Source organism: Chitinimonas sp. BJB300, assembly GCF_002735695.1.
Classification (GTDB): domain Bacteria; phylum Pseudomonadota; class Gammaproteobacteria; order Burkholderiales; family Chitinimonadaceae; genus Chitinimonas.
Genome location: NZ_PDZH01000009.1, coordinates 1 through 57551, shown reverse-complemented (window position 1 = coordinate 57551; position 57551 = coordinate 1). Strand labels below are relative to the sequence as shown.

Sequence of the window (57551 nt, the reverse complement as noted above, 5' to 3'; positions counted from 1 at the left end):
GCCGGTTTATCAATATGTCTGCAAGGATGTGGCGATGGATCGCAATGATTTATTAACCGCAACCCGTATCGAGTTCCTGAATGCTTTTTCCAAAGCGTTTGCGGAGCTCGTGCCGCAGTGTGTAGAGCGCATGTTTTATCGGGCAGATCATTCTGCCTCCTCGCGCGATCAGCGCCGTCTGCTGGATGCGCGTGCCATATTGCAAAATCGCAGCGACGAGTTAATTCGAAGCGCAAGCAATTGCATGGAACAGTTGCTTAACCGTAGTTTTCGTACGGCTTACAGCACGTTTCGTCCCCACTTTCCGGCCGGGCATGACGCCACCGGTACGCTTAGCTTGGTTGATGCCTCTGCCTTCGAAGGCGAGCTGAAGGTGGATGACATCACCGTACGCTATCGCAATGCGGCCGATGAACAGTTGCGCGACTTGAATATCCGCGTTGCCATATTGTTTGAGCAGGATGATATCAAGGAGCGCGAAAATCCTTTCCGCCCGTATTTATTTTCGCGCTGCATGATCAATATGGTCGAGCAGCTGGGCATTGTCCAAGAGTTGGGCGATACCCTGGTCGAGCAATTTCGCGATGATCTGACGGAAAAAGTCATTGCCATCTACGCACGGTTAAATGCATTGCTGGCCGAGCACGGTATTGCCGCGCAATTACGCATGGCAATCAAGCGCGAACCATCGCCGCATTCGACCGGTGTTTTCCAGGCCCGGGAGTTGGCGGCAAATGCTGGCTTTAATGATGTGGTTGATGCTGCGGTAACAAGCGCTGCAGGGGTTATGCCCACCGATCGGCACACCGTGCAGGCCTCAGCTGATATGCCTTTGCATAACTTCATACCGCAGCCGCCTGCATCTATGCCCAGTACAGCCGCTGCGCGTGGGGCGGGTCGGGCGGGGCAGATATTGGACTGGTTGCGTCAGAGCACCGCCGGTGCAGAGGAGATACCGCTGACCGATGCGCAATTGGGTGGGTATGTGGCTTCTTCAGCAACCAATCGAGATGGCCCCGTCAGTATGGGCGAGCATGGCTTGGGGGCATGGTTGTCCGGGTTTGAGGCGGTGGGTACGACGCTACGACAGTTTTTTTCGCCTGCGTCACCGGTACGGGCTACACCCATCAATAGCTTGCTGGCGCGATCAGTACAGCATCTGCAGGAAAGCATTCCCAGTGCGGGCGATATGCAAACCGCCGATGGCAGTCTGCGCAATCTCATCTTGGAGCAACGTCCCGATCTAGGCGAGAAGACGAGCGATGTCAGTGAGGAAATGACCATCGACATCGTGGCCATGTTATTTGAATTCATCCTGCGGGATGGTCAAGTGCCAGCGGAAGTACGTGCGCAGTTAGGGCGGTTGCAGTTTCTGGTGCTGAAGCTTGCGTTGCAGGACCCGACCTTGCTTACCCAGAAGCACCATCCAGCTCGGATGTTGGTCAACCGGATTGGTTCTATTTCTTTGGGTTTGCAACAGTCTGGCGCACATGGCGAACGTTTCATTGCCGAAATCCAGCGCATTATTGAACAGCTTCTGGGCACTGCCGATATTCAGCCTGCGTTGTTTTCACAAATGCTGGATGAATTCGATGCCTTTATTGCGCATGAATTACGGGCGGCGGATGAGCAGGTAGAGCGTGCCGTGCGGGTATTGGAGAGCGCTGAAAGCAATACGTTGCGATTTGCGCGTACCACGGCGGCGATTGCCGAAGCGCTGTCCGGCTTGATTTTGGACCCGTATCTGCATGACTTTCTGGTGAATGGTTGGGCCCAGGCGATTGAGCGCGTAGACCGGCAGGATGCGGCAAAAGCTAAACGTTATCGTGAATTGGTGCCGGATCTGATCTGGAGCATTGTGCCTAAGGTCAGCAAGGAGGAACGAAGCCAATTTTTGGCGCATATACCATTGATGCTTGGCTTGTTGCGCGAGGGGTTGGCCATGACGGCCTGGACGGCGGAGCAGAAGCAGGAATTGCTTGCATGGCTGATGGATTCGCACACGCATGCATTAAGCGCTACGTCGGTAGCCTTTGCCGTCCCATCCCTTGCCGATATGCGCGCCCGTTTCCGCGATTTCATTGGCGGCCAGGAGACGGTTGCCTTTATCAAGCCCAACCAGCCCCATGGCCTGAATCGACACATGCTGGATGAGGCAATCTACGAGATCGAAGCCGAGTTGAATTTGATTGATCGCGTCCTGGCGGTAGGGGATAGCCCGGCAATTGAGGAGCCACCGCTGTTTGTTGAAGATGAAGCGGACCGCGGCAAGTTGGAGCGTGCCGAGACTGGCACCCAGCAGGTGTTGGCACAGCTACGCAGTGGTGTTGCAATCGAAATCAACTTGAACGGCAAACCAAGCCGCGCCCACCTCAACTGGATCAGCCCGACTGCTTCAAGCCTTGTCCTGAGTATCGATGGCGATGACAAACCTTCGGCATTGAGTGTGCGATTGTTTCAGCGCTTGCTGGAAAATGGACGCGCCCACTTTCTGGAAGCCGAACCGTTGTTTGAGCGAGCGGTGCAATCCTTGCTCCACTCGGCCGATCGGCTGGATAGCTTGGACCCGCAAACTGCGGTCAAGTTGGGCATGGCTGCCTAGGTATTCAGTCGGCAGATGGATGGTTCCATCTTATCCTTGGAATGGCAGGGTACCCGGGATAGTTGATGCCCACTCTCCCCACCCATTTGCCGTCGGTCGTAGAGTGAGGCCGGTCAGGTTTTAAACGCTGCGATCTGACCCCGCAGGCCCAGGCTCGCCCGCTCAAGCTCACCGGTTGCCAGCTTGATGTTCCGCATGTTGAGGAGGTTGTCGCTGGCCGCTACCTTGATCTGGTGGATCGTCACTGCAATCTGGGCGATCCCCGTTGCCTGCTGCATGGCATGGACTGCTACTTCCTTCGCAGTTCCAGTATTGGACTCGACGACTTCCGCTATGCGTGTCAGGGCTACGCTTGCAGCTTCCGAGCGGTTAACGCCGCGGGTAATGGCTAGGTTGCTCTGTTCCGCCGCATCAACCAGGCCAGCAATCAGTCGCTGCATCTCGGCAAGAATCGTCCGCACGGTCTGTACCGCCTGTTTGGATTGACTAGCAAGACTGCGTATCTCGGCGGCGACAGCGGCGAAGCCTAGACCATGCTCATTGGCGTGTGCTGCTTCCAGGCTGGCATTCACGGATAGAATGGCAGATTGTTCGGCAAGGTGATTCACGGCACTGGCGATCTCGCCGATGGACAAACTCCTTTCTGTCAGTTTCGCCGTGCGATCAGCCAGCACTGCCATGCAACTCTGTACCTCATACATGCTGGCGGAAGCATCATGCACTGCCGCCTTGCCTTGCTGCGCTGCTTCGGTTGACATCGCAGAACGGTAAGAGACGTCTTCCATTCGCTTGGAGGTTATTTCCGTGGTTTGGCGCAGCTCATCCACAGTGGTGGAGAGCTGCAGCGTTGCCGAAGCCGTTTCGTCGGCAGTACCGACAACCTGCTCGGTGACGAGTGATACGGTTGAAGCGACTTCGCTCATGATCATACTGCCTGAACGCAAATTGGCGACGGTCCCCTTCAGGTTCTCTACCATGGCGACAAAAGCGAGGCCCAGTTCATCTTCAGACGACAGCAGGCTGGGTTGGATATTCAATTCGCCGCGCGAGATCGCAGCCGCGGTTGATGCCTTGCCACGCAGGGAGGCAACCATCTCGGCGAAAACATGGCACAGTATGCCCAGCTCGTCCTGGCGTGGCCCGATGTTTAGTGACACCGAAAGGTCGCCTACGGCGATACGACGCGCCGCGGTTGCCAGTTCTTGTAACGGATGGGCGATGTTCCGGGTGATCAGCCAGGCGGCGAGGAACATCACCAATACCGCAAATGGAAGACCAAACAGCATGATCTGTCGTGTTGTTTGGATGCTTAGTTGGACCGCTGCACTGAGCGCCTGGCTGCGCATCACTTCATCCGCTTTCAAGGCGCTTATCACGCTGCGTATGGTATCCATATCGCGCTTTCCCCTGTTGGTCAGCACGATTGCGAGCGCCGGTTGCAGGCCGTTCTTCTGGCGGATGGCTACCGTTTCCTGCAATTCCGCAAGTTTGGAACCGATAGCTTGCCGCAACAGTTCCAGCCGTTGTGGCGGTACGGCGTTGTTCCTCTCGATAGCGAGGAATTTCAGCAATGCGCCGTCAATCTTCTGGGCAGCTTGCAAATAGGGCGCAAGGTAGCTGGTGTCCCCGGTAAGCAAAAAACCGCGCTGGCCAGTTTCCGCATCCTTGATGAGTGATTCCAAGTCATCTATCCGGCTTATCACCGCGAGCGTGCGATCAGCCAGTTGCTTGGCTTCAAGCAGATACGTCAGATTGAGATAGGCCGGCAGGCTGATGGTGATCAGCAATATCATGGCGATCAGGTAGCCGAGCGATATCTTGTGTCCTACGGTCCAGCGCATGCTTTTTCCTCCGACCGGCTTCGTTTTGCTTTTGTGAACTACAGCTGCTTTATGCAAGCCGGGACTGCAAATTCGGAAATCCACGGACTGATGCCGTACCACGCAATAGGGTACTTACTGGCGATGGGGCACCCGGGCATTGTCCAGTAGCGCGCGCATACGTGTTTCGGCCTGACGCAGCGCATCGAATGCCAATTGCTTCCCCAGTGCGGCGCCCAGCATGCCACTCAACAGCGTGAGCATTTGAACGTCTTCGTCATCGAAAACGTTGGTATTGCCCGAGACGACTTTCAGTACTCCGACCGCTTGGCCCATCTGAAAAAGTGGTGCGCAGACCATCGAGCCAACACCGACACGCTTGCACGCTTCCTTATCCACGCGAGGGTCGGAGTCGGCATTGTCGCACCGCAATACCTGGGCTGTTGCAACGCAGAGCCCAGATAAGCTCCCCTTACGCTTGAGCCGTACACCCACGTGAGGTGCAACGACACCGGTTGCACAGCGATACACCATGACATCTTCCTCGACCAACTCTACTACCGCACCGCTGGCACCCGTTAGTTCCTGCACCGTATTGGAGACGAGCTCCATGAATTGGTCGAGATCCTGGTCCGCTTGGGTGATGGCCGACTGGGTTTCGACAATTTGCTTTAACCGCTCCGTGTTGGCTTGGGCTTTGGGCATGGCTTTCCTCCTGGCAACTATCGCTTGGCAATGCTTTTGTGTACGAGGGAGGGCTTACCTGGCACCGTACAAACCCCGCATGCCGTAACTTTTGTGTACTTGGAATAGTAGACCGCGGGTGTGGTTCGCGCCGTATCAATGCGGTCTTTGGAAGGGTCTGCTCAAGCCGTGGATCGACATCAGGTTGGATATCGCTGAGGCTTAATCTCCTTGGGTGAGGTATTGGCTGCCCAGCAGACGACGGTGAATTTGGCGCCGCCCGACTTGAGTGAGTTCGCAGCTACCTTGCGTGCCTTGGCGCAAAGTTTCGATACAGGCTTGGTGCCGGTAGTGCGCGCTATGAATCACAAGGCACGGCTTGACCACGTTATCTGGGACCGGGTGCAGGTATTGAACGAGCAGCTGCAGGCCGTGGTGGGTAAAGTGGGTGCGCCTCAGGTGAATATCCGCTTCTGTACGGATACACCGTCGTTGGAGGACGAGCTCTGATGTCCCGCTGCTATCGCGGCGGCTAGCTCAATATGCCATGTGCGGCAGCCATGCCGCTGCGTATGGCCCCTTCCAAGGTAGCAGGGTAATCACTGGCGGTGTAGTCGCCAGCCAGCCACAGGGTCGGGTCGCTGGTGGTGTTTCCGGGGCGTTGCAGATTGGGGTAGCACGCGAAAGTGGCGCGTTTTTCTGCAATTACCCGGTGCCATAGCGGGGCAGGCAGGTTTGGCAAGCTGCGTTGAATCTCTTGCGCAACCGTGGTCGCCAATACATCCTGCGACCATGCCTCGTGTGGCCCTTCTGCACTCACGACGGCCGCCATCAGGCCATCCTGGCCACAGAGCAGACCACGGTCGAATAACCATTGTGTGGTGCTTCCTGCCATGCCCAGCATGGGCTTGGGTAGGTGCGTGCCGGCTGGGTAGCGCAGATAGACCGTATATATAGGCTGCCATGCCCAGTTTGCCAGCTGGGCCAATGGCGTGGCCAGTGCGGCAATGCCATCGGCCAACATGCCCAGCCGATGCGGGGGAAGGGCGATGACAACCTGCTGGAAAGGGAGCGTGCTGCGGTCAAGCTGCCAGCCGGCATTCGTCTTTTGCAGTTGTTTGATCATGGCTCCGGTATGGACTTTGCCGCCCAGCTGGCGCAGGTAGCGTGCTGCGGCGTCTGGGAAAACGGTGGACAAATCCACGCGCGGCAGCAGGAAGTCACTGGCAGCTCGGCTGGCTGCCAAGCTATCGCGCAGTACATTGAGCAGCACCTGAGCGCTGGCGGCGGCGATGGGGGTATTAAGCGCGGCCAGGGTCAGGGGTTCCCACAGACAGCGCACCAGTATTTTCGGTTGCCGGTTCGCCGCCAGCCATTGGGCCACGCTTTGGTCTTGCGCCAGCCGCCAGCCATTCAACCGGGCCTTGCCCATGAGCCGCACCGCAGCCCAGCGTTCTGCCCAGCTCAGCCCTTGCGCGCAGCATAGCCCGACCATGGTATGCATAGGCGCCGGCAGTCTTGGGCAAGCCAGTCGCATGGTGCGTTTTGGCCCTTCGAATACATCCAGCTCCATAGGGAGGCGGGCAAACACGTCCTGTTCGGCAACACCGGCTAGATGCAATAACCGTAATAGTTCGCGGTATGCGCCAATCGCCATGTGTTGACCATTGTCTAGCACCAGGCCTTCCACTTCGATACGTCTGGCTCGGCCGCCCAGAACCGGGCCAGCTTCAAATACTTCGACTTGTCGGCCGGCCAGCGCCAGCTCCATGGCAGCGGCCATGCCGGCGTAGCCGCCGCCGATAACAGCGACACGCACTAGATTTCTTCCCGGAAAATTTCCCGGTATAGCTCGGGGTAGCGTGCCAGCACCTGTCGTGCCCGGTCGGGTTTGATGGGGTGCAACGTGGTGATGAAATGCAAGTCGCCGTCCGGCTCGATGGCGACGAGTTCCAGAATAAAGAACAAGCGTCGTTCTGGCATGAAAAACAGCCAGGATGCCGAGCCATTGCCGTACTTGATAATATGGTTTTCTAACTCCAATAGGCGCTTCGAATTCTCGGCGCTATAGAGGAACAACTCGCTCGACCCATCCCCCCGCTCATAGTTGCGAGCGATGCGGAAGGTTTCCAGCGCTTGGCGCATCTTACGCCGCCGCACTGCAATACGATCGGCACGCCGCATTTCCTGCCAGCTGACAGCAATGATGGCGAAAATAACCAGCACGGCAAAGAACAGGAACCAAGGCGAGAAGGGGAGTTTGTCCATGGGCATCAGCCTAGGCGAACCACCAGGTTTTCCAGGCCAGCCACAGTTTGCGGATAGGGGTCAGGCTTAGTCGCTGATTCAGCACTTTGCCAGGGCCATCGGCCTTGATTTCTTCTAGGGTGGCGCGGTAGATGGCGGCCATGACAAGGCCGGCGCGCTGATGTTTACGGTCGGGTCGGGGTAGTATGGCAAGCGCCTCTTGGTAATAACCTTCTGCGCGTTCAATCTGAAATGCCATCAGTGACTTGAAGTTGTCGCTTTCGCGGTAGTGCTGGATATCGGCGGCGGGCACATTGAAGCGTTGCAGTTCGTCCACTGGCAGGTAGATGCGGCCACGGCGGGCATCCTCACCAACATCGCGGATGATATTGGTGAGTTGGAACGCCAGCCCCAGCTTTTCGGCATACACGTAGGTTTTATCGTCACTCACACCGAAAATACGCGCCGATAACAGCCCCACTACCGACGCGACGAGATAGCAATATTCCTGCAAATCCTTAAAACTGTTGTAGCGTGCTTGGGTGAGGTCCATCTCCATGCCGTCGATGATTTGCAGCAACTGCTCGCGCGGCAATTGTAAACGCGCCACGTGTGGCTGCAAGGCGCGTGTCACCGGGTGTTGGGGCGTGCCGGCGTACAGGTTGCCTACTTCACTGCGCCACCAGTTGAGTGTGGTGCGCGCCACATTTTCATCGTGGGTTTCGTCCACCACATCGTCTACCTCACGGCAAAAGGCGTAGAGCGCGGTAATGGCGCGGCGTGTTTCCAGTGGTAGGAAGCGGAAGCTGTAATAGAAGCTGGAGCCGCTCTGGGCGGCCTTGTCTTCGCAGTATTGATCGGGCGTCAAGTTGGGCCTCTGGTTTACAGCAGACGGGAACGGCGTAATTGTAACGTTTCCGTGGCTATATGGGCCCGATTTACCTAGGTGGATTTGCTGTGACTGATCCAGCTGACTCCGCTGATCACCAATCCCAAGCCCAACAACTGCGCCCAGGAGAACGGTTCTGCAAGAATCATCCAACCGAAGACGATGGTCAGCACAGGGCCGATGGTGCCCATGGCTGCAGCCTTACCAGCCCCCAGCAGCGCTACTGCACGGGCAGCCAACCAGATGGGCAGCACTGTCGAAAACAGTGCCATGGCCAATGCCCAGCCCCAGACAGCCAGTGGTAAGGTCATCAGGCTGCTGACGGGACGGACAAGCAGAAAATGCCCCAACACAAAACCGCTGGCCATGGCACCTGCCAGCCCGGCAAGCCGCATAGACCCGAGCTGCTTCACGTATCGACCGGTGCCCAGGTAGTAGGCAGAGAAGGTAAGGCTGGAGAGGAATACCCAGCCTGCACCGATCAACACTGCCATGCTGGCTTCGGTATGAACGAGGTCATGCCAAAAAGCGGCGAGCAGGCCCAGATAGGTGAGGACCATACCTACCCATAGCTTGCCGCTGATAGGTTTGCGATACCAGGCAGATTCCAGCAGCAATACCAGTGTGGGGTAGGTGAACAGGATGAGCCTCTCCAACCCGGCGGTAATGGTCTGCAGGCCGAGGAAGTCGAACAGGCTGGAGAGGTAGTAGCCCACCATGCCAAGCACCATCATGCCAAGCCAATCACGTCGTGATAGTGGTTCACCGCCGGCTTTGTGGATCAACCAGATAAAAGCAGGCAGCGCGAGCAACATACGCAGTGCCAAGAGGGTGATGGCATCGACAGGACCCGCCGCATAGGCGAGTTTGACGAAAATCGCTTTCAGCGAGAAACCCGCAGCAGCTAGCAGCGCCGCATTACGGCCATCCAGTAGCCAAGCCAAGACTTCTGGTTTTACGAAGGAGCTAGTATTAGGGGTTGAGGCAGCCATGGGTTTCGATATCTTCGTCAATGCCTTGGTATATGCCGCTATTGTCGTGATTCAGACACGATATGAGAATGCTTTATTCCTTGATTAGCCTTCGCAAATGACGAACCCTCTTTGTTTTGACTTGGCTGACGGAAGCTTTTTGTGGCTGTGCCCTTCGCTGAGCCGCTTTTTGAATGGCGCTGCTGCGTTGTTTGGGGGCAGTGACAGGCCTTAATCTGCGTATTTGCAGCCGAGCCACGCGTTTTGCTGCAATTGTCCGAGTTGTAGTGGCTGGTAGTCCCTATTTTTTATGTAATCCTTAAGTGACAGATAGCGCTGTGGCTTGCGGTACCTACTCATTGGCTTGCAAAGCCAGAACAATAGCTTTGTCAATTTTCTCTGCTACCTCTGCTAAATCACGTCTATCGCCGGAGTAATCAGTTTTATCTATCCATTCTTCCCGGCTTTTTTCTAATAACTTTATTACCGTAGTTCGATTATTTTCGGACATGATTCTATTTGCCGCATCTTCAATCTGGTCCCTTGTTATCTCAGTGCCTGAATTGTTTAATCGAATTAATTCTGCCTGTAACTCACTGGTTACTGCTTTTATCGCTTCCTTACGCAGTTCATGCTGGCTTCGCTCAAGAATGTTTGATTCTTCAGCATTCAGATTGGTCAAGACAACAGGCTGCTGCGCTAGTTTCCAATCCAAATTTTTTCTCGCCTCGATTAATGCGCTTTCTAATCGATGTGTATTCAGTTCCTTATGAATTTCATTAGGGTCTACTGAGATGTTGAGATAGGGCGCTAATAAACTCCAAAGAGGACGGGTAGCAAAAGGCGTCGTCACTCCAATTGCGAGTAAAGCGATGACACCAATGGCAATTAGGCCAGCCCCACCCGTTCCTATAATAAATCCAACTGTAGCACCAGCTATAGCCCCCACTGCCAGTGTTGACACCGCTGTAATCGCGACAAGCTTCACTTTGTCTAGCGGCGACGACTTACTCCACCACAAAGCAAGTTCGTTCCGATAACGCTGAAGAGCACCTAATTTCCCTGCTTCATAGGTATCTCGCACTATCGTGCCTACTTCGCGAATTGCTTGGCGCTGCAATATATATTGTGAAGCCTTCTTCAATCGATCAATTATGCCAGGGGATTGCTCATTAGATGTGCCCAACAAGGCGGAAATCAGAACTTCCATATCGCGATGTTTTTTGAGCACCTCTGAAAATTGTATTTCAGTATGCGTTTGCGCCATTCCAAAAACCCCCTGAATTGCCAATGCGGCGACGGAATTCACTCCCAAAGCGCCGCTAATGACGTTACCCAGCGTACCCGCTGCACTTATACTAGTTATCCCGTTGACCGTTCCAGCAATATAAGGGGCATAACCCGCAAAGTGTAGCAATGCCACCATGGCGGGTGGCATAGGCGTTATTTCTTTAACGCCTACTATAGGTGTACGAGTTCCGGATAGTGCATCGTTAATCAAGTTTGCAGTAGAACCACGGCTCCACGCTGTTGAAAATACCTCCTTAACTTGCGTGCTAAATCCAGCACCTACATTAGTCAATAAGCCAAATGAATGGGTCAGATTTTCACTTAGTGCCTGCATCTCACTAGGATGTGAAGTAGCCCATACCTTTAATTGATTTGGGCTAAATCCCAATTCTTCCAATAACGTACCCACGGGCTTAGATGTGTATCCTTTCAGCACGCTACCTAATTGTTCGTAGGCATCTTTAATTGTCATGCCTTGTAATGCCAATTGATGAGCCAGGATTAATTCCTGTGGTGACTCACGGTAGCTGCTAGACCACCAGCTGCGTGCAGGCAGCTTGCTTTCCAGCCACGCCGACCAACTAGCCTGCTCTGGATACCCATAACCAGACATTGCGCGTTGCTCTTCTCGTTGCAAAGCTAGCAATCCTACTTGAAACTCACAGTTGAGTTGGTCTATTAAGTCTCCACGCTTATATTCCTCTTTTGACAATTCACGAATTTTATCGGTGTTGTCTTTTAGTACTTTGACTCGAAGTTGGTACATTTCGTGATTGGTGGTCGATAAGCCTTGGATGATTTGCGACTGAGCACTTATTTTGGCCTGATCTACCTTTTTGTTTTGCTCATCCTGTAGCGTAGCGCTTGTTTTTAACTCCCTCACTAGAGTCAAATCATTCGAGGCAATTAAAATCTGCTTCAATATAGCCTGTTCAGCCTGCCCCATCTTTAATGCCATTTGTAATGGGTTGATTAGCTTGTCAACTGATATGCTTTGATCTTTGTCGTCTAAGCGTTTAATAACGCCACTCAACGCTTGGTTATAATTAGCTACTAGCTCAAACCGCTCAGTCAAGAATGCAGGATTCTGGTTGATTAGAGAAGATAAATCCTTCCTCGGGTCGACTGTATCTTCTGGAATGACATGCTGATCAAGCAGCTTTTGCTGTGCCTGCAAGCATTCCCGTGCCTGTAAACGTAACCGTATCAAATTAATAGTATCACTAGATTTTTCTAACGCAGAAAATTGGTCTAATGCGCCGTCTTGTAAATCAAGGTTATTGGGTTCGAAATTCTCTTCTTCAAAAGATAGTATGTCGTGCTTTTTAACCAGTTCGGAAGTTCTGGCTAACAGCATAAGATGACCATCCGTAAAATCGACTTGCCCATACTGTTGATAGTTTTCAGCATACTGTCGAGCAAGATCAACGGATTGAGAAATCGCTTCCTTTACTTCAATATTGTCTATGCTAAAAATGAAATTTTCATGGCCATTTACAGCATCGACTCGCATCAAACGATAATATTGTTCTAACTGCTGCACCAGTGTATTTCTATTCAACTCCGCCTTCTTGTAGGTAACCGAATCTTTATTCGACGAAATTTCTTCGTTTAACTTTGCAAGTACTCTTTCTCCTCCAGCAGCTAGTACATCAAGATATGCCGTGCCCAGCTTACTATTCTGCAGATCATGATAATTATCCGTTAATTGACTATAATATTCACCTGTATCGATAGACAACGACTTTTCTTGATCTTTTTTAAATGTCTCAAGCGACGGAGGTGGCTCAGGCATATTGGATGGAAGACTAGATAACGGATGAAATGCATTCAGCAATTCAATGGTTACATTGATATCTTTTGGAAATGGCACCCCATTCTTCATGAGACGCTCTAGCGCTTTAGGTACGTCACTGTCGTGAGATAGCTCGCACCTCAGTTGATGCAACCATAGTAAGTCATTGCCTAATAATTTGGGGCATTGTTGTGATACCTCTTCTTTTAGGTGAGCAATGGCTGTACGCAGCTGACTGCGAGTACCTTGTTCGGCTAACTCGATTTCCTTTACAGCCTCTTGGAGTTGAACAACACTATCACGCAAGTCGGGTATGATTGCAGTTATAAATGCAGAATCATTTTTTTGATTTTTGTAGTTAAGCGCAATATTATTATGGGCCAATAATTTGTTATTATTGTCTACATTGTCCAAATCTTGCAGCAATAGATGTAGGCTTTTCTCTGCCTTGACAATAAGATTGAATGCGCTTTGATTTGAAATGCCTATATCATTCAGATCTTTAAGTGCACCTAGTTGAGAGATTGAATTTGATACGGCTGCATTATATTTCACCACTGCTGCGTTTAGTGTGGTGATCTCTGTGTTCTTATCTGCACGTAGTCCTGTCCCTAAAATACCTTTCCAAATATCTAACTCTTTTAATCGCTGTGGGAATGTCAACTTGTCTAATTTTCTGATTGATAAATCAGACAAGAAATCTAAACGTGATGCAATGCTTGCTATATTTTTGCTCTCAGCATGAATATCTGTGTCCCATTTTGAAGTGGCCAACAGAGGTGATGCTATTGGCGTATATGATGCAGCAGAGCTGATGTTCTGGTTATTCTGTTTGGATTCTTCCAGGATATTCGATCCATCTTCTTCTATGCCTGAGGATTTCGGCTGCTCAGTTTCTGTCGTTGTAGGGTAATTTCTATAATTGATGGGATTATTGCTATAAACGATAGATTGGGTCATTTTATTTCCAATGCATAAAGTGGCTGCAACTTGTAGTCGGGGTGAAAAGGACTTTGTCATAATGACTTTGCCCCTTCCACTTAATTAACTTCAAATACAATTAGTCACCCGGTAGGGTATTCTTTATGCAGCGCATTGAAGCGATACGGTTGTGTGCTTGGCTTGGTGTGCATAGCGTTTTCCTATTGCCAGCAGAAATCCTGGGATTTGTTGACGTTTCGACCCAGAGATGATTTAGAACATATAATTAATCGAAATAGGCATCTTTCAAATTTTGCCAATAGGTATAAGAAATACACATTGTTCTGTAGGTATTCGATAGGGCTTTAGAAGTCACCCCTCTCTAAGAACCTGTCTAAAGTCTCGCGAGCTAAGGCAAGATAAGGCGAAAACAGCCGAGGAAGCAGAGTTTACAAGTGGTAAATGAGCATTCCGAGGGTGTTTTCAACGCCATATTGCCGACGCGCAGCAGACTTTAGACAGGTTCTAAGCACAATTTAGTGACTACTTTCTGGCCCAGACTCCACCATGCGACTAAAGAACGCGAAGCTAGACGGCGACCCACTGAAATCCATCGACAAGCCTTCGCCAATGACGAAACCTATTCGGTTTGATCTGCCCGATCTGAAGCTCTTTGCTGCTGTGGCTACAGCAGGTTCGCTTTCAAAAGGTGCGGCCAGCTTGCCTTTGGCGCTATCGGCCGCCAGTAGTCGGTTGCGGCAACTGGAGCATAGGCTGGGTTTGCACCTCTTTACCCGCCACGCGGGCGGTGTGCGGCTTACACCAGCAGGCGAGACATTGCTTGAACATGCACAGCGGATACTGCGAGCTGCGCAGGATGCCCAGCAGGCGATGAATTGCCTCAATGGCGAACAGCAAGAGTCCTTGCGTCTCTACGCCAATACCACAGCCAACAGTACGGTGTTGCCTGGCTTGTTGGGTCGATTCCTGGTTGATCGGCCCTACGTGAATGTGGCCCTGGTGGAGTGCCCCAGCCGTGAGGTGACTCTGGCTGTGGAACGTGGCGAAGCAGACTTGGGTGTCATTGACAGTGGTTTTGAGCCGCCGGGTTTGCTGACGTTGCCGATGAGGCATTATCGGTTGGCCGTATTGGTCGCGCCGCAACATGCATTGGCGCAACAGGCGGTAGTCAGCTTTCGTGAACTTACCCAGCATGATTTGGTGGGTTTGCCTGAAGCGAGCGCGATGCAGGGCTTCTTAAAGAAGATGGCCAGCCTTGCCGGTGTTGATCTACACATTCGCGCTCGTGCGCCCAGCTTTGCTGCGATTGCCCGGTTGGTAGCCAGTGGCGTGGGGGCTGCAGTCGTGCCTGAAAGCACGGGGTTGGATTACCGCGACACCATGGGCTTGGCTTTGGTGCCGCTGAGTGACGAATGGGCTGGGCGCGAATTGAAGCTATGCTTGCGCCCTTGGGAAAGCCAGCCAACCACGGTACGCGAGCTGGCGGCATTTCTGAGCGGCCTGGACTAACCCAACCAGCCGCTTGCGGCGCGTTTGACCCGATCGTTTACGGCCAGCCAATTGGCTTCTTGCGGTGGTGTTTCCAGCAGCAGGACGTCAAACTGGCCGTTATCGAACTGACGCAGCGTGGCGTACAAATCGCGAGCATAGGGCTCGGCCATCATTGGCATCGCATGCGCTGTCACGCCATGCACTGCTTTTAGCATGTGCGAACGATGTAGCAAGGCGATGCGTTCGCCGGTTTCGAGCCGCCGAGTAGCTTCGTTTTCCAATGCACCCAATGGGCCCACCAACAAAGGCGTACGCGGTGCATAGTGCGAGTCGAGCAAGCCCGAGACGCGCAGGTTGGCAGTACTGGGTTTTTCGTGATGGATCAGCTTTACGCCCAGCACGGCTTCAATCGCCTCGGCGGGGACGCCACCCGGGCGCAGCAGGGTAGGGTGTTCGCTCGTCAGGCCGACGATGGTCGATTCCACGCCAACCTGGCAGGGGCCACCATCCAATATCAAACCCAGCTTTTCACCAAACTCATTGAATACATGCTGTGCCGTGGTAGGGCTGACGTGGCCGAATTGGTTGGCCGAAGGCGCGGCAAGACCACCCCCAAAACGCTGGAGCAGTTCGTGTGTCAGCGGATGGGCCGGTGCACGAAGACCGACCGTATCCTGCCCACCCGTGACAGCATCAGGCACATGCGCTTTGCGTTGCAGAATCAACGTCAACGAGCCCGGCCAGAAGGCATCGGCCAGTTTCCATGCAGCATCGGGAATGTTTTGCGCCCAGTCCGAAAGTTGGTCACGCCCAGCAATATGCACAATCACAGGGTGGTCGGCGGGTCTGCCCTTCATGGCGAAAATCTTGGCGACAGCATCGGGCTGGCTGGCATCTGCGGCCAGCCCATAGACGGTTTCGGTTGGAATGCCGACCAACTCACCGGCTTTTAGCAAGGCGAGGGCTTGGTCGAGAGGGGAGGAGGAGGTTTGCATGGGGCTATTTTAACTGTCGGTGACATCGGCTACCTAATCAGTGGGCGATATCACCAGCTTGCGACATGTTGGGTGGAGTACGCATCCAGAACAGCAGGGGCAACATAAATATGATGGCGATGCCAAACAGCAGGTACAAATCGCTGAAGGCCAGCATCATGGCTTGCTTGTTGACTTGCATATTGATGACGGCATAGGCCTTCTGGGTGGCCATCGCCGCAGCTTCTCCCTTTTGTACGAACAGGTGGCGGAAAATGTCCAGGCGTTGCGCCATCGCGGTGTTGTCATTGGCTAAGTGTTCTACGAGGCCAGACCGCTTGATATCTTCAAACTTGCTCAGCAGGGTGGCCGAAAGGGCGATGCCCACGCTGCCACCAAGTTGCCGCACCAGGTTGTACAGGCCGGTGGCGTTAGGGATCTCCATCGGTTTGATGCGCGCCAGGGTGAGGTTGTTCAAGGGCATGAAGATCAAACCAAGTCCGAGGCCGCGCAATAGCAGGGGCCAGAAGAAATCGGCCATGCCTGATTCAGTGGTGAGTAGGTGGTGCCCCCACATGGCATACAAGAAGAGGCCGGCACCGATGGCGATAAGGGTATAGGCCGGCACCCCCCGCGCCATCAACTGGGCGGCAATCGGCATAGCGAAAGCGGCAGCCAAGGCAGATGGCAGTATGATCATGCCGGTTTGAAATGCATCAAATCCAATCAGTGTCTGGGCATAGACCGGGAAGAGGAAGATGGTGGAGAGCAGTGCCGCACCCAGGAAAAAGGTGAAGATCAAACCCGCAGAGAACTGCAGGTCCTTCATGATGCGCAGATTGACTATGGGGTGTTCGAATTCCAGCTCGCGGATCACGAAACCGATGAGGGCCAGGATGCTGGTGACCGTATAGGTGATGATTTCCGCTGATTCAAACCATTCCATGCGCTCGCCGCGCTCCAGCATCAGCTGCAGCGCACCGATGCCGATGGCAAGCAGAATCAAACCGATGTAGTCGATGGCGCCCACGGTTTTTCGGTGGGCCGAGTCGGGCACGAAGACCAATACCAGCAGCAGTGCGATAACGCCCAGCGGCAGGTTGATATAGAAGATCCAGGGCCAGGACCAGGTGTCGGTAATCCAGCCGCCTACTGTGGGGCCGAGCGAGGGGCCGAACATGATGCCCATGCCGAAGATCGCCATGGCGGTAGCCATTTCCTTGACGGGAAACACTTCGTACAAGGTGGCTTGTGCTGTGGCGATCAGGCCGCCGCCGCCCAGGCCCTGCACGATGCGCCAGAACACCAGCTCGCCCAACGTGGTCGCGTTGCCGCAAGCCCATGAAGCGATGGTGAACACCAGGATGGACAGCGCCAGATAGTTGCGCCGCCCAAACTGATTGGCCAAAAAGCCGGAGATGGGCAGCACGATGACGTTGGCGACGACATAGCCGATCGAGACCCAGGTGATTTCATCCAAGGTTGCGCCCAGGCTGCCCATCATATGGGGGATGGCGACGTTGACGATGCTGGTGTCGAGTAACTCCAGCACGCAGGCCAGGGTGACGGTCATGGCGATGACGAAGCGATTTTGGTAGATCGCATCGGGGTTGTTGCTGCGTAGCAGGCTGGGGAGGAAGGGCTTCATAGCGCGCAATCATGGTTGCCGAACATAATACTTGCTAAGAACCTGTTCAAAGTCTCGCGAGAGCTTGAGCGAGATAAGTCGAAAACGCTGGAGGAGGCGAAGTTTACGTAAGCGTAAATGAGCATTCCGTGGGTGTTTTCAACGCCGTATCGCCGACGCATAGCAGATTTTGAACAGGTTCTAAGGGCTAGCGTTTCTTCTTCTTTAGCCAGTACGGTTGTTCCTCGGCATAGCAATCGATATTCAGGTCACTTACCTTGGCCTGCATATGGTGCTGTGCGTCGAGCACCGCCTGGTTGTAAATGCTGGGCCCTATCTCTTCGACGATGAACTGCAACAGATGCTGGCCGGGCAGCGTGCCCAATGGTTGTTCCAGCTCGGTTTGAAAGTAACGTTGCAATGAGGCCAGCAGGGCATCCTCGACGCGTTTTTCCAGTTTTATGGTCATGGTTTTTTGATTCAGTGATTTGGGCGTGGGAGGGCTTGGCGCACAACCGGGCGGGTTTTTGCGCCGAGATACTCCCACGTCAGCAAGGTTGACTGACAAGTGATGGCCGCTGGGGGCCTTTGGCATATCAATGCAATCGAATGCTCGCCATCACGCTCATGCCTGGGCGCAAGGGGGTGGACTTGCTGTCAAAGGTGTCGAGTTTGACCTTAACAGGCACCCGTTGCACTACCTTGGTGAAGTTGCCGCTGGCGTTGTCGGGTGGCAGCAGGGCGAACTTGGCCCCGGTGGCCGGGCTGAAAGAGTCGACCTTGCCGGTAAAGGTTTTACCCGGATAGGCATCGACTTCAATTTCAACCGCTTGGCCTGTCTGGACACGCCCGACTTCGGTTTCCTTAAGGTTGGCGGTTACCCACACATCGTTGAGCGGCACCAGATACATCAGCGTCTGGCCCGCTTGCACCAATTGGCCGGTTTCGACGGATTTCTTGCTGGTCATGCCGGTGATGGGTGCAGTCACATGGGTATCGGCAAATTGAATGGCAGCCAAGTCGCGTTGAGCGCGTACGGATTCCACTTTGGCTTGCGCCGACTTCAAGCCCGCACCTGCTACGCCAATCTGTTTACCCGCAGCGGTGGCGGTATCCCGCGCCGTAATTAGCTGCGATTCGGCAACGCGGGCAGCGGTTTCGGCGGCGTCGAGCGCAGCGGCGCTGGTCATGCCCTTGGCAGCCAACGACTTGGCGCGTACCAGATCATTACGCGCACGTTCGGCATTGGCGGCAGACAGTGAAATGGCGGCTTGTGCGGCCGCGGCATTGGCTTGGCTGTAACTCAGTTGCGCACCCGCCTGGCCTCCGCCATCACGGCTGCCGGCGTTGGAAAGTGCAATCTGCAGGTCGGCCTCGGCTTGGCTCAATCGAGCGGCATAGTCGCGATCATCGATCTTGATCAGCATACCGCCAGTGGTGACTTCTTCGTTGTCGGTGATATGGACGCTTTTCACATAGCCTGTGACCTTGGCGGCAATCGGCACGATATGGCCTTCCACCTGGGCATTGTCGGTTTCGACAAAGGTGCGTCCATGCCACCAGTGGTAGCCAATCCAGCCACCGACACCGAGAAGCGCCAAGGTGAAGATGACACGGGCTTTGTTTTGTTTTTTTTCGGAGGGGGTATCACTCATGAAACGCTCTTTCTTATTATCTAGCAGCCATGGAGCCATGGCGGGGAAACGTACTGCGTTGCAGTATGCCTAGCGCGATGCCAGGCCTTGCATCATCAATTCATAGTGAAAGCGGGCGAACGCTTTCAGGTCTACTGGTTCGGTATCGCAAAGCGAGAAGCTCTGTTTCCAGACCTTGATCAGCATCAAGGGGGAGATCACCGCGCGGGTTGCCATGACCGGGTCGACCGGACGGAATTCGCCGGCATCAATGCCACGCTGGATCACCGTGGCGAACAGCTTACGGCTCCGCATCACGACCTCCTCGACGTAAAACCTGGCGAGGTCGGGGAAATTGCTTGCTTCCGCAATCATCAATTTGGAGATACCGGTAGAAGCTGAATACTCCATGCGGTCGGCCCAGCGCTCCAATAGTATCCAGAGCAATTCTGCCCAGGTGCCCTGGTGATCGGCCAGCAAGTGCTCGCCCGATTCGATATTGGGCAATATGGTTTCGCGCACTACCGCCTTGAAGAGTTCTTCCTTGTTGGCGAAGTACAGATAGACCGTCCCTTTGGTGACACCGGCCTGCGTAGCCACATCGTCGAGCCGGGTGGCGGCAAAGCCTTTGTCGACAAACAAGGTCAGGGCGGCTTCGATAATTTCCGCGGGGCGCGCATCTTTACGGCGTTGCCAGCGAGGTTGATTGGTGTCCATGATTACTCCCTGCTAATGACTCTTTGGTAATTTATTACTTAATGAACAGAAGGTCAACAAAATGCAGCCGGCAGCTGTTGGTTTTGCCACCATCTGTTCAATCGGTGCCTAGTATCAATTTTTACTAATTATGCGTCACTAGTCACGTCATTAACTGGCAAAATGATGGGTAAGCGCACCGTAAGATGTTGATTAAAAAAATGACTTGGATGGTTGACGAAAGCAGAAGGGGCTAGGAAGAGGGCGCGATGGTGGCATGATTTGCGCCAATTCTATGGTGCAGCCACGCCCAGTGTTTCTCGTCTTGTACATGAAAGGCTGGCGTAATCGCGTTTTGCGCCAGGATCTCAATTGGGTAAATTCTGGGTGACTCGGCTTCCGTTGTGAGCAGGTATTGGCGCTTGGACTAAATCAGGAAGTCCTATTGATGAGGCTAAGGGCAATAGAACGTCCACCTCATCCGTTCATATGCAAGCGGGTACTGGGGTTACATTTGCTGTCGTAAATCGCCGGTCAGGGTTATCGCAGCTTGGTATTGGGTTTGCATAAGCATGCCGCTGGCGAGCCATCACATCGACGGCTATCTCTATGATGTGGGTATGTATTTAATCAGGGGTGTCGAAGTACAGATTGCGCGTAAGCGGCTGCGGATTGGATATGGAACGGGAGGATATAGAGAGTGACTTATGCTCGAAACCATGCCTTGCTGGATTCAGCGTTGTTGGTTACGGTGCCCCCGGTGAGTTTCCTAAGTTTAGTTAGGTCGCTACTTTGGCTGTATCTGCAACTATTCTGCGCTTTGAACACCCTATAAAACCTGAGCTTGTCGTCATATTTGGATAAATTACGCGCGTTGTTGTTTTCCACCGAATTACCCGAGACTGAACCGCAATGTTGTGGAAGCCCGTTTCAATGAGAGTCTGATCGTGCCTTGATTGATATGAATATGTTCCAGATCGACCAAAGACCTCTGTTTGGGTCACCCACCCTGTTGGTGCTGGGAAACGAGCGGGATGTGCCAAAGCTGATTCATCGTGTGTGGCGTGTTGCCCAGGCCTTGTATGCGCACCTCATGAGCCGCGCGATGCGGGGATGGTCACAGAGGGCGTGCCATGAATCCGCTTAATTTGGAGGGCATGCCTTCAGTATTGTTGGACCCCAATCTGCCTGCGGGTCCGCCACAAAGGCCGTTACTTCGTAAACCGTTATTCCGGCGGATTCGCACTCCCTTGCTATGTGCATTGATTGCATTGTTCTTATCTGGCTGCGGCAGCAATCCCGTCAAAACAAGTGTACGTCCCAAGCCACCCGATACTTCACTGGCACGTATTGAAGTCAATGATGCGGGCCGAGAGATTGTGATGTACGCACTGGGTTTGCTTGATGTCGGTTATGTGTTTGGTGGTAAGAACCCTGAAGCGGGCCTCGACTGCAGCGGTATGGTGAGTTTCATCTATCACAATGCGATTGGCCTCAAGCTTGCCGGCAGCGCCGCGGACATGGCTCGTAAGGGCCGCCCGGTGGCGCGGGATGCATTACAGGCTGGGGACTTGGTGTTCTTCAACACCATGAACAAATCCTTTTCGCACGTGGGTATTTATATCGGTGATGACAAATTTATTCATGCGCCGAGCAGCAAAGGCAAAATCCGTATCGAAAGCATTAAGACCAAGTACTTTGCCACGCGTTATGAAGCGGGTAGAAGCTATTTCGCTGGTTGATATTTCTCAATGCAAAACAGGGAGCATTCGCTCCCTGTTTTGTTTACCAACTATACGTAGCAAGTAGAGTCAGGCTTTATCCCCGTGACTGGTCTCCACCATGACCAGCTCCACACGCGCAGGTGCAGAAGTGTCGAGCGGCTTCACATCGCTACGGCGGCGGCGTGTGGCAGCTTCCACTTTGATCTCCACGGGCTCGAAAGACTTCAGCTGCGTGTTGACCTGCACCATGCCCGTATCTTCAGGCCGGCCGATTTCCAACGGGGCCTGTCCTGGACGAGGTTGGACAATAGGAGCTGGGCTGACTTCCACTACCGGTGCTTTTACTGCAGGCAACAACGGCGCAATGGTTGCCACAGGTACGGGTACTTCATGCAAAGCGGGGGGTGTAACAGCTTCCACTTTGGCTGGCGCTTCCGCTATTACAGTGGGGGGGGCTACCTGGGCAATCGCCTCCGTTGCCATGGGTACCACCTCCACCATGGGTGTAGCCTCAACTGGTTTTAGAGCCGGCTTGGCTTCCTCTGCTACCGGGGCGGCAGTCATTTCCACAGGCGAAGACCTGGGGACGGTAGCGGCTTCCACTACAGGGGAGGGTGTCACAAGGGCTGGTGTTTCGATCGTGTTTGCGACGGTCGACTCAGCGGGCGCGTTCTCTCCGGCCTCTGCATTTTCACCTAAAGACGGTTGGCTATCATTGCGATCGCTACGGCCACCACGACGGCCACGACGGCGACGACCTCGGCCCTCACTGCCATCCATGGCTTCGGCATTATTGCTATCGGTCGGCAGTAGTTCCTGCTGACTTGGCTCGGTAGCGTTGACGAAGTTGGCATCGGCCTTAGTTTCGAATTTGGCCTCCGCTACCGGACGTGGCTGACGCTCTTGGCGTGGTTCGCGCTCCGTACGTGGCTCACGTTCCGGACGCGGTTCGCGCTCAGCCTTCGGTTCCCGCGGTTCACGTTCTGGCCGCGGTTCGCGTTCATTGCGTGGCTCACGCTGTTCGCGAGGTTGACGTGGTTCGCGTTCCGGCTTGGCTTCCTGGTTCTCGCGCGGGGGGCGTGGCTCACGCGCTTCGTTCTGTGGACGCTCGTTACGGTTATCCTGGCGGTCTGACTTGGGCTCACCGCGTGGACGTGACTCGCGTGATGGGCGTGGCTGTTCGTCTTCCTCAATACGTGGCTTGCCACCGGGACGACGCTCTTCATTGCGGCGTGGCTCGTTACGCGTCTCGGCATTGCGTTCGCTGTTGTTACGCTCACGACGGCCTTCATTGCGGCGACTGTTGTTGCGTTCGCGCCCGCCAGTCTTGTTGGCAGGGGTAGGCTGCTTCACTTCTTCGACCTTGTCGCCCGTAAAGAAACGCACAATACGGTCGAACAGCGATGGCTGGGCCGGTTCTGCGATTGTCTTTTCGACAGCAACTGGAGCGGGTTGCGTAGGTGTAATGCCCTTGACGGCGGCTTCCTGCCGCGGCTTGGCTGGCTCCACATCCTTGCCGTGGTTGTGTGCTTCCTCTACCGGCGCCTCCATCATTTTGTAGGAAGGCAGTACTTCCTCGATATGGTTCAGGTCGTCATGGCGCAGGCGAGCCAATTGGTAGTTCGGTGTTTCCAGATGGATGTTGGGGATCAACACCACACTGACCTTCAGGCGTGACTCCACCGAGAAAATCTCGGCGCGTTTTTCATTAAGCAGGAAGGTAGCGACATCGACTGGCACCTGAACATGGATAGCGCCCGTGTTTTCCTTCATCGCCTCTTCCTGGATGATGCGCAGGATATGCAAAGCGGAAGATTCGGTGCCACGGATAAAGCCGGTGCCATGGCAGCGTGGACAAGGTTGATGGGCGGTTTCGCCCAGTGATGGCTGCAGGCGTTGGCGCGATAGTTCCATCAGGCCAAAGCGTGAAATCTTGCCGGTTTGAACGCGGGCGCGGTCGTGGCGCAGGGCATCGCGCAAGCGGTTTTCCACTTCGCGCTGGTTGCCGGCTTTTTCCATATCGATAAAGTCGACCACGATCAAACCACCCAGGTCGCGCAGGCGTAGCTGGCGGGCGATTTCGTCGGCGGCTTCCAGATTGGTGCGGGTCGCGGTTTCTTCGATATCACCGCCCTTGGTGGCGCGGGCAGAGTTCACATCTACCGAAACCAGGGCTTCGGTATGGTCGATGACAATCGCGCCGCCTGACGGCAGACCAACTTCGCGCGAGAAAGCGGTCTCGATCTGGTGTTCGATCTGAAAGCGCGAGAATAACGGGACATCGTCTTTGTAGAGCTTTACCCGATTCACAAAGCCGGGCATCACATGGCTCATGAACTGCTGGGCTTGCTCGTAGACGAATTCGGTATCGATCAGAATTTCACCGATATCGGGCTGGTAGTAGTCGCGAATGGCGCGGATGACCAAGCTGCCTTCCTGATAGATCAGGAATGGGCCCTTTTGGGCGTTGCCGGCATTTTCGATGGCGCGCCATAGCTGCAGCAGGTAGTTCAAGTCCCACTGCAACTCTTCGGCGCTGCGGCCGATGCCGGCAGTGCGGGCGATGATGGACATGCCGCTTGGCACATCGAGCTGGTCCATCGTGGCGCGCAATTCCTGGCGTTCTTCGCCTTCAATGCGGCGCGAAACGCCACCGCCTCGTGGGTTATTCGGCATCAATACCAGATATCGGCCGGCCAACGAGATAAAGGTGGTCAGGGCTGCGCCCTTATTGCCACGTTCATCCTTTTCAACCTGGACGATCAGCTCCATGCCTTCTTTTAGCGCGTCCTGGATGCGCGAACGACTATCGGCGCCTTCCTTGAAATAGGCGCGGGCAACTTCTTTGAAGGGGAGAAAACCGTGGCGATCAGTGCCGTAATCCACAAAGCACGCTTCGAGAGAAGGTTCGATGCGGGTAATGATGGCTTTGTAGATGTTGCTTTTACGTTGTTCTTTGCCAACAGTCTCGATATCGAGATCGATGAGCTTTTGGCCGTCGACGATCGCGACACGTAGCTCTTCAGCCTGTGTCGCATTGAACAGCATGCGTTTCATGTTTTGTTCTCCCGCCGCCGGACAGACAGGGGCGAACACACCGACGGGATTGACCGTCGAGGGAACAATTCAGACGTTGGGGCGTTGCGTTTTCTTGTGCAAGGCAAAAAGTCCTGTGGTTCCGTGCTTTCGTCGTGGCCGAGATGTCGTTGCCGCGCGCGGGTGTGTTCTAACGATTACGGGCAGGCCTCTTTAACTTGTATGGGCTTGCCAGCGGGTGTCCGGTGAAGCGTATTTGTCACTTTGTGTCGTCGTTGCTTGGCGGTGAACGACGTTAACCGCACCGGCTTGATGGTCTTTCCTGTGCTTATCCCGTGCAGTGAAGGCACTAGCGTCCGTCTTGCGCACCAGGTGCGACCGGAGTTCGGGTAGCACGGCAAGAGAGATGAAGACGCGGGGAAAAGAGCGGGAAAGACCGCGCGAGCCGGTCGCGCATGAGATAATCCGCTTTTTTGAGGCCGTTGCCGGGTTGGCAAGCGGCCGGAAAACAGGGCGGCGGCTGGTCTTGTTTTCTCATTTCGGCATCGCCCTCTGGGCGTGGCCGCATGCATTGCGCAAGACCGCCAGAGTATATGACAAGATGGATAATACGAGCAAAGTTTCCTACCTAACTGTTGGTGAAGAAGAAGCGGGCCAACGTCTGGACAATTTTCTACTGAAACACCTTAAGGGGGTGCCCAAGTCGCTGGTCTACCGGATTGTTAGATCGGGTGAGGTCAGGGTGAACAAGGGACGGGCTGATGTCACCTATCGCGTAGTGGTGGGTGACCAAATACGAATTCCGCCCTTGAGACTGCCGGAACCTGGTGCCAAGCCCAGCCAGGCAAGCATGGCGCGTGGGCCGGAACTGCCTATTCTGTTTGAGGATGAGGCTTTGTTGGTGATTGATAAACCGGCGGGTTTAGCGGTGCATGGTGGCAGTGGTGTCAGCTTTGGGGTGATTGAGCAGCTGCGTGCCCAACGCCCGCAAGCCAAATTTCTTGAGTTGGTCCATCGGCTTGATAGAGAGACCTCCGGCCTGTTGCTGATCGCAAAAAAGCGCAGCGCGTTGGTGGCGTTGCATGAAATGCTGCGTACCGACCGAGGCATGGATAAACGCTACCTAGCGCTGGTGCAGGGGCAATTTCCCGATGCGCGCCGGCATGTACGGTTCAAGCTGCAGAAATACGTGACGGCCGAGGGAGAGCGTCGGGTTGCCGTAACGCCAGACGGCCAGGAGTCGCATACGGTATTCAACCGCAAGGAACGTTATGCATTGTCGACGTTGCTGGAGTGTGAACTGAAAACAGGGCGTACCCATCAAATACGTGTCCATTGCGCGCAATCGGGTTTCCCGATTCTTGGGGATGACAAGTATGGGGACTTCGCCTTGAACAAGCGATTGCCAAAGGAAGGCCTCAAGCGCATGTTTCTGCATGCATGGCGATTAAGTTTGAATCATCCGCTTACTGGGGTGCCTTTGAAGCTTGAAGCGCCGTTGCCCGTTGAGTTGCAAACTTATTTAAACAGTCTGGATGCATTAAATGGCTGAACGTTTTGATCTGCTGGTTTTTGATTGGGATGGCACACTTGCTGATTCGACCGGCCTGATCGCCCAATCGATTCAGGTGGCGTTTGCCGAAGCGGGCCTGTCGGTTCCGAACAGGGAGGCGGCAAACTATGTGATCGGTTATGGCTTGCATGAAGCCATGCAGTACTTAGCACCGCAGGCCAGCGCCAGCGAGGTGGTGGCTGTGGTTGAGGCGTACAAAGCCCACTATCTGTCACGTGACGGCGCCATTTTATTGTTCGATGGTGTCGCAGACGCATTGGCGCGCTACAAGGCCGCGGGCCATGTGTTAGCGGTGGCGACGGGTAAGTCGCGTCGTGGGTTGGACCGGGTACTCGAACAAACCGGCCTGGGTGTCTATTTCGACATGACTCGCTGTGCTGATGAGTGCCATTCCAAGCCGCATCCGCAGATGTTGGAGGAGATCGGCAGTTCGCTCATGGTGCCGGCTGGGCGTACTGTGATGATAGGTGACACCACGCATGATCTGCAGATGGCGATCAATGCGGGCGTAGCGGGCCTGGGTGTCAGTTATGGTGCGCATCCCAAAGAAAACTTGGCTGAGTTGACGCCACTGGGTTTGTTCGACAGCTTTCACGAGCTGGATGCCTGGCTACACCAGCATGCTTGAGCGACGTTGGCGCATCTGTGCAAGCGATGAGCTGCCCGATGCGGGTTTAGGAAAGCGTTTTCAGGCGGAATGGCAAGGCATACCCGCGCCTGCTTTTGTGGTGCGATGGGCGGGGACAGTGCATGGCTACTTGAATGAATGTGCCCACATTCCGATTGAGCTTGATTGCAACGAGGGTGATTTCTTTGACCTTAGTCGTAGCTATTTGATCTGTTCGACTCACGGCGCTTACTATAAGCCTGATACGGGGTTTTGCCTCGGCGGGCCATGCAAAGGTAAGCGGCTAACAAAATTGAAGGTCGTGGAGGAGGGTGGAGAAGTGTTTTTCTTGCCCGACGTCCGGCCATAACTTTTATTTTTTTATGTAGATTGGATACCCCTTTTTATGAGCGAGCAGCAAAACCCGAATTGGGAGCGTCAGGTGCTGGAAAACCTGGTGTTGGCAACCCTCAAAGAACAAAGAAAAAGTAGAAATTGGCGGATTTTCTTCCGCTTTGTTGGCTTCACTTGGCTTTTCCTATTGTTGGCCATGATAGTGACTTGGCACAACGCCAAGGCAACGGAAGCCAAAAGTACAGGGCCGCATACAGCCTTGATTGATGTGAAAGGTGTCATTGCGGCTGGGGGGGAGGTCGACGCGGATTCAGTGATGGAAGGACTGCGCAATGCCTTCAAGGACCGAAATACCAAGGGGGTTGTTCTACGTATCAACAGCCCGGGCGGTAGTCCTGTGCAGGCTGGCCAGATTGCTGATGAAATCCGTCGTTTGCGTAAGCTCAACCCGACGATACCCTTGTATGTCGTGGTTGATGATATCTGTGCATCGGGTGGTTATTACGTCGCCGCTGCTGCGGACAAAATCTACGTCGATAAAGCCAGCCTCGTTGGCTCGATTGGTGTATTGATGGATGGCTTTGGCTTTACCGGCACCATGGAAAAGCTGGGGGTGGAACGCCGCTTGATCACCGCAGGGGAAAATAAAGGCTTTCTGGACCCGTTTTCACCACAAAGCACCACACAACTTGATTATGCGCACAAGATGCTTGATGAAGTGCATCAGCAATTCATCAAGGTAGTACGCGATGGCCGTGGCAAGCGCTTGAAGGAAACGCCCGATATGTTTTCGGGTTTGGTCTGGAGCGGCGAGAAGAGCATAGAGCTTGGCCTTGCCGACGGGTTTGGAAATGCCGACAAAGTCGCACGTGAAGTGGTGAAGGCGGAAGACATTGTTGACTTTACGCCACGCGACGACTGGACCCAGCGGTTTGCCCGTACGTTAGGCGCATCGGCAGGCGCCCAGTTGGGCAGTAGCTTCAATCTGCGTCTAAAGTAAGCAGGATGGCTGGCCGACAAACCATGTCGGCTGGTCACTTCTTACGGAGGGCGGCATGGCGCGCAGGCAGATGCATGAAGAGCATGAAAACCATGAACGTTGGCTGGTTTCCTATGCTGACTTCATTACGCTGTTGTTTGCGTTTTTTGTGGTCATGTACGCCATCTCCCAGATTAATGAAGGTAAGTACCGGGTGTTGTCCAGCTCGCTTACCGTTGCCTTCAGCAAGCCCGATTCCACCTCCGATTCGGTCATCAAATCTGAACCCAATGGCAATAATCAATCGGTGATTGAGTTGCCTTATCGCCAGCGCCGGGAAGCACAGCAGGTACAGCAACTGGTGCAAGAGCGTGCGAAGCAGACCGAAGCCATGAAGGATATGGCGGTTGATCTGAAAAAAGGACTCGCTGATTTGATTGATAACGGCCAAGTTCGGGTTACCGAGAGCAAGCGGGGCATTGCCATTGAGGTCAATGCCAGTTTGTTGTTTCCTGTGGGGTCGGCGACGCTTGATACCCGTTCTGCAGAATCACTGGCGGGTATTGCCCGCAAATTGTCGGGTGCTGAAAACCTGATCCAGATCGAGGGCTATACCGATAACGTGCCTATCAGCTCCCCACAGTTTCCGTCCAATTGGGAGCTGTCGGCGGCGCGTGCCGGCACGGTTGTGCGGGTGTTTGAAGCCAATGGCGTGGCGGCACGGAGATTGGTTGCGCTGGGCTATGGCGAAAACCGTTCGGTTGAACCCAATGAGACGACCGAAGGACGTGCACGTAATCGACGCGTCACGATTCAAATCCTGGCCGATAGCAAAGATGAGGTAGCAACCTTGCCGATACCGGACGGACCTGTCCAGGCAAAACCGGCCCCGTAAAAACTGGTGTATTGCCCAGGCGCACACCGACGGTGTTGTAAACCTGCACGCTGACAGCCCGATTTGGCTGGCCAGATACCGTTGGGCGTAAAAAATCTCGGACTATTTATGCCTTACCTAGCGAGCCGCCAGGGCGGGATAGTTTCGCCTGGCCGTAAGCGTCGTAGGATAAGGTCGCGCTTTGGGTATTTTGCAGCAAGGTCATCAGTTGTTGATTTTGCTGGTGGCGTGTCTCAATGAGCTTTCCGTTGGTCTGATTAAGCGCATTGGCATGCCGGGCTGCCTGGATCAGTTCACTCCAGATATTGGCCAGCACTGGCCAGACATCTTCCGGAAGGTTGCGTACTCGCTGTAGCGCGTGTGGTGGATCGGGCGAGAGCTCAACGCCATTGATGTCAAACAGGCGTTTGCGTTCGCGAGCCAGGCTTTCCAGGGACTGTGCACGGGCGGTTTTTTGTTTGGCGTACTCAATCAAGTCAGACAAGGCGTTGTTGATCAGGGCCTGCTGCTCTTGCTCGAGCAATTCGACGAAGCCCAGTAGTTCTGCGTGTTCGTTTTGTAGGAGGGACAGCAGCGGTGAAGGCAGCATAAGGTAGGGCCTGTCTCGTTGGGCTGGTGAGTGGTGGGGAGCATAAAAGCAAAGCCGGCCACCAGATGGTCTGGTGACCGGCGTTATGTAGTATATGCCGTGCTGCGCTTTTGAGTCAGGACTTGCCTAGCAACTCTTTGACGCTGGCCATCACCTTGTCTGCAATGGCGTCAGGATTGATGGTAAAGCGCCCCTCTGCGATGGCTTGGCGGATCTCATTGACTTTGGCTTCGTCAATGACAGGTTGCTTGCCCAGATTTACTTCAAGTGAAGCCAGACGAGCGCTGAAAGCCGTAATATCAACATTGTCGCTACGGACATCGCCCCCGTTGCTTCCCTCGGCGGTTTGCTTGTTTGCCGCCCGCGCTTCAGCCCGCGCTAACGTCGCGCTTAGGGGCCTACCGGAGTTGTCGACTTTCATGGTGAATCCTTTCACTGGCTACTTCGGCCAGGTCCTGTCACTGGAGCTTACCCGCCTTATCGGCATGACTGTGTAGAACTTTAAGAAAATTATGCAAAATCTGCACGTTTATATTGACAGCACAGCGTCTATCTTGGCGTCCGCGAGGCATTTCAGCTAGATTCCATGACAACCTAGAGATTTTTTGGAGATTACTAAAGATGCTAGTTGTTACGCCACGCTTTGGCGCCCTTGATATCGATGAAAGTTCGCTGATTACTTTTCCAGCGGCCTTGCCGGGTTTTGATACCTGTAAGCGTTTCAAGTTGCTGCACGAGGATGTGCCGGACCCCAAGGTATTGTGGATGCAATCCCTCGACGAAGCAGACTTGGTAATCAGCGTTATCGACGCCAAATCGTTGGGCTTGCACTATCAACTCACACTAAGTGATGAGGAGTGCGAGCAAATTGCGTATACCGGCGAGCAGGATCTGGTGCTCTTGTTGACCTTAACCAAAGTGGGCGGTGGCGACAAAATACAAGCCAATACTCAGTCGCCAATTATATTAAATTTGGCTAGCAGGCTGGCGCTCCAAAAAGGTGGCGTCCGCGCCGAGATTGTGTTTACCAACGAATAAGTCCCGGACGGCTGCTCGAAAGCCTCGTTTGTCAATCTTGCGGGGAGGCGCTAATTCGCCATAATGGCGCACTTTTCGCCGTTACGTCCGGCTTTACCGGAGATCGTTCGCACTCAATGTGCGACACCCGAGCATGAAAACCACTTTCCTAGATTTTGAACAACCGATTGCCGAGCTAGAAGGCAAGATTGAAGAACTCCGCTATGTACAAGATGATTCGGCGGTAGATATTTCGGTCGAAATCGACCATTTGCAAAAAAAGAGCCAGGAGCTGACACGGGGTATTTACGCCAAGCTGACCCCTTGGCAGATATCCCAGGTTTCCCGCCATCCGCAGCGCCCTTACACCCTCGACTATGTGCGGGAAATCTTTACGGATTTCGAAGAACTGCATGGCGACCGCAGCTTTGCCGACGACCGCGCCATTGTGGGTGGTCTGGCCCGACTGAATGGCCAGGCTTGCATGGTGATTGGCCATCAAAAGGGGCGGGATACGAAGGAGAAGATTCTTCGTAATTTTGGTATGCCACGTCCGGAGGGCTATCGAAAGGCATTGCGCTTGATGCGCCTGGCCGAGAAATTCGGCCTCCCTATCTTTACGTTTGTGGATACGCCGGGTGCCTACCCTGGCGTTGGGGCGGAAGAGCGCGGCCAGTCTGAAGCGATTGGCCGTAACCTCTATGAGATGACGCGTTTGCGGGTGCCTGTGGTGGTCACTATCATTGGCGAAGGCGGGTCTGGCGGTGCGTTGGCGATTGCCGTAGGTGATCAGGTGCAAATGTTGCAGTATTCGACTTATTCTGTGATTTCCCCAGAGGGTTGTGCGTCCATTCTATGGAAGAGTGCCGACAAAGCACCGGAAGCTGCCGAGACCTTGGGTATTACCGCCCCACGGCTGAAGGCTCTGGGTTTGATCGACAAGGTGGTGGCGGAACCTGTTGGCGGGGCGCATCGTGATACGCAAGCCATGATGGTGAGCATGCGCAAGGCATTGCAGGATGCATTGAAGAATTTACAGGACAAGCCGATTGATGCACTGCTGAACAGCCGTTTCGATCGCCTGATGGCGCATGGAAAATTCAAGGAAGTCGCCGCTGTCTGATTCTGAAATGCTGTTTCAACGTTTTGTGCACGCAGCAGCGAGCCGGCTTTTGCCGTCAACGCGTGTTGCGGTGGCCTATTCTGGCGGCCTCGATTCCACCGTACTGCTTCATCTGTTCTTGCGCCTGCGCGCCAGCCAGTCTTTCGATCTGCAGGCATTTCATCTTCACCATGGCCTGAGTCCCAATGCGGATGCATGGCTGGCGCATTGCGCGCGCGTGTGCGAACGAACGGCGGTGCCCTTTTCGTCGTCGCGGGCGGATCTAAGCCATATTGCCGGCGCAAGCTTGGAGGCGCGGGCGCGTACGGCACGTTATCAAGCCTATGAAATGCTGAACGCAGAACTGGTGGTATTGGCGCATCACCAGGACGACCAGGCCGAGACGGTGTTGTATCGTCTGGCCCGTGGTGCGGGGGTGCAGGGTGCTGCCGGGATGCCGGCGATGCGTCCACTTGGGGCGGGAAAGCAGATTTGGCGGCCATTGTTGGCAGAGCCGCGGTCAGCCTTACTTGAGTATGCGCAACAGCACGAACTGAGCTGGGTTGAAGATGAAAGCAATGTGCTGGTCGATTATGACCGTAATTTTCTACGTCATGTTGTGGTGCCGCCATTGGTAAGCCGGTTTCCCTCGGCGCAGGCTGCGCTTGCCCGTGCGGCACGGCACTTTTCAGAGGCTGCAGGGTTGCTGGATAGTCTTGCTAAGATGGATGCGGTGGATGAGGCGCCCAGTCTTGACATGGCCCGGTTACGTAGCCTGAGCGAAGCGCGGCAGCACAACCTGCTGCGTTGGTTTCTAGCCAAGCATGCGTTGTGGCTTGAGGAGCGGCAGTTGACGGTGTTGCTGGGTCAAGTACTGCATGCGCGAGAAGACGCGACTCCCTTTCTGCGCCTCGGTGATGTGGCTGTGCGGCGTTACCGGGAGCGCCTGTGGGTAGCGCCTTTGCCACCCAATGTGCAGGCAACCGAGTTGGGGTTGGATGGCCTGTTGCCTACAAACTGGGGTGGTCAATTAAGCTGGTCTCGCCAGGCGGGGGGGGTGGCTGACGCGTGGCGTGATGGATTGGTTGCGCGGCCCCGAATGGGGGGGGAGCGGTTGCGGCCGCGGACGGGTGGACCTACTCGTCCCGTGAAAGACTTGCTGCAAGAGGCTGGGGTGCCACCGTGGTTGCGAAGCTATTGGCCGTTGATTTGGCGAGGCGACGTGTTGGTGGCGGTTGCTGGGATCGCAGTGGCGGCACAGTGCCAGGACGAGTGTGGCTGGTGGCCGCGCTGGCAACCTGAGGGCTGGCCTGATGCACCTTAATACCAGAGGCAGTCCGTTGCTGGTATGGGCGTAAGGTAAGAAAAAGCCGCATCTCTCAAGGATGCGGCTTTTTATTTCTGCCCTGCTGGCTTGTTTGCCGATTCAGCGAGTTACCAGAGTATTTCTGATGCGGTGAGGTACAACGTAGTGGCCTGTAGCAGGGCACTCGGGCTGGTTTTAGGAGGTAGGGCTCTGCAGGATGGGTGTTACCCCGAGTTCACGTAGCCGCCGCATGATGAGTGCAGCTTCTTCGCGGTTTTTGAACGGCCCGACCTGAACCCGGGTTTCTAGGCGTGCGGGGATGCCTGCTCCGTTTAGCTTCTCAATGAGTTTTTCGGCGTTGGTGCCGCTTTGAAATACACCGGCCTGCACGGTGTAGCCTCTGCTGCCTGCTGGCAGTACGCCGGCAGCCAGGGCTGTGAAAGTATGTTCCGGCGTGGGTTTTACGGGTTGTGCGGCGCGTTGGGGTGGTGGTGGCGGTAAGACAGCCGTGGGCGCAGGTGTCTTAAAGGTGGGGGAGGGCTTGTTATCGGCCAATGGCATGGCTGGCGGTGGGTTTGGCCGCACCAGTGGGCGGGGCTGCGGTTGAGCTGGTTCGGTCGCAGAACCGCCATCCGGGTCGTCAGGAACAGGTGCTGCCTTGTAGTGGTGCTTGGGCGTCATCTTCTCCGTGGTCGCCTTTTCGGTTGGTTCGGTGAGAGGTGCCTTTTTTTCTTCAGTATGTGGGTTGTTGAGAATGGGGTTGCTCGGCACGGTGGGCTCTGGCGCGACATCGCCCAGGGCGAGTGGTGACGTACTTGCGCTGTCTGGCGGCGTTGTCAGCACTTCGGAGGGCGTGGATTCCGCAATGGGTGGTGAGCTGGGAAGGGCTTCCGTTTTTGATACGGCGGCAGTAGGTGGCGCTGATTCGGCTTGAAGGGGATTGATCGCTGGGCCGTTCTCGTGGGCGGGAGGGTTGCCTTCTAGTCGATTGAGCATCGTGATGGCGATAGCGACACCAACGATCAGGCAAATGGCAATGGCCAAGCGCTGCATAAGGCGCTGCCGTATTTCGCGTTGCTCTTCATGGTCCTCTTGCGTAGGCGGAGGATGCGCTCGGCTGGGGCTGGGGCGAATCGCACTCATGTTCTTGTGCGCCCGTTAGGGCGCTCTCCCTGAGAGTTTGCGTTGACCGGCTGCTAGGGCCTTGAGCGCCGCAACAGCAAAGCTGGTAGAATATTCGGTCATTTTTATACCGACAAGCTGCTTGGTTGTAGTGCAACCCGGCTTGTGGTGCGAAATTATCTGCTTTTTAGTTTTCCTTCTACGAAATAATCGGAGTTAGACCATGGTTGTTGAACGTACCCTATCCATTATCAAGCCTGATGCTGTTGCTAAGAACGTGATCGGCCAGATCTACTCACGTTTTGAAAATGCGGGTTTGAAGGTTGTTGCTGCCAAAATGAAGCAATTGTCGCGTGCCGAAGCCGAAGGCTTCTATGCTGTGCATAAGGAACGTCCTTTTTTCAATGACTTGGTTAGCTTCATGATCTCCGGTCCTGTCATGATTCAGGCATTGGAAGGCGAAAATGCCGTTCTGGCTAACCGTGATCTGATGGGCGCTACCGACCCGAAGAAGGCGGACAAGGGCACGATCCGTGCTGACTTCGCTGATTCAATCGATGCCAATGCAGTGCATGGTTCCGATAGTGCTGAAAATGCAGCGATTGAGATCGCCTACTTCTTCGGTACCGAAGTTTACGGTCGCTAAGCGTATATTCTGGCTATGTCTATCAATCTGCTCGACTTTGACGCCACACGTTTCGCTGCCTTTTTGGCCGAGCGCGGGGAAAAGCCGTTCCGCGCCAAGCAGCTGATGCGATGGATACATCATTTTGGTGTGTCTGATTTCGCCCTGATGACGGACATTGCCAAGACTACGCGTGAAAAGCTGGCGGCGGAGGCAGTTATTACTCCGCCCAGCTTGATGTTGGAACAAGCTTCGGAGGACGGTACTCGCAAGTGGTTGCTGGATGTGGGGACCGGCAATGGGGTCGAAGCCGTGTTTATCCCTGAGGATGATCGCGGTACCTTGTGTGTTTCCAGTCAGGTTGGATGCGCGCTTGATTGCACCTTCTGTTCCACTGGTCGACAAGGTTTTAATCGAAACCTCAGCACCGCCGAGATTATCGGCCAGCTGTGGTGGGCCAACAAAGCGCTTGGCCGCGATCCCAAGGGTGACCGGATAGTATCCAATGTCGTGATGATGGGGATGGGCGAACCACTGGCGAATTTTGACAATGTCGTTGCCGCCATGCGCTTGATGTTGGACGATAACGCCTACGGTTTAAGCCGCCGCCGTGTGACGTTGTCTACTTCGGGTCTGGTGCCACAAATGGACCGATTGCGCGAGGCCTGTCCGGTTGCGTTGGCGGTTTCGCTACATGCGCCTAACGATGCCTTGCGCGATGAGATTGTCCCAATTAACAAGAAATACCCCCTCAAGGCGTTGATGGCTGCGTGTTTGCGTTACTTGGAAAAGGCGCCGCGTGACTTCATTACCTTCGAATACGTTATGCTGGATGGCGTCAATGACACCTTTGAGCATGCCAAGCAACTGGTTGCCTTGGTAAAAGATGTACCGTGCAAATTTAATCTGATTCCGTTTAATCCTTTCCCCAATTCTGGCTATGGTCGATCGAAGCCTGATGCAATTCGTCGTTTTCGCGATCATCTTATTCAGGCGGGCTATATCGTGACAGTGAGAAGGACGCGCGGTGATGATATTGATGCTGCCTGCGGCCAGTTGGCGGGACAGGTTAAGGACAAAACCAAACGGACTCTGCGATTGGCGGCAGAGTAAGACCACGCAAGCTATACAACTAATAAGGGACTAAGGCATGAAATACGGCTTGATTGCTGCACTGTTGCTAAGTTTGTCTGTGTCTGTACAGGCGGAGGATAAGCCAGACCGTAACCAATTGCCGCGGTTGCGTACCGAACTCGCAGCAGGTTATTACGCGCGTGGTCAATATGATGTTGCGCTGCAGGAGATCGATAAGGCGCTGGATGCGGACTCCCGCTACCCCACCGCCTACTACGTGCAGGGTTTGGTCTACTCAGATCTACGTGAGTTTGACAAGGCGGACAAGAGCTTCCGGCGCGCAATTTCCCTTGATCCAGAGGAGCCGAATGCGAACCATAATTACGCTTGGTTCCTTTGCAGTAAGCGTAAAGCCTACCGGGAAGCCATGACTTACTTTCGTGTTGCGCTAAAGAACCCTCTGTACAAAACCCCTGAGCGGTCTCAGCTGCAGGCAGGCCTTTGTGCGCTGAAGATGGGGGATGTGGCGACGGGTGCCGATCTTCTGCGCAGGGCGGAGAGTGTGCGGCCGGATGATCCGCAGACGCTGTACGGCTTGGCGCTGGTAGCCTATATGGGTGGGGATATGGATGGCTCGCGGACCTTGTTGTCGCGTGTGGCCCGTTTAGGTGGCAGCCCTAGCCCTGAGGTAATGTGGCTGAATGTACGTTTGGAACACAGACTTGGAAATGCTGACAATGCGGCTGGTTTTGGTAAGGAATTACGCACGCTTTTCCCAGACAGCGAAGAGGCTGGTTTGCTGGCCTCAGGTAAGTACGACTGAATTTTCTATTAATACAACCGCGCCGGCAAGCTGCCCGAGATGAGCCAAGATCAAGCGCCTACCCCCTCTCTTACTGAGTTGGCCAGCCCAAACCCGACTGCTGGAGCCATATTGGCCGCACAGCGTCGTCAGCTTGGGCTGTCAATTGAAGATGTTTCCGCCAAGCTCAAGCTTTCGCACCGCCAGATAGAGGCCCTGGAGACGGATCGCTATGATGCGTTGCCGGGAAATACCTTTGTCCGTGGGTTTGTCCGCAACTATGCGCGGCTATTGCAGATTGATGCACAGCCACTCATTCATTATCTGAACAGCCATTTGCCAGTGGAGGAGCCCCAGGCCGCGTTGCCCCGCTTGCAGAATGAGGTGTTACCCACTTTGCGTCCTGATGGCGTAGCGAGTAGGTCGGCCTTCCTGCTGGCCATGGCTGGCAGTTTGGTGGTGGTGTTATTGGTTTTTGGTGGTTACTGGTATGTACGAAATTCGCGCTCTGAGCCGGTGTTGACCCTGCCGGCAAATAACCAGCCTGTTGTATTGTCGTTTCCCGCCACAAGTCCTGCACAACCGGAGGTTCCAGCAGGCATTGGGGTAAAGGAATCTACTCAGTCAACGGTGTTGCCTGCCGGACAGGCTTCGGCCACGTCTGCGTCACCTGTTGTGACGATGATCGCGCCGTTGATAACGACTGTGCCCAGTACGCCTGCGGGTGTTGGGCCGGGTAATGTGGTGGTGTCTGGCCCGGCCAATGTCGCTGCGGTGGTTACGCCAGCGGCACCGCTGCTTGCAACGACGCCTGGTGTTCAAGCACAGTCAAAAGCGGCGATTCGTATTGTGGCCAAGCAAGAAAGCTGGGTGCAGATTACCGATGCAACCGGCCAGCGTTTGATCAATGAGTTGATACCTGCGGGCCAAGCTCGTGTAACAGAGGGTAAACCGCCTTATCAGGTACGGATCGGCAATGGCCGCCAGACTGAACTCTACTACAAGGGCAAGGTCACTGATCTGGGCCCTTATATCAAGGTCGATGTGGCCAATCTGGAATTGAACTGATTTCCCAATGAGTAAATTACCCCGCCGTATTTCCCGCCAGGTCATGGTTGGTCAGGTGCCGCTTGGTGGCGATGCCCCTGTGGTTGTCCAATCGATGACCAACACCGATACGGCAGATGCCGCTGGTACGGCTCAGCAGGTTTTTGAGCTATGGCAAGCCGGCTCGGAAATTGTCCGAATTACTGTTAATTCGCCGGAGGCGGCGGCGCAGGTTGCTGAAATTCGCCGCCAGTTGGATGCCATGGGTTGCAATGTGCCCTTGATTGGCGACTTTCACTTCAACGGTCATAAGTTACTTACCCAGTATCCGGATTGTGCGGCTGCATTGGGCAAGTACCGTATCAACCCGGGCAATGTAGGTAAGGGCGCCAAGCGGGACGAGCAATTTGCCGCGATGATCGATATGGCGATCAAATATGGTAAGCCTGTACGCATTGGCGTGAACTGGGGAAGCCTCGATCAAGCCAAGATGGCAAGAATGATGGATGAGAACGCAAAGCGTCCTGATCCGTTGCCAGCCGATGCATTGATGCGTGAAGCGTTGATCCAGTCGGCCTTGGAGAGTGCTGCCCAAGCGGAGCAGCTAGGGTTGCCGGGCAACGCTATCACCATCTCCTGCAAGGTTTCCGACGTGCAGGATCTGATCAAGGTCTATCGCGACCTTGGTAGCCGGTGTGATTATCCACTGCATTTGGGGCTGACTGAGGCAGGCATGGGTTCCAAGGGCATCGTTGCATCAACGGCGGCGCTCTCTGTGTTATTGCAGGAAGGTATCGGCGATACCATACGTGTTAGCTTGACGCCTGAACCGGGCGAATCCCGTACCAAGGAAGTCGTGGTGGCACAGGAAATCCTGCAAACCATGGGTATCCGGTCATTTACCCCCCTGGTAACGGCATGCCCGGGTTGTGGGCGAACGACATCGACTTTTTTCCAGGAGCTGGCGCAGAAGATCCAGCGCTATCTGCGTGAGCAAATGCCTGTTTGGCGGGCAGATTTTCCGGGTGTTGAAACCATGAGCGTTGCGGTCATGGGTTGTGTCGTGAATGGCCCCGGTGAATCAAAACTTGCCAATATCGGCATTTCGCTTCCCGGTACGGGCGAAGTGCCGGTAGCACCGGTTTTTGTCGATGGCGCGAAGACCGTCACCTTGAAAGGCGAGGGTATTGCCGAGGAGTTTCAGGCTATCGTCTTCGATTATGTCCGTACCAATTACAGCAAGGGCGGTAAGCTGCGTCGCCAGCTTGATACGCCCAAGATCATCCCGCTCAAGAACGTCTGATTATTTATCTCATGGCTGAAAAGTTTCAAAGCATCAAAGGTTTCTACGACATTCTGCCTGGGCAAACTGCCCTGTGGCGCAAGCTCGAAGCAGTCACTAGCCAAGTGTTGGCCCTGTATGGTTATCGCTATATCCACTTGCCTATTGTCGAACCGACCGGACTGTATGTACGTGGTGTCGGCGAGCATACCGATATCGTTGAAAAGGAAATGTATTCCTGGACTGATGCGCTCAATGGCGACAGGCTGACATTGCGCCCTGAAGGTACTGCGGGTTGTGTGCGTTCGGTGATTGAACACAGCCTTACGTACAATGGCCCGCAACGGCTTTGGTATATGGGCCCGATGTTCCGGCATGAGAATGTTCAGAAGGGGCGTCAGCGGCAGTTCCATCAAGTTGGTGTGGAGGCGTTTGGTTACGACGGCCCGGATGTGGATGCAGAACAGATAGTGATGTTGGCGCGCCTCTGGAAAGCCCTGGGTATCACGGATGTTGAATTGCAGATCAACACCATTGGTGATGCAAATGAGCGTGCTGCTTATCGCCAAGCCTTGATTGCCTACTTTGAACAGCATGCAGAATTACTGGACGAAGATGCCAAGCGCCGTTTGCATACCAATCCGCTCCGTATTTTGGATAGCAAGCATCCCCGCATGCAAACCATGATTGAGGCGGCGCCCAAGCTGTTTGATGTATTGGGTGCAGAATCGCGCGCGCATTACGATGGGCTGTGCCAATTGTTGACAGATGCTGGGGTGCCCTACACCTTGAATACGCGGCTGGTGCGTGGCCTGGACTACTACAATCGCAGTGTGTTCGAGTGGGTGACCACCAAGCTTGGTGCGCAGGGCACGATTGCTGGGGGGGGGCGTTACGACAGTCTGGTTGAAACTTTGGGTGGCAAACCAACGACTGCCTGTGGTTTTGGCATGGGTATGGAACGGGTATTGCTGCTGATGCAGGAGTACGGTGTCAGTGCCAGTGATGCGCCTGATGTTTATCTGGTGAATGCCGGTGAGCAAGCGCAACGGCAAGCACCGCAGCTGGCCGAGCAATTGCGCGATGCTGGATTGGCGGTGGCGGTGCATAGCGGTGGTGGCAGCTTCAAGTCGCAGATGAAGAAGGCCGATGGGTCTGGCGCACGCTTTGCCGTCATTCTGGGCGAGGATGAGATTGCTGCCGGTGCTGCGGTGATCAAACCATTGCGCGAAGGTGGTGAGCAACGTAGCGTGCCGCAGGCTGAACTTGCTGTGGCTTTGATGGCCTGACGCCATGCACCAGCAAAAGCTGAAGGTTTCGCTCAAGCTTTTTGTGCTCGACATCATCGGGGCTATCTTGGCCGCTTTTGGTTTGTTGGGTGTGGTGGGTGAAGGCGGGCAGGTTCACCCCTGGCTGGCCGACCGGGCTCATGGTGCCATCTTGGTGGTGGTGGGATTGGGCCTGATGGCTTGGTTCATGTTCGATCTTTTCAAACGTATCCGTGCGCAGCGTCAGTCGCGCACTCGTCAACATACTAGCTAACGGAAACACGCAAGATGGCCGCATTTGATTTGCAGGAACAGGAACAAATCGCCGAGATCAAAGCTTGGTGGACGCAATGGGGCAAGCTGCTGATTACAGTGGCGGTGGCGCTGTTGGTGGCCTATGTGGGTCAGGCTGCTTGGAAGGCTTATCAACAGTCGCAAGGCGAGGCTGCAACGACAGCCTATGGGACTGTGGAGAAAGCCTTCCAAGCCAAGGATGCTGCCAAGACCCGAGCTGCTGCAGACACCATGGCCAAGCAGCAGCCCGGCCATGCCCTGACTAGCCGCGCTATGCTCCTGGCAGCCAAGGCGGCTCATGATGGCAAGGATTTGGATAAGGCGCGCACTGCGCTTGAATGGGTGGTTGCGCACGGCAACGAAGACGGTGTGGTGGATGTTGCACGTTTGCGTTTGGCTGCTGTGTTATTGGATCAGAAGCAGTTTGATGCTGCCTTGAAAACATTGGATAAACCCAAGTCCGATACGTTTGCTGGCCAGTTTTCCGATGCACGTGGCGATGTGTTTGCGGTGAAAGGTGACTTCCCTGCTGCCCGCAAGGCCTATGAGTTGGCGCGCTCCCAATTGGAAAAAGATTCGCCCGCGCGTGAGTTGATTGAGGTCAAGCTTTCCTCGTTGGGGGCGGCTAAGTGAAGCAGTTATTGGTTTTGGGTCTGACCGGCCTGTTGGTTGCCTGTGCTGGCACGGATAACAGCCCGGTGCCGACCGAGCTGAAGGCGATTCAGCAGACGGCTACGCTGACCCCCTTGTGGGATAACAGTTTCCCATCGGCAAACTTGTTTCGGCGCGCTTATGAGAAGCTATGGGCAGGCGAGCCGCCTAAGTCAGTGCTGTTCCGCTTTGCACCTGACGTAACCGGTAGCGCCATCTACATGGCGGATGTGCGCGGCGTCGCGGGTTTTGGCAGCACCGATGGGCGCTTGTCGGTGAAAGTAGAGAGTGAGAAGCCATTGGCTGGCGGCATTGGCGCTGCTGATGGAGTGGTGGCCGCGGGTACATTGAAGGGCGAGCTATTCGCCTGGGATACCGATGGCAAACTCAAGTGGCAGGTACGGGTGCCCAGCGAGGTCATCTCGCCGCCGGTGATCGCCGAAGGCGTGGTGGTGGTACGTACGATTGATGGCCGTATCACCGGCTTGAATGTGAATGACGGAAAGCAGCGTTGGCAGTTTCAGCGTACTCAGCCGGCGCTGATCTTACGTAACTATGCCGCCATGACTGTCGCCGATGGTGTGGTCTACGCCGGTCTGTCAGCGGGGCATCTTGTCGCTTTGTCTCTGGCGGATGGCCGGGTGCTGTGGGAATCACTGGTTGCCCAACCCAAGGGGGCAACGGAGCTTGAGCGCATCAGCGATGTGACTTCCGCGCCGGTAGTCGACAATGGTCAAGTCTGTGCGGTGGCTTTCCAAGGGCGTGTTGCGTGTTTTGCGGTCAATAATGGCTCGCTGTTATGGGCGCGTGATATTTCCAGCTATGCGGGCTTGGCGATTGATACCAACCACGTTTACGTTACCGATGATGTCGGCACCATCCAGGCGTTTGAGCGCTCGGGCGGACGTAGCCTCTGGAAGTCCAACGAATTGTATGGCCGACGTGTGAGCGGTCCGGTGCCGATTGGTGACTATATTGCAGTGGGTGACTTTGAAGGTTATGTCCACCTAGTTGCCGCGGCGGATGGTCGTCTCGTTGCTCGGCAGCGCACCGATAAAAGCCCCATTGTCGTCGCACCAAGGGTGATTGGCGGGCGATTGTTGGTACAAACCCAGGCGGGTGGTTTATTCGCCTTTGGCCTGAAGTAAGACTGATCGACACGGTTGTTTTCGTATTGCGCTGTATTGGATAGGGCAAGACGTGATGCAGGTTCGTGTGGGCTGCAAGCAAAAGAAAAGTTGTTAGGAAAATAATGAAACCCACGATTGCCCTGGTCGGTAGACCTAATGTCGGTAAATCCACACTGTTCAACCGGCTTACCAAAAGCCGTGATGCGCTGGTGGCCGACCAGCCGGGCTTAACGAGAGACCGCCACTATGGTCATGGAAAAGTAGGTAGCAAGCCCTATCTAGTGGTTGATACAGGTGGTTTTGAGCCGGTAGCTGACGATGGCATCTTGCATGAGATGGCGCGACAGACCTTGCAAGCGATTGATGAAGCTGACGCCGTCGTGTTCATCGTTGATGGCAGGGTGGGCCTTACCCCGCAGGACAAGCTGATTGCCAATCGGCTACGGCAGCTCGACCGGCCCGTTCGTCTTGCGGTCAACAAGGCAGAAGGCATGCCGTCGAATGTGGTTATCGCTGAATTCTTTGAGTTGGCATTGGGTGAACCCTGGCCGATTTCAGGTGCCCATGGCGAAGGTGTGCGTAGCCTTGTTGAAGACTTGCTGGACGGGTTTGAGGTTGAAGTCGAGGAAGAAGAACTTGATTACCCTAAATTCGCCATCATTGGCCGTCCCAATGTTGGGAAGTCGACGCTGGTAAATGCCATCTTGGGCGAGGAACGGGTCATTGCGTTTGACCAGCCGGGTACAACGCGCGATTCGATTTATATTGATTTTGAGCGGAATGCCCGCAAATACACAGTTATCGATACCGCCGGTGTGCGTAAACGCGCGAAGGTGGATGAAGTGATCGAGAAATTCTCAGTCGTGAAGACCATGCAAGCGATTGAAGATGCCAATGTGGTGGTGCTGGTGTTGGATGCGCGCCAGGATGTTGCCGAGCAGGATGCGCATATCGCAGGGTTTGCGTTGGAAGCTGGCAGAGCCATGGTGGTGGCGGTCAATAAGTGGGAAGGGTTGGATCTTTACTCGCGTGACCAGGTAAAGCGCGATATTGCCCGTAAGCTTGGTTTTCTGGATTTCGCCCGCTTCCACTATATATCTGCGTTGGAAGGGCAGGGGGTGGGTGATCTTTTTGCCAGTATCGACGCGGCTTATAAGGCTGCCATGGCAAAGCTGCCCACACCGCGTCTGACACGTGCGATGCAGTTGGCTATGGAAAAGCAGCAACCGCCACGCGCTGGTTTGATTCGACCAAAGTTGAAATATGCGCATCAGGGCGGCACCAATCCGCCTGTTGTGGTGGTTCATGGTACGGCGCTGGAACATATTCCAACCAGTTATTGGCGTTACCTGGAACATTCTTTCCTGAAGATGTTCAAACTCCAGGGCACGCCATTGCGGGTGCAGTTTAAGAAGAGTGAAAACCCCTATGACACCAAGCCGGGTGAGTTCAAGCCGGACCGTAAAGGTGTAATGCGGGGTGAACACAAGCCCGGTATGGAAGTTGTCAAACGGGTTCGCAAGAAAACTGGCTGATCTTGTTTGTGCTTGGCGGAAAAGCTGCTAAAAGTGACATTAAGATAACCAAGATCGGTTTGCGCAGGAAAACAAACTTGACGGATTTCCGTCGTTTTTTAATTGCATAGTGGAGAATTACCAATGAGCGCTAAAGGGCAAATGCTACAAGACCCGTTTTTGAATATCCTGCGCAAGGAGCATGTGCCGGTTTCGATCTATCTGGTTAATGGCATCAAGCTGCAAGGCCAGATCGAATCCTTCGATCAGTACGTAGTATTGCTGCGGAACACGGTGACTCAGATGGTTTACAAGCACGCTATTTCTACCGTTGTGCCGGCCCGACCTGTGTCTATTCCGTATGACAAGGACAACGCCGCCGCCCCGCCGGTTGCTGAAGCCTGATCAAGCCCGATCAAGTCAGCGCGGGGCACTTCGGGTGCCCCGTTTGCTGTGTAGTGAGCGCTTGCTTATGTTTCGCTGTGAATGGCTGTTGGCAATGAAGTGCTGCTCGAAAGCCGAAATGCATGTTGGTGCAGGAAGATTTCGAGCAGTGCATTCATCCCGGTTGCCGCTGTGCATCACGGCAGTCAGCAGGTGTAAAGACCGCAATGATGCGGTACCCATTGGAGTAAAACCCTAGCGTGTTTGAACGCCATCAAGGCGGGGACAAAGCCGTCCTCGTGTGTCTCGATTTCGGTGAGCCGGACTATCTGGAAAACATCGAAGAATTCAAGCTTTTGGCTGAGGGCAATGGCTATAAAGCCCTGGCTGTCATCCAAGGTAAACGTCAGCGGCCGGACCCCAAGCTATTTGCGGGTTCCGGCAAGGTAGAGGAGATTGCTGCTGCAGTAGCGGCTACCGGTGCCAGTACGGTGCTGTTTAACCATGCCTTGGTGGGTGCGCAGGAACGAAATCTGGAGAAAATGCTGGAATGTCGGGTTTCCGATCGGGTTCGGTTGATTCTGGATATCTTCGGTCAGCGTGCTCGTTCAAATGAAGGCAAGCTTCAGGTGGAGTTGGCGCAGCTGCAGTACATGGCTACCCGTCTGGTGCGTGGGTGGACTCACCTTGAGCGTCAGCGCGGTGCTACGGGTACGCGCGGCGGCCCCGGTGAGACGCAGCTGGAAATGGACAGGCGCATGCTTAACGAGCGGGTAGTCAAGCTCAAGGCCAAGCTCAAGGATTTACAGCGACATCGTGATACCCAGCGCCGTGCGCGTGAACGCAGCAAGCAGTTTTCGGTTTCGCTGGTGGGCTATACGAATGCAGGCAAGTCAACGTTATTCAATGCATTGACCCATGGCAAGGCTTACGCAGCCGACCAGTTATTTGCCACGCTGGACACCACGAGCCGAAAGTTGTTTCTAGACCCGCAGCATTCGATTGTATTGTCCGATACAGTCGGATTTATTCGCGATTTACCACATGGTCTGGTTGCGGCTTTTCGCGCTACGCTGGAAGAAACGGTACGAGCTGATCTACTGTTACACGTGGTCGATAGCGCAAGCGATACCCGTGAAGCGCAGATTGAGGCTGTTAATCTCGTCCTGAAGGAAATTGAAGCCGACGCGATTCCGCAAATCGTGGTCTTCAATAAGATTGATCTCAAGGCGGGTGAGCCAGAGGTCGAACGGGACGAGTATGGTAGGATTCGCGCCGTCCGCATCAGCGCGAAGAAAGGACTGGGCCTGGATTTATTGCGGCAGGTACTGGTCGAATTAATGCCCGACTATTCAACGACGGAATAAAGCCTATATGTCGCAAGACCCGCAATGGGGCCGCCGAGGCAAAGACGGCCCGCCTGATCTGGACGAAATCGTCCGGCAGTTCAGCAACAAACTCAAACAATTCTTTGGCGGCAAACCTAGCCGACCCTCCGAGCCTTCGGGCCAGGGGCCATCTGGCAAGGCCGATATGCGCGCAATGGCAGGGGGTGTAACGGTTGTACTCGGGGTGGTGGGCCTCTTGTGGGCTGCCAGCGGCTTTTATGTGGTGGACGCCCGCGAGGAAGCGGTAGTGCTTAGGTTCGGACGCTACATCGAGACGACCAATTCTGGTTTGCATTGGCGCATGCCTTGGCCGGTCGAACAGCATGAAATTGTCAAGCTCTCAGAGGTGCGGTCGGTCGAAGTCGGCTTCCGAGGTGATGCAAAAAGCCGGATCGAGGGCGAGTCGCTCATGCTGACCCAGGATCAGAACATCATCGAGATGCAGCTTGAGGTGCAGTATGACGTCAAGTCTGCCTATGACTTTGTGTTCAACAATGCCACCAATGACAGCGACGCACGTGATCTGGTCAAGCAGGCCGCTGAAACCGCTATTCGTGAGGTGGTGGGTCGAAACAAGGTTGATTTTGTGTTGAACGAAGGGCGGGGCCAGGTTGCTGCGGATACCACGCGTTTGATCCAGACGCTGCTGGATGCCTATGGCACAGGCGTGCGCGTCAGCCGGATCAACATCAGTGATGTGCAGCCGCCAGAAGCCGTGCAGGCTGCGTTTGCCGACGCTGTGAAGGCGGGGCAGGACAAGGTCAAGCAAACCAACGAAGGCATCGCCTACGCGAATGATGTGATTCCCAAGGCAAAGGGGCACGCTGCCCGCTTGTTGCAAGAAGCCGAGGGTTACAAGCAGAGCGTGATTGCCCGTGCCGAAGGTGAGGCGTCCCGCTTCAAGCAGGTCGCCACGGAATACGCCAAAGCACCGCAAGTAACGCGTGACCGCATGTATCTTGATGCCATGCAGCAGATTATGACCAACAGCACCAAGGTATTGGTGGACCAGAAAGCCAGCGGGAACTTGCTTTACCTGCCCTTGGACAAGCTGATTCAGATGAGTGGCCAGTCAACGCCTGCGTCGGTAGAAACAACGGCTGAGCAGCAGCGGATAAATGCAGAGGTGCCGGTAACCGTTGTGCCGCGCACACCACCTTTGCGTAGCGAACGGGAAGGGCGTTGAAATGAACAGATTTATTCCGGCGCTTGCCATCGTATTGTTTGGGCTCTTGGTTTTGAGCATGAGTGTTTTTACGGTAGACCAACGCCAAGCTGCGATGGTTTTCCAGCTTGGTGAAGTGGTGCGGGTGGTGAAGGCGCCAGGTATTCGTTTCAAGGTGCCTTTGCTGCAATCGGTGCGTTATTTTGACCGTCGCATACTTACCATGGATGCAGAAAGCCCCGAGCGCTTCAATACGATCGAGAAGAAGAATGTCTTGGTCGATAGCTATGTGAAGTGGCAGGTCACTGACGTCGAGCAGTATTACAAGAGCGTAGGTGGCAATGAACGTGTCGCTGCCGCGCGTCTACGTAAAACCGTCAATGATGTGTTGCGTGCTGAATTCGGTAAGAAGACCGTGCAGGACGTCATCTCGGGCAAGCGGGACGAGGTTATGGAGGTAGTGGGGCAGGTGGCGGATGCGGATGCGCGCAAGATTGGTATCCGTATCGTCGATGTGCGCCTCAAGCGTGTGGACTTCCCTGACGACATCAGCAATGCGGTTTTCGACAGAATGATTTCTGAGCGTAAGACCGTGGCCAACCAGTTGCGTTCGGAGGGTTCGGCCGAGGCGGAAAAAATCCGTGCCGATGCCGACCGTCAGCGCGAGGTGATTCTGGCGAATGCCTATAACCAGGCGCAACAGCTTAAGGGTGATGGCGATGGTAAGGCCGCGGCCATTTATGGTGCCGCCTACGGCCAAAATGCTGAGTTTTATGCCTTCTACCGCAGCCTGGATGCGTACAAGCAGACCTTCAAATCGAAGTCTGATGTGATGGTGGTCGACCCTAGTTCTGCCTTCTTCAAATACATGAAGGACCCGCGGGCGAAGTGAGCGGCTTGTGGGATAATTTAGGCTTCGCTCTGGCCCTCGTGCTGATTGCCGAGGGCCTGTTGCCGTTCTTGTCGCCACGTTTGTGGCGCAGCACCTTTGAGCGAATGATTGCGCTTGAAAATGGCCAACTCCGTTTTATTGGTTTTATCTCCCTGTTGGCAGGTGTGCTTCTGCTGCTGGTTTTTTGAGCGTCTGTATCAATGAGAAACTGGATTCTTCCTGAAAATATTGCCGACCTGCTGCCTCCCGAAGCGCGACGGGTCGAAACCCTGCGGCGTGCGTCGCTGGATTTGATCGCGAGCTTTGGCTACGAGTTGGTGCAGCCGCCACTGATCGAGTATGTGGATTCGCTGCTGACGCGTGATGATGCCGCCTTGGACTTGAAAACATTCAAGCTGACCGATCAATTGTCGGGTAGGCAGCTTGGCCTTAGGGCCGACATCACGCCTCAGGTGGCCCGTATTGATGCGCATCTGCTCAATCGCCAGGGTGTGACGCGCCTGTGCTATGCCGGTCCTGTTGTACATACCTTGCCTGATGGCATCATGGCGGCGCGCGAGCCTTTGCAGTTGGGTGCTGAAATCTATGGGTTTGCCGGCGTGGCTGCGGATGTGGAGATTGTCGAACTGATGGGTGAGTGCTTGAAGCTTGCCGACATTGACCATGTTCATCTCGATATTGGACACATTGGCCTCTTCCTGGCTTTGGCGGATGCTGCTGGTTTGCAGGGCGCTGCGCGTGAGTCGGTGTTTCGGACGATTCAGCAAAAGGATGTCGCGACCTTGGCGGCGTTGCTGATAAATGTGCCGAAGGATTTACAGTCGGGTTTATTGGCCCTGCCTAATCTGTATGGCGATGTGGCGGTGCTTGCCCATGCAGAGCGTCTGCTGCCGCCGTTGGATGCCGTGAAAGCCGCGCTGGCAGAGTTGCGGGAATTGACGGATGCGCTGGCGGCGCGTGGCATTACCCCTAATTTTGATTTGGCGGAATTACGCTCTGGCTACTATCACACGGGTTTGGTATTTGCTGCTTATGCTGAAGGTTGGCCCAATGCAGTGGCGCGTGGTGGCCGCTATGACCATGTCGGCGAACAGTTTGGCCGTTCGCGACCTGCTACCGGCTTCAGCTTGGATTTAAAAGAACTGGCGTGGCGCTTGCCGCCTGCGTCTGTACGCTTGGCTATCCTTGCACCGCCGACTTTTGATAGTGGCTTGGCTGAAACCATCCGCCAGTTACGCGCCGATGGTGAAACAGTCGTGGTGCGCCTGGGCGAGGTGGTCGACCTGGAGGAGCTGCATGTCGATCGTGAGTTGGTCTTGGTCGACGGCAGCTGGCAGGTGAGGGCGATCTGATTCATGCAAGGTTGTCGTTGATGGTTGGCTCTATGCTGTAGTGATTTGCGCGTGGTGCTTTATCTGGGGCCGCGGGTATTGAATCCCTCGGTTTTGGCTGGAAATTGTTTCGAGCCAGGACTGTTTTTCCATCCTTGGTCTGTTTTGCGGCGGGCCGGGACGAATGTTTGATTTCATAGCAATGAAGGAATATCCATGAGCCGTAACGTCGTGGTGATTGGCACCCAGTGGGGTGATGAAGGCAAGGGCAAGATCGTCGATTGGCTGACCGACCACGCAGAAGGTGTGGTGCGTTTTCAGGGTGGCCATAATGCGGGCCATACCCTGGTGATCGGAGGCAAGAAAACCGTATTGCGTCTGATCCCTTCAGGCATCCTGCACACGGGCCGTGCCTGCTTCATCGGCAATGGTGTGGTCATTTCGCCTGAGGCTTTGCTGAAGGAGATCGACGAGTTGGAAGCAGCCGGCGTGGATGTAGCCAGCCGCCTGAAGATCTCGGAAGCATGTCCGCTGATCCTGCCCTACCACATTGCGCTGGATCAGGCGCGTGAAGCCGCCAAGGGCGACAAGAAGATCGGCACCACCGGTCGTGGTATCGGTCCGGCTTATGAGGACAAGGTGGCCCGCCGTGCCATTCGCATCCAGGATTTGTTCTATCCGGATCGCCTCGCCGCCAAGCTCGGTGAAAACCTGGCGTACTACAACTTCCTGCTCAAGGAATATTTCAAGACCGAGACAGTGGATTTCCAGAAAACACTGGAAGACACCTTGCGGTTGGCCGAACGCATCAAACCTATGGTGGCGGATGTTTCGCGTATTCTGCACGACCTGAACAAGGCGGGTAAGCCGTTGCTGTTCGAGGGCGCGCAGGGCACGTTGCTTGATATCGATCATGGCACCTACCCCTTTGTCACATCAAGCAATTGTGTTGCGGGTGCTGCTGCGCCAGGCGCAGGCGTTGCCCCGCAGATGCTGCAGTACGTACTGGGTATCGTGAAGGCATATACCACACGTGTAGGTTCTGGGCCTTTCCCTACTGAATTGTTTGACGATGTGGGTTCAGGCTTGGCCAAGCGCGGCAACGAGTTTGGTTCGGTTACTGGTCGCCCCCGCCGTTGTGGTTGGTTTGATGCGGCGGCACTCAAGCGTTCGATTCAAATCAACGGCGTGTCGGGTTTGTGCGTGACAAAGATGGATGTCATGGATGGCATTGACGTGATCAAGTTGTGCACGGGCTACCGCATCAACGGTGAAGTGGTGGATATTCTGCCGGTAGGTGCCGAGGAGTTATCGGGTTGCTCGCCGGTCTACGAAGCGTTGCCAGGATGGAGTGAGTCAACTTTCGGTGTAAAGCGTTATGAAGATCTGCCGCAGAATGCACGCAACTATTTGACGCGCATCGCTGAGGTGACTGGCGCACCGATTGATATCATCTCGACCGGCCCGGACCGTGAGGAAACGATAGTGCTCCGGCACCCGTTTAACCACTAAGCCTGTTGAATACGCCCGGCTGCTGCTGGGCGTTGTTGTATATAGCCTCTGAATTTTAATGTTTGTAATAGCGGACCTGACTGCATGACCGTACTTTCCGTCAACATCAATAAGATTGCCGTTCTGCGTAATTCCCGCGGTGGCGATATGCCTAGTGTGATCGCTGCAGCCCAGACAAGCATTGCTGCCGGTTGTGGTGGCATTACGGTTCACCCACGGCCGGATCAACGCCATATCCGCCCTGGCGATGTGCATGAGTTGGGCGGATTGTTGGCTGGCAGCGACATTGAATTCAATATCGAAGGCAATCCCTTTGCGCCACCACGGGATGGGTATCCGGGGCTTGAGGCCTTGTGTGCAGCGGTTCGGCCTGCTCAGGTAACGTTGGTGCCTGATGCGGATGGTCAGATCACGTCAGACCATGGGTTTGACTTGCGCGCTGATTCTGCTCGTTTGCGCCCCTTGGTCGCGCAATTGAAGCGCCTGAACTGCAGGGTGAGCTTGTTCATGGATGCGGATTCGCCAGATATTGAACTAGCTGCCGAGGTGGGGGCAGATCGTATCGAGCTTTACACTGGCCCATATGCAGATGCATTTGCGGCGGGAGACTATGAGCAGGCATTGGTGCAATGCGCAAAGGCTGCGATGCGGGCGTCGGCGGTGGGTTTGGGGGTGAATGCAGGCCATGATCTGAGCCAAGCCAATCTGGGCGTGTTCTTGCGTACTGTGCCCGCGGTTGCCGAGGTATCTATCGGCCATGCCCTGGTGGGCGAGGCGCTGTACGCGGGGTTGGATGCGACTGTGCGCGCTTACGCCGCCATTTGCGCGGCCCGGGGCGCGTATTGATTAATGCAGCGTATTGACGGGGGAATGCTTGAGCTGTCTACTTTGCTTGCGACGTGAGGTCTGCCAACAGAGCTCGGCTTTGTGGGGAGGCAATATCAGGTATGTGGCGGGTGTTGATGTACTGATGCGCCCGCTAGGGAATATCGCGCAGTGGTGGGTCAGGCTTGAAAACAATAAAGCCAATACTTTCGTATCGGCTTTATTGAATGTTGGTGCCCAAGAGAAGACTCGAACTTCCACGGTGTTGCCACCGCTAGGACCTGAACCTAGTGCGTCTACCAATTCCGCCACCTGGGCTTCGAGCAACACTGCTGTGTTTGCAGTGTGCCGAGAAGTGCGCATTATAGAGAATCGAAACCTTGTGTCAAGCCTTGCCGTTGCTGGCGTTGCAAGGGTATTGGCTGGGGGTGTTGTAACAAAGCTGAAAGACAAAAAAGCCGATGCGTGTGCATCGGCTTTTTCGTTTAATACTGGTGCCCAAGAGAAGACTCGAACTTCCACGGTGTTGCCACCGCTAGGACCTGAACCTAGTGCGTCTACCAATTCCGCCACCTGGGCTTAGGACATCGCTGCAATTGCAGTAGCGTGTCAAAAGAGATGCGCATTATAGAGAGACAAAACGCTGTGTCAAACACGAAAACGAAAAAAACCGCGAAGACAATCAAGCTGCCCCGCGCGGCATTGAAGCTGCGGCAGGCTGATCCTTTTTACGAACAAGAACTTGCGACGTACGCGCAGCCTTTGCCAAGCCGCAGCTACATACTGCAGATTTTGGCGGAAAAGGGCATGCCTATGCTGCCCGAGGACCTGGTTGCGCTGTTTGCCATCCAGCCCGATGAGTCAGAATTCTTCTCACGCCGTATCAATGCGATGGCACGTGAAGGCGAGGTGGTGATCAATCGCAAGGGTGCCATCTGCATCGCCGAGAAGCTAGATTTGATTAAAGGGCGGGTCCAAGGCCATCCGGATGGTTTTGGATTTGTGGTGCCCGATGACGGGACGCCGGACTTGTTCATTGGCCCTAGGGAGATGCAGAAGGTGCTGCATCGGGACCGAGTGATGGTGCGCGAGGTCGGCACAGATCGACGCGGCCGGCGTGAAGGCAAGGTGGTTGAAGTGCTCGAACACATGAATAGCCGGATTGTGGGGCGATTGCATGTGGAGAAGGGCGTCAGCTTTGTCCTGGCGGAAGACCGGCGCATTGGCCAGGAAATCATGGTTTCGCCCGAAGGTAGTCTGGATGCGGAGACAGGGCAGATTGTGACGGTGGAGTTGATCAGCCAGCCAAATAAGTACGCCAAGGCAATTGGTAGAATTGTTGAAGTGCTGGGCAACTACGCTGATTCGGGGATGGAAATAGAAATCGCCTTGCGTAAGCACGATCTACCTTATGAGTTCTCGGATGCGGCTGAGGCGCAAGCCAGGAAGACCGCCAAGAAAGTGTTGAAGAAAGACTGGAAGATCGCGGAAGGTTTGCAACGCGAAGATTTGCGCGATATGCCGTTGGTGACCATCGACGGAGAAACCGCGCGTGATTTCGATGATGCGGTGTATGCCGAAAAGGCAGGCAAGGGTTGGCGGCTGGTCGTGGCGATTGCCGATGTGAGCCACTATGTACGACCAAACGATGCGTTGGATGCAGCAAGCTACGACCGTGGCAATTCGGTTTACTTTCCTCGGCGGGTTATTCCTATGCTGCCCGAGGCTTTGTCGAATGGCATCTGCTCTCTCAATCCTGATGTGGAACGCTGCTGTATGGTCTGCGACATGCAGATCAATGCGAAAGGTGTCGTGAAACATTACCGTTTCTACCCTGCGGTGATGTTGTCCAAAGCCCGTTTTACCTACACCGAGGTGGCCGAGATACTCAAGAAGCCCAAAGGCAAGGCTGCCAAAGCGCGCAAGGGACTGGTCACGCACCTGCAGGATTTGCACGGCCTGTATCAGACCATGTTGAAGGCGCGTTGCGTACGGGGCGCGATTGACTTCGAGACCACCGAAACCCAGATGGTTTTCAACGAGGCGGGCAAGATTGAGCGGATTGAGCCAGTGCAGCGCAATGAGGCGCATCGGTTGATAGAGGAATGCATGCTGGCGGCAAATGTGTGCGCTGCGAATTTTCTGGGTGAGCACAAGCATGCTTCGTTGTATCGGGTGCATGAGGGCCCAACTGAACGTAAGTTGGAAAGCTTGCGCCGTTTTCTGGGTGGGCACGGCTTAAGCCTGGGTGGGGGCGATGAACCACAAGCCAGCGACTATGCGACTTTGATGGGGTTGGTGAAGCAACGGCCTGATGTGAGCCTGATGCAGACAATGTTATTGCGTTCGATGCAGCAGGCTGTGTATACGCCGGAGCAACAGGGCCATTTTGGCTTGGCTTATGAGGCGTATACCCACTTCACCTCGCCGATTCGTCGCTACCCCGACCTGTTGGTACATCGTTCCATCAAGGCGGTCTTAAAGGGCGACACCTACAAGCCGGGCAATTGGGCGGAGATAGGCGCGCACTGTTCCAGTACCGAGCGGCGCGCCGATGAGGCAACCCGAGATGTGCAAAACTGGCTCAAGTGTTATTTCATGCGAGACCGTATCGGCGAAGTCTGTGACGGTGTAATCTCGGCGGTGACCAGTTTCGGCGTATTTGTGCTGCTGGATGGATTGTTTGTCGAAGGGCTGGTGCATATCTCCGAGTTGGGGAGCGATTACTTCCACTGTGATGATGCCAAGCATGTATTGCGGGGCGAGCACAGCGGTAAGTCATTTGGCTTGACTGACCGCATCACCATTAAAGTGGCCAGGGTGGATTTGGAGGCGGGCAAGATAGACTTTGTGTTACATGACAAGTCGGTTGCCGGGAGCAAACGGGCTGCCAAGGCACTACCGACTTAGGGGCTGTGGGGTGGAACTCATGGCTTGATTGATCAGCGCGGCTGAGCGCGTTATTTGAATTGCTGGACCTGTTTCTTGTATTCGGGTGATTCTCTTACCTCGGCCACGGCATCCCAAACGAGCTTGGAGAATTCGCTGTATTTGGTGACAAATGGCTTGGACAGCATCAGGAAGTAAGGCTTTTCAGCCAGGGGAGGGCTGAGACGCTCAATTTTGCCGCGCATGTCTGCATTGGCAGCAATGCTGGCATCGCCCTCTTGGGTTTGTAGCGCAACGGCGGCCACTCGGCCGACCAGTAACTTTCTCAGGTTGTCATCCGCAATCCGCGTGCCGTCATCTACGGTAATGCCCATGGCTTTGAGCTGGTCAACAATAGAAAAGCCCGCCTGAGCGCCAATACCGGCTTCCGCATTGCGAATAACTTTGCCATCCCAATCGACATTGGTGCCCTTCAGGCGATAAAGGCTGTAACTGTCATCAAACATGCGTTTGCTGATGTCTGGCTTGTCGCCAATCATGGGGAAATTTCCCAGTTCCATCCGGTCGGCCTTGAAGCTGATCTTGAACAACCCATCGAAAATCCCGTGTTTGACCACCTCCATGCAGCGCTTCCAGGGCAGTGGCTGGATATCCATCTTGACCTCCAGGCGCTTCTCCACCATCTGCATCATGATGATGCTCAAGCCAGGACGATTTTTCAGCAGCCAGGGGTAGGAGTCTTCATCTTCAATGCAAAGTTTGATGATAGGGGGCTTGTCGGCCGAGAAGGCAGAGCAAGTTGTCAGCAAGGTAATGACACTGAGCCGACAAAACCAGTTCGGCATTGGAGCCTCCTGTTGCAAGGATATCCATTTATAGCCCTGTAAGACTGCGATTTCCATTTTGGCTGCGGGCACCCCGGGTGCTTGCAAAGGGTGTGTCTTTGTTCAGGGCTTATGCACTTTAGTGTTGTTTTGCCGTGTTGAAACGGAGCATGGGTGCCCGGTTGATTAGGAGAGATGCTATAACCCTGGCGCTACATTGCTAGGAGGGGCCTGAGATTGTGTAGCTACCCCAAAATCTGTTGGCTAGCCCATGCCACGCAGTAATTGGTCGAGTTTGGTCCGGTATTCGTTACTTACATCGGTGATGCGCATGCCGGTACGGAATTCGCCCATGGAACCCACCAGGGAAGAGAAGATGGGTTTGCCCTGTACATCGACATACGAGACGCTGATATGCATGGAATCGGGGATTTGTAGGATGACCTTATAAGTAATGTGGGGAAAAAGCTGTTCCTTGCAAAAGAGAGAGATACCCTTTTGTGCTACTTCGGTTGCCTGTGCCTGGATGACCCGATCAGGTTCGTTCAGCGGAATGACGGCAGCCTTCCAGCGAACCAGCCTGCGGCCGGAAGTGCGTTGGTCAAACATGCTTAGCCCTGGTTTGATATGTCTGTTATTGATTCTAGGCGATGGCTGCGGCGCTTCAAGGCGCAGTCCATGGCCGTGATATGCTGAGCTAGCTTTATTGTGGAGACCTTTTATGTATTTTGTTGATCGTTCGATTGCTGTGATCAAGCCGAAGCAGCTTTTTTTGGACTGGCTGAATGGTCTGCCGGATAACGAAGTCACGTTAAGCCTGGATGACGTGCGCAGTGATTGCACTGTACTGATGATTCCCGAGGTAAACGAACAAGAAGATGGCATTGCCTATATCGATGATATGGCTGACCGTGTGTTCGAGATGGAGCTGGCCTCTTGGAGTCAGGATGAAAAGCACTGGCCCAAGTCGCGTAACCTGAAGACTTTCTGGGACTGGTTTGATGTAGAGATTCATACCGTCCTGATGGATAGCGTCGATCAGGATATCCACAACAGTCCTGCCGACCATGGCCTGCACTGAAGTTATGTGGATTCAGCCTTGATTCAGCCCGGTGTTTTGCAGATTTGAACCCATTTGGGGGATTGGTCTGATCCCAACCATAAAAAGGAATGCACATATGAATCGAATTGCCCGTTTGACGCTCTTGGCATTATTGGCTGGCGGTGCGTTGGCTGAAGATACCATTGCGTACAACATCGTCAGCCTGCAGGCTGACGCGCGCCGCGAGGTGCAGAACGACCTCGCCCAGGCGTCGCTTTATGTCGAATTTAGCGAAACCAATCCTGCCTCATTGTCAGACAGGCTTAACCGTGCACTTTCTGACGGGTTGAAGGTGGCGAAGGCTTATCCCGGCGTCAAGTCAGCCAACGGCGGGAACAGTGTCTACCCGCTCTATGGCAAGAACAACAAGGCTGAAGGCTGGCGGGGGCGGGCGGAAATTCGTTTGGAAAGTACCGACTTCAAGGCGCTGGCTGAATTGGTTGGCAAGCTGCAAGCGAATATGCAGCTTGGCGGGATGAGCTTTGCCGTGTCGCCTACCACCATGGAAAAAGCAGAGACCGAACTGATCGACGAGGCCGTAAAGGCATTCCGGGGCCGCGCGGAAGTGGTCAAACGCAGTGTGGGCGGCAAGGGTTATAAGTTGGTGAGCATTAACGTCAACACGCAGGGTGGCGGTTATGCCCCGCCGCCGATGATGCGAGCTAAGGTGGGGATGTTGCGCGCTGAAGCCATGGATGCGGCGCCGCCCCCAATGGAAGGAGGGCAAAGCGTGGTAACGGTGGGGGTTAGCGGTAGTATCCAGATTGAACAGTAGGACTGGGTCCTGGCCGATGGTTACGGATATTGAGCAAGTTGTCGGCTAGGTCCTGCTCAAGCTATGTCTCGCCTTGGTATGCCAAACCTGCGTTTGCAATTACGTCCTTCACGCTATCCGGCTGTGGGCGTGGTGTCGCTGCATACAGTGGCGCTGCCGATGGTGTGGCTGAATAGTCTGGCGTGGCCGGTGAAGCTTGTGTTGCTATTGCTGCTGTTGGCATCGGCTGCATGGTATTGGCGTCATCTGCATGGGCAGCGCTTGCCGTCAGAGATACGGCTGTTGCCCGATGGTGATTGGGCCTTGTCTTTTGGCGCAGAAGAGGTGGAAGCCAAACTGGACCGTGGCGTCTATCGCAGCCTTTGGTTGATGCGCCTGCCTTTGCAGTTGGCCGATGGTAGCCGGCTATTGTTATTTCTTTGGCCTGATAGCGCATCCCCTGCGCAGTTGCGCCAGCTGCGTAGTTGGTTACGCTGGGGGTGAGCACGGTTTTGGAACCTGGCTAATGGTCTGCTACGCGTGGGCAATATGGCGTGAAGACATGCGCTTTTACCACTTGTAAACGCCGCTTCCTCGGCTGTTTCCGCCTTGTCTTGTCTTGACTCGCGAGATTTTAGACGGATTCTTAAGACGCGATGTCCGGTGTAGCTGATGCATAAGGGCCAGTTCGACTGGCCCTTTTTTATGTGCGCCCAGCATGGGCGCACTCCTGCGGGTGGAAGTCCCGCCGTAAGTTGATCACAGCGAACGAAGTGAAGCGCAACTGCGTGAGGGCGACCGAGCGTGGGAAGGAAGCGTGGATCGTAAACCG

52 protein-coding genes and 2 tRNA genes are annotated in these 57551 nt (G+C 54.7%); 34 read left to right on the top strand and 20 right to left on the bottom strand.

All coding sequences use genetic code 11. From position 1 onward, the window contains the following. Window positions 1-34 precede the first annotated feature (34 nt). Window positions 35-2602, top strand: a complete 2568-nt coding sequence (locus tag CSQ89_RS02875; protein ID WP_099404687.1) for a DUF1631 family protein — start codon at window positions 35-37, stop codon at window positions 2600-2602. Window positions 2603-2715: 113 nt separating this feature from the next. On the opposite strand, the gene CSQ89_RS02870 is transcribed toward CSQ89_RS02875, so the two are convergent. After that, a complete protein-coding gene (locus CSQ89_RS02870) occupies window positions 2716-4443 on the bottom strand; it encodes a methyl-accepting chemotaxis protein (protein ID WP_099404686.1) in 1728 nt (575 codons plus the stop codon). Window positions 4444-4557: 114 nt separating this feature from the next. Further along, window positions 4558-5127 (bottom strand): GAF domain-containing protein, encoded by a 570-nt coding sequence (locus tag CSQ89_RS02865; RefSeq protein WP_099404685.1) that lies wholly within the window; start codon window positions 5125-5127, stop codon window positions 4558-4560. A gap of 210 nt (window positions 5128-5337) precedes the next feature. On the opposite strand from CSQ89_RS02865, the gene CSQ89_RS02860 reads away from it, so the two are divergent. After that, a complete protein-coding gene (locus CSQ89_RS02860) occupies window positions 5338-5616 on the top strand; it encodes a hypothetical protein (protein WP_099404684.1) in 279 nt (92 codons plus the stop codon). 22 nt (window positions 5617-5638) lie between these two features. Here the strand turns inward: CSQ89_RS02860 and hpnE are convergent, their stop codons facing one another. The 5 genes from hpnE to CSQ89_RS02835 all read right to left on the bottom strand — a co-directional run bounded on the left by hpnE (window position 5639) and on the right by CSQ89_RS02835 (window position 13258). Continuing rightward, the gene (hpnE, locus tag CSQ89_RS02855) at window positions 5639-6925 is read right to left on the bottom strand and encodes a hydroxysqualene dehydroxylase HpnE (RefSeq protein WP_139022901.1); all 1287 of its coding nucleotides are present in this window, start codon (window positions 6923-6925) and stop codon (window positions 5639-5641) included. Then, on the bottom strand, window positions 6925-7374 hold the full coding sequence (locus CSQ89_RS02850) for a protein BatD (protein ID WP_139022902.1): 450 nt from the start codon (window positions 7372-7374) through the stop codon (window positions 6925-6927). The genes hpnE and CSQ89_RS02850 overlap by 1 nt, the downstream gene beginning before the upstream one ends. Window positions 7375-7384: 10 nt before the next feature. Then, window positions 7385-8221, bottom strand: a complete 837-nt coding sequence (gene hpnD / locus CSQ89_RS02845) for a presqualene diphosphate synthase HpnD (protein ID WP_099404682.1) — start codon at window positions 8219-8221, stop codon at window positions 7385-7387. Window positions 8222-8295: 74 nt separating this feature from the next. After that, window positions 8296-9234 carry a DMT family transporter gene (locus tag CSQ89_RS02840; RefSeq protein WP_099404681.1) on the bottom strand — a complete coding sequence of 313 codons (939 nt, stop codon included), beginning with the start codon at window positions 9232-9234 and terminating at the stop codon, window positions 8296-8298. Window positions 9235-9565: 331 nt separating this feature from the next. Beyond that, window positions 9566-13258, bottom strand: coding sequence for a hypothetical protein (locus CSQ89_RS02835; RefSeq protein ID WP_099404680.1), 3693 nt, complete (start codon window positions 13256-13258; stop codon window positions 9566-9568). 528 nt (window positions 13259-13786) lie between these two features. Here CSQ89_RS02835 and CSQ89_RS02830 point away from each other — a divergent pair. Continuing rightward, window positions 13787-14749, top strand: a complete 963-nt coding sequence (locus tag CSQ89_RS02830; RefSeq protein ID WP_099404679.1) for a LysR substrate-binding domain-containing protein — start codon at window positions 13787-13789, stop codon at window positions 14747-14749. Here the strand turns inward: CSQ89_RS02830 and CSQ89_RS02825 are convergent. The 5 genes from CSQ89_RS02825 to CSQ89_RS02805 all read right to left on the bottom strand — a co-directional run bounded on the left by CSQ89_RS02825 (window position 14746) and on the right by CSQ89_RS02805 (window position 19683). Beyond that, window positions 14746-15726: an L-threonylcarbamoyladenylate synthase gene (locus CSQ89_RS02825; RefSeq protein WP_099404678.1), complete on the bottom strand. Its 981-nt coding sequence runs from the start codon at window positions 15724-15726 to the stop codon at window positions 14746-14748. The genes CSQ89_RS02830 and CSQ89_RS02825 overlap by 4 nt on opposite strands. 37 nt (window positions 15727-15763) lie before the next feature. Beyond that, window positions 15764-17353 (bottom strand): DHA2 family efflux MFS transporter permease subunit, encoded by a 1590-nt coding sequence (locus tag CSQ89_RS02820; protein WP_099404677.1) that lies wholly within the window; start codon window positions 17351-17353, stop codon window positions 15764-15766. 187 nt (window positions 17354-17540) lie between these two features. Then, window positions 17541-17801 carry a DUF2164 domain-containing protein gene (locus tag CSQ89_RS02815; RefSeq protein ID WP_099404690.1) on the bottom strand — a complete coding sequence of 87 codons (261 nt, stop codon included), beginning with the start codon at window positions 17799-17801 and terminating at the stop codon, window positions 17541-17543. Window positions 17802-17928: 127 nt separating this feature from the next. Further along, window positions 17929-18987 carry an HlyD family secretion protein gene (locus CSQ89_RS02810; RefSeq protein ID WP_158228881.1) on the bottom strand — a complete coding sequence of 353 codons (1059 nt, stop codon included), beginning with the start codon at window positions 18985-18987 and terminating at the stop codon, window positions 17929-17931. A gap of 69 nt (window positions 18988-19056) precedes the next feature. Then, the gene (locus tag CSQ89_RS02805) at window positions 19057-19683 is read right to left on the bottom strand and encodes a TetR/AcrR family transcriptional regulator (RefSeq protein WP_099404675.1); all 627 of its coding nucleotides are present in this window, start codon (window positions 19681-19683) and stop codon (window positions 19057-19059) included. A gap of 1112 nt (window positions 19684-20795) precedes the next feature. Here CSQ89_RS02805 and CSQ89_RS02800 point away from each other — a divergent pair. Next, a complete protein-coding gene (locus CSQ89_RS02800; RefSeq protein WP_233202943.1) occupies window positions 20796-21404 on the top strand; it encodes a C40 family peptidase in 609 nt (202 codons plus the stop codon). Window positions 21405-21473: 69 nt separating this feature from the next. Here CSQ89_RS02800 and CSQ89_RS02795 read toward each other — a convergent pair whose 3' ends face one another. Then, window positions 21474-24443, bottom strand: coding sequence for an Rne/Rng family ribonuclease (locus CSQ89_RS02795; RefSeq protein WP_099404673.1), 2970 nt, complete (start codon window positions 24441-24443; stop codon window positions 21474-21476). A 580-nt stretch (window positions 24444-25023) separates the two neighbouring features. Between CSQ89_RS02795 and CSQ89_RS02790 the strand changes: the two genes are divergently transcribed. Genes CSQ89_RS02790 through motD form a run of 5 tightly spaced genes read left to right on the top strand, consistent with a single transcriptional unit; the run spans window position 25024 to window position 28830 of the window. Next, window positions 25024-25974, top strand: coding sequence for an RluA family pseudouridine synthase (locus CSQ89_RS02790; protein WP_099404689.1), 951 nt, complete (start codon window positions 25024-25026; stop codon window positions 25972-25974). Then, window positions 25967-26623, top strand: coding sequence for an HAD-IA family hydrolase (locus tag CSQ89_RS02785; protein ID WP_099404672.1), 657 nt, complete (start codon window positions 25967-25969; stop codon window positions 26621-26623). The genes CSQ89_RS02790 and CSQ89_RS02785 overlap by 8 nt, the downstream gene beginning before the upstream one ends. Beyond that, window positions 26616-26972: a Rieske (2Fe-2S) protein gene (locus CSQ89_RS02780; protein ID WP_233202942.1), complete on the top strand. Its 357-nt coding sequence runs from the start codon at window positions 26616-26618 to the stop codon at window positions 26970-26972. Before CSQ89_RS02785 ends, CSQ89_RS02780 begins: the two co-directional genes overlap by 8 nt. Before the next feature lie 36 nt (window positions 26973-27008). After that, window positions 27009-27956 (top strand): S49 family peptidase, encoded by a 948-nt coding sequence (locus tag CSQ89_RS02775; RefSeq protein WP_099404670.1) that lies wholly within the window; start codon window positions 27009-27011, stop codon window positions 27954-27956. A 55-nt stretch (window positions 27957-28011) separates the two neighbouring features. Then, window positions 28012-28830, top strand: coding sequence for a flagellar motor protein MotD (gene motD, locus CSQ89_RS02770; RefSeq protein ID WP_099404669.1), 819 nt, complete (start codon window positions 28012-28014; stop codon window positions 28828-28830). A 106-nt stretch (window positions 28831-28936) separates the two neighbouring features. Here the strand turns inward: motD and CSQ89_RS02765 are convergent, their stop codons facing one another. Both CSQ89_RS02765 and flgM read right to left on the bottom strand, forming a co-directional pair. Continuing rightward, window positions 28937-29419: a flagella synthesis protein FlgN gene (locus CSQ89_RS02765; protein WP_099404668.1), complete on the bottom strand. Its 483-nt coding sequence runs from the start codon at window positions 29417-29419 to the stop codon at window positions 28937-28939. Window positions 29420-29534: 115 nt separating this feature from the next. After that, window positions 29535-29840: a flagellar biosynthesis anti-sigma factor FlgM gene (flgM, locus tag CSQ89_RS02760; protein WP_099404667.1), complete on the bottom strand. Its 306-nt coding sequence runs from the start codon at window positions 29838-29840 to the stop codon at window positions 29535-29537. 200 nt (window positions 29841-30040) lie between these two features. Here flgM and fliW point away from each other — a divergent pair, with 200 nt between their 5' ends. From fliW to tilS, 3 genes are all read left to right on the top strand, one after another. Beyond that, window positions 30041-30457 (top strand): flagellar assembly protein FliW, encoded by a 417-nt coding sequence (gene fliW / locus CSQ89_RS02755; protein ID WP_099404666.1) that lies wholly within the window; start codon window positions 30041-30043, stop codon window positions 30455-30457. A 133-nt stretch (window positions 30458-30590) separates the two neighbouring features. Continuing rightward, window positions 30591-31559: an acetyl-CoA carboxylase carboxyltransferase subunit alpha gene (locus tag CSQ89_RS02750; RefSeq protein WP_099404665.1), complete on the top strand. Its 969-nt coding sequence runs from the start codon at window positions 30591-30593 to the stop codon at window positions 31557-31559. Between the two features lie 7 nt (window positions 31560-31566). Then, window positions 31567-32862, top strand: a complete 1296-nt coding sequence (gene tilS / locus CSQ89_RS02745) for a tRNA lysidine(34) synthetase TilS (RefSeq protein WP_158228880.1) — start codon at window positions 31567-31569, stop codon at window positions 32860-32862. A 177-nt stretch (window positions 32863-33039) separates the two neighbouring features. Here tilS and CSQ89_RS02740 read toward each other — a convergent pair whose 3' ends face one another. Continuing rightward, entirely contained in the window at window positions 33040-33987 is a 948-nt protein-coding gene (locus tag CSQ89_RS02740; protein WP_099404663.1) for an SPOR domain-containing protein, read from the bottom strand. 202 nt (window positions 33988-34189) lie between these two features. Here CSQ89_RS02740 and ndk point away from each other — a divergent pair, with 202 nt between their 5' ends. The 18 genes from ndk to CSQ89_RS02650 all read left to right on the top strand — a co-directional run bounded on the left by ndk (window position 34190) and on the right by CSQ89_RS02650 (window position 51171). Next, window positions 34190-34612 carry a nucleoside-diphosphate kinase gene (gene ndk, locus CSQ89_RS02735; RefSeq protein WP_099404662.1) on the top strand — a complete coding sequence of 141 codons (423 nt, stop codon included), beginning with the start codon at window positions 34190-34192 and terminating at the stop codon, window positions 34610-34612. 15 nt (window positions 34613-34627) lie between these two features. Further along, window positions 34628-35704 carry a 23S rRNA (adenine(2503)-C(2))-methyltransferase RlmN gene (gene rlmN / locus CSQ89_RS02730; protein WP_099404661.1) on the top strand — a complete coding sequence of 359 codons (1077 nt, stop codon included), beginning with the start codon at window positions 34628-34630 and terminating at the stop codon, window positions 35702-35704. 37 nt (window positions 35705-35741) lie between these two features. After that, entirely contained in the window at window positions 35742-36488 is a 747-nt protein-coding gene (pilW, locus tag CSQ89_RS02725) for a type IV pilus biogenesis/stability protein PilW (RefSeq protein ID WP_099404660.1), read from the top strand. 39 nt (window positions 36489-36527) lie between these two features. Then, window positions 36528-37535 carry a RodZ domain-containing protein gene (locus CSQ89_RS02720; protein ID WP_099404659.1) on the top strand — a complete coding sequence of 336 codons (1008 nt, stop codon included), beginning with the start codon at window positions 36528-36530 and terminating at the stop codon, window positions 37533-37535. A gap of 7 nt (window positions 37536-37542) precedes the next feature. After that, window positions 37543-38817, top strand: a complete 1275-nt coding sequence (gene ispG / locus CSQ89_RS02715; protein WP_099404658.1) for a flavodoxin-dependent (E)-4-hydroxy-3-methylbut-2-enyl-diphosphate synthase — start codon at window positions 37543-37545, stop codon at window positions 38815-38817. Window positions 38818-38828: 11 nt separating this feature from the next. After that, a complete protein-coding gene (hisS, locus tag CSQ89_RS02710) occupies window positions 38829-40085 on the top strand; it encodes a histidine--tRNA ligase (RefSeq protein WP_099404657.1) in 1257 nt (418 codons plus the stop codon). A 4-nt stretch (window positions 40086-40089) separates the two neighbouring features. Next, window positions 40090-40338: a hypothetical protein gene (locus CSQ89_RS02705; RefSeq protein WP_099404656.1), complete on the top strand. Its 249-nt coding sequence runs from the start codon at window positions 40090-40092 to the stop codon at window positions 40336-40338. A gap of 14 nt (window positions 40339-40352) precedes the next feature. Further along, window positions 40353-40991 (top strand): YfgM family protein, encoded by a 639-nt coding sequence (locus CSQ89_RS02700; protein ID WP_099404655.1) that lies wholly within the window; start codon window positions 40353-40355, stop codon window positions 40989-40991. Beyond that, window positions 40988-42157, top strand: coding sequence for an outer membrane protein assembly factor BamB (bamB, locus tag CSQ89_RS02695; protein WP_099404654.1), 1170 nt, complete (start codon window positions 40988-40990; stop codon window positions 42155-42157). Before CSQ89_RS02700 ends, bamB begins: the two co-directional genes overlap by 4 nt. 104 nt (window positions 42158-42261) lie before the next feature. Further along, window positions 42262-43674, top strand: a complete 1413-nt coding sequence (der, locus tag CSQ89_RS02690; protein WP_099404653.1) for a ribosome biogenesis GTPase Der — start codon at window positions 42262-42264, stop codon at window positions 43672-43674. Window positions 43675-43797: 123 nt separating this feature from the next. Beyond that, window positions 43798-44058 carry an RNA chaperone Hfq gene (gene hfq, locus CSQ89_RS02685; protein WP_099404652.1) on the top strand — a complete coding sequence of 87 codons (261 nt, stop codon included), beginning with the start codon at window positions 43798-43800 and terminating at the stop codon, window positions 44056-44058. Between the two features lie 239 nt (window positions 44059-44297). Next, window positions 44298-45404: a GTPase HflX gene (hflX, locus tag CSQ89_RS02680; protein ID WP_099404651.1), complete on the top strand. Its 1107-nt coding sequence runs from the start codon at window positions 44298-44300 to the stop codon at window positions 45402-45404. 7 nt (window positions 45405-45411) lie between these two features. Next, entirely contained in the window at window positions 45412-46611 is a 1200-nt protein-coding gene (gene hflK, locus CSQ89_RS02675; RefSeq protein ID WP_099404650.1) for an FtsH protease activity modulator HflK, read from the top strand. Between the two features lies 1 nt (window position 46612). Then, the gene (gene hflC / locus CSQ89_RS02670; protein WP_099404649.1) at window positions 46613-47482 is read left to right on the top strand and encodes a protease modulator HflC; all 870 of its coding nucleotides are present in this window, start codon (window positions 46613-46615) and stop codon (window positions 47480-47482) included. A gap of 5 nt (window positions 47483-47487) precedes the next feature. Then, complete coding sequence (locus CSQ89_RS02665; RefSeq protein WP_099404688.1) at window positions 47488-47670, top strand: DUF2065 domain-containing protein; 183 nt, start codon at window positions 47488-47490, stop codon at window positions 47668-47670. A 12-nt stretch (window positions 47671-47682) separates the two neighbouring features. Next, entirely contained in the window at window positions 47683-48834 is a 1152-nt protein-coding gene (locus CSQ89_RS02660) for an ATP phosphoribosyltransferase regulatory subunit (RefSeq protein WP_099404648.1), read from the top strand. Between the two features lie 195 nt (window positions 48835-49029). Further along, the gene (locus CSQ89_RS02655) at window positions 49030-50325 is read left to right on the top strand and encodes an adenylosuccinate synthase (RefSeq protein WP_099404647.1); all 1296 of its coding nucleotides are present in this window, start codon (window positions 49030-49032) and stop codon (window positions 50323-50325) included. A gap of 84 nt (window positions 50326-50409) precedes the next feature. Further along, window positions 50410-51171, top strand: coding sequence for a pyridoxine 5'-phosphate synthase (locus CSQ89_RS02650; RefSeq protein ID WP_099404646.1), 762 nt, complete (start codon window positions 50410-50412; stop codon window positions 51169-51171). Between the two features lie 210 nt (window positions 51172-51381). Here the strand turns inward: CSQ89_RS02650 and CSQ89_RS02645 are convergent. Beyond that, window positions 51382-51468: transfer RNA gene (locus CSQ89_RS02645), tRNA-Leu, on the bottom strand. A gap of 174 nt (window positions 51469-51642) precedes the next feature. Then, window positions 51643-51729: transfer RNA gene (locus CSQ89_RS02640), tRNA-Leu, on the bottom strand. A 39-nt stretch (window positions 51730-51768) separates the two neighbouring features. Between CSQ89_RS02640 and rnr the strand changes: the two genes are divergently transcribed. Next, on the top strand, window positions 51769-54060 hold the full coding sequence (gene rnr / locus CSQ89_RS02635) for a ribonuclease R (protein WP_099404645.1): 2292 nt from the start codon (window positions 51769-51771) through the stop codon (window positions 54058-54060). Window positions 54061-54110: 50 nt separating this feature from the next. On the opposite strand, the gene CSQ89_RS02630 is transcribed toward rnr, so the two are convergent. Together CSQ89_RS02630 and CSQ89_RS02625 are read right to left on the bottom strand one after the other, a co-directional pair. Continuing rightward, on the bottom strand, window positions 54111-54884 hold the full coding sequence (locus CSQ89_RS02630; RefSeq protein WP_099404644.1) for a substrate-binding periplasmic protein: 774 nt from the start codon (window positions 54882-54884) through the stop codon (window positions 54111-54113). Between the two features lie 243 nt (window positions 54885-55127). Then, a complete protein-coding gene (locus CSQ89_RS02625; RefSeq protein WP_099404643.1) occupies window positions 55128-55472 on the bottom strand; it encodes a hypothetical protein in 345 nt (114 codons plus the stop codon). Window positions 55473-55584: 112 nt separating this feature from the next. Between CSQ89_RS02625 and CSQ89_RS02620 the strand changes: the two genes are divergently transcribed. The 3 genes from CSQ89_RS02620 (at window position 55585) to CSQ89_RS22835 (ending at window position 57223) form a co-directional block, all read left to right on the top strand. After that, entirely contained in the window at window positions 55585-55944 is a 360-nt protein-coding gene (locus CSQ89_RS02620) for a hypothetical protein (RefSeq protein ID WP_099404642.1), read from the top strand. 97 nt (window positions 55945-56041) lie between these two features. Continuing rightward, the gene (locus tag CSQ89_RS02615) at window positions 56042-56740 is read left to right on the top strand and encodes an SIMPL domain-containing protein (RefSeq protein ID WP_099404641.1); all 699 of its coding nucleotides are present in this window, start codon (window positions 56042-56044) and stop codon (window positions 56738-56740) included. A gap of 63 nt (window positions 56741-56803) precedes the next feature. Further along, window positions 56804-57223 (top strand): protein YgfX, encoded by a 420-nt coding sequence (locus CSQ89_RS22835; RefSeq protein WP_099404640.1) that lies wholly within the window; start codon window positions 56804-56806, stop codon window positions 57221-57223. Window positions 57224-57551 lie beyond the last annotated feature (328 nt).

Excerpts from the sequence above, each read along its gene's own strand:
- CSQ89_RS02875 (WP_099404687.1), top strand. The coding sequence starts at position 35 with ATGGATCGCAATGATTTATTAACCGCAACCCGTATCGAGTTCCTGAAT.
- CSQ89_RS02870 (WP_099404686.1), bottom strand. The coding sequence starts at position 4,443 with ATGCGCTGGACCGTAGGACACAAGATATCGCTCGGCTACCTGATCGCC.
- CSQ89_RS02865 (WP_099404685.1), bottom strand. The coding sequence starts at position 5,127 with ATGCCCAAAGCCCAAGCCAACACGGAGCGGTTAAAGCAAATTGTCGAA.
- CSQ89_RS02850 (WP_139022902.1), bottom strand. The coding sequence starts at position 7,374 with ATGGACAAACTCCCCTTCTCGCCTTGGTTCCTGTTCTTTGCCGTGCTG.
- CSQ89_RS02840 (WP_099404681.1), bottom strand. The coding sequence starts at position 9,234 with ATGGCTGCCTCAACCCCTAATACTAGCTCCTTCGTAAAACCAGAAGTC.
- CSQ89_RS02835 (WP_099404680.1), bottom strand. The coding sequence starts at position 13,258 with ATGACCCAATCTATCGTTTATAGCAATAATCCCATCAATTATAGAAAT.
- CSQ89_RS02830 (WP_099404679.1), top strand. The coding sequence starts at position 13,787 with ATGCGACTAAAGAACGCGAAGCTAGACGGCGACCCACTGAAATCCATC.
- CSQ89_RS02825 (WP_099404678.1), bottom strand. The coding sequence starts at position 15,726 with ATGCAAACCTCCTCCTCCCCTCTCGACCAAGCCCTCGCCTTGCTAAAA.
- CSQ89_RS02820 (WP_099404677.1), bottom strand. The coding sequence starts at position 17,353 with ATGAAGCCCTTCCTCCCCAGCCTGCTACGCAGCAACAACCCCGATGCG.
- CSQ89_RS02815 (WP_099404690.1), bottom strand. The coding sequence starts at position 17,801 with ATGACCATAAAACTGGAAAAACGCGTCGAGGATGCCCTGCTGGCCTCA.
- CSQ89_RS02810 (WP_158228881.1), bottom strand. The coding sequence starts at position 18,987 with ATGAGTGATACCCCCTCCGAAAAAAAACAAAACAAAGCCCGTGTCATC.
- CSQ89_RS02805 (WP_099404675.1), bottom strand. The coding sequence starts at position 19,683 with ATGGACACCAATCAACCTCGCTGGCAACGCCGTAAAGATGCGCGCCCC.
- CSQ89_RS02800 (WP_233202943.1), top strand. The coding sequence starts at position 20,796 with ATGAATCCGCTTAATTTGGAGGGCATGCCTTCAGTATTGTTGGACCCC.
- CSQ89_RS02795 (WP_099404673.1), bottom strand. The coding sequence starts at position 24,443 with ATGAAACGCATGCTGTTCAATGCGACACAGGCTGAAGAGCTACGTGTC.
- CSQ89_RS02790 (WP_099404689.1), top strand. The coding sequence starts at position 25,024 with ATGGATAATACGAGCAAAGTTTCCTACCTAACTGTTGGTGAAGAAGAA.
- CSQ89_RS02785 (WP_099404672.1), top strand. The coding sequence starts at position 25,967 with ATGGCTGAACGTTTTGATCTGCTGGTTTTTGATTGGGATGGCACACTT.
- CSQ89_RS02780 (WP_233202942.1), top strand. The coding sequence starts at position 26,616 with ATGCTTGAGCGACGTTGGCGCATCTGTGCAAGCGATGAGCTGCCCGAT.
- CSQ89_RS02775 (WP_099404670.1), top strand. The coding sequence starts at position 27,009 with ATGAGCGAGCAGCAAAACCCGAATTGGGAGCGTCAGGTGCTGGAAAAC.
- motD (WP_099404669.1), top strand. The coding sequence starts at position 28,012 with ATGGCGCGCAGGCAGATGCATGAAGAGCATGAAAACCATGAACGTTGG.
- CSQ89_RS02765 (WP_099404668.1), bottom strand. The coding sequence starts at position 29,419 with ATGCTGCCTTCACCGCTGCTGTCCCTCCTACAAAACGAACACGCAGAA.
- flgM (WP_099404667.1), bottom strand. The coding sequence starts at position 29,840 with ATGAAAGTCGACAACTCCGGTAGGCCCCTAAGCGCGACGTTAGCGCGG.
- fliW (WP_099404666.1), top strand. The coding sequence starts at position 30,041 with ATGCTAGTTGTTACGCCACGCTTTGGCGCCCTTGATATCGATGAAAGT.
- CSQ89_RS02750 (WP_099404665.1), top strand. The coding sequence starts at position 30,591 with ATGAAAACCACTTTCCTAGATTTTGAACAACCGATTGCCGAGCTAGAA.
- tilS (WP_158228880.1), top strand. The coding sequence starts at position 31,567 with ATGCTGTTTCAACGTTTTGTGCACGCAGCAGCGAGCCGGCTTTTGCCG.
- CSQ89_RS02740 (WP_099404663.1), bottom strand. The coding sequence starts at position 33,987 with ATGAGTGCGATTCGCCCCAGCCCCAGCCGAGCGCATCCTCCGCCTACG.
- ndk (WP_099404662.1), top strand. The coding sequence starts at position 34,190 with ATGGTTGTTGAACGTACCCTATCCATTATCAAGCCTGATGCTGTTGCT.
- rlmN (WP_099404661.1), top strand. The coding sequence starts at position 34,628 with ATGTCTATCAATCTGCTCGACTTTGACGCCACACGTTTCGCTGCCTTT.
- pilW (WP_099404660.1), top strand. The coding sequence starts at position 35,742 with ATGAAATACGGCTTGATTGCTGCACTGTTGCTAAGTTTGTCTGTGTCT.
- CSQ89_RS02720 (WP_099404659.1), top strand. The coding sequence starts at position 36,528 with ATGAGCCAAGATCAAGCGCCTACCCCCTCTCTTACTGAGTTGGCCAGC.
- ispG (WP_099404658.1), top strand. The coding sequence starts at position 37,543 with ATGAGTAAATTACCCCGCCGTATTTCCCGCCAGGTCATGGTTGGTCAG.
- hisS (WP_099404657.1), top strand. The coding sequence starts at position 38,829 with ATGGCTGAAAAGTTTCAAAGCATCAAAGGTTTCTACGACATTCTGCCT.
- CSQ89_RS02705 (WP_099404656.1), top strand. The coding sequence starts at position 40,090 with ATGCACCAGCAAAAGCTGAAGGTTTCGCTCAAGCTTTTTGTGCTCGAC.
- CSQ89_RS02700 (WP_099404655.1), top strand. The coding sequence starts at position 40,353 with ATGGCCGCATTTGATTTGCAGGAACAGGAACAAATCGCCGAGATCAAA.
- der (WP_099404653.1), top strand. The coding sequence starts at position 42,262 with ATGAAACCCACGATTGCCCTGGTCGGTAGACCTAATGTCGGTAAATCC.
- hfq (WP_099404652.1), top strand. The coding sequence starts at position 43,798 with ATGAGCGCTAAAGGGCAAATGCTACAAGACCCGTTTTTGAATATCCTG.
- hflK (WP_099404650.1), top strand. The coding sequence starts at position 45,412 with ATGTCGCAAGACCCGCAATGGGGCCGCCGAGGCAAAGACGGCCCGCCT.
- hflC (WP_099404649.1), top strand. The coding sequence starts at position 46,613 with ATGAACAGATTTATTCCGGCGCTTGCCATCGTATTGTTTGGGCTCTTG.
- CSQ89_RS02660 (WP_099404648.1), top strand. The coding sequence starts at position 47,683 with ATGAGAAACTGGATTCTTCCTGAAAATATTGCCGACCTGCTGCCTCCC.
- CSQ89_RS02655 (WP_099404647.1), top strand. The coding sequence starts at position 49,030 with ATGAGCCGTAACGTCGTGGTGATTGGCACCCAGTGGGGTGATGAAGGC.
- CSQ89_RS02650 (WP_099404646.1), top strand. The coding sequence starts at position 50,410 with ATGACCGTACTTTCCGTCAACATCAATAAGATTGCCGTTCTGCGTAAT.
- rnr (WP_099404645.1), top strand. The coding sequence starts at position 51,769 with ATGCGCATTATAGAGAGACAAAACGCTGTGTCAAACACGAAAACGAAA.
- CSQ89_RS02630 (WP_099404644.1), bottom strand. The coding sequence starts at position 54,884 with ATGCCGAACTGGTTTTGTCGGCTCAGTGTCATTACCTTGCTGACAACT.
- CSQ89_RS02625 (WP_099404643.1), bottom strand. The coding sequence starts at position 55,472 with ATGTTTGACCAACGCACTTCCGGCCGCAGGCTGGTTCGCTGGAAGGCT.
- CSQ89_RS02620 (WP_099404642.1), top strand. The coding sequence starts at position 55,585 with ATGTATTTTGTTGATCGTTCGATTGCTGTGATCAAGCCGAAGCAGCTT.
- CSQ89_RS02615 (WP_099404641.1), top strand. The coding sequence starts at position 56,042 with ATGAATCGAATTGCCCGTTTGACGCTCTTGGCATTATTGGCTGGCGGT.
- CSQ89_RS22835 (WP_099404640.1), top strand. The coding sequence starts at position 56,804 with ATGTCTCGCCTTGGTATGCCAAACCTGCGTTTGCAATTACGTCCTTCA.